The 56,876-nt window shown below is 45.0% G+C and carries 57 protein-coding genes, 10 tRNA genes and 2 rRNA genes (1 of these 69 running past the window's edge); 14 read left to right on the top strand and 55 right to left on the bottom strand.

Going from position 1 to position 56,876, the window contains the following annotated elements; genetic code table 11:
* Positions 1 to 285: the beginning of a flavin reductase family protein gene (locus GLV98_RS18180; protein WP_337193776.1), read on the bottom strand. 312 nt of this gene lie to the left of the window's left edge; the window shows 285 of its 597 coding nt (coding positions 1-285); its start codon is at positions 283 to 285; its stop codon lies beyond the left edge, outside the window.
* Between the two features lie 135 nt (positions 286 to 420).
* On the opposite strand from GLV98_RS18180, the gene GLV98_RS18175 reads away from it, so the two are divergent.
* Positions 421 to 1,836, top strand: a complete 1,416-nt coding sequence (locus GLV98_RS18175) for an alanine/glycine:cation symporter family protein (protein ID WP_160917454.1) — start codon at positions 421 to 423, stop codon at positions 1,834 to 1,836.
* A 30-nt stretch (positions 1,837 to 1,866) separates the two neighbouring features.
* Here GLV98_RS18175 and GLV98_RS18170 read toward each other — a convergent pair whose 3' ends face one another.
* The 3 genes from GLV98_RS18170 to GLV98_RS18160 form a co-directional block, all read right to left on the bottom strand.
* Positions 1,867 to 2,124 (bottom strand): hypothetical protein, encoded by a 258-nt coding sequence (locus tag GLV98_RS18170; RefSeq protein WP_160917453.1) that lies wholly within the window; start codon positions 2,122 to 2,124, stop codon positions 1,867 to 1,869.
* A gap of 107 nt (positions 2,125 to 2,231) precedes the next feature.
* Positions 2,232 to 2,813 carry a cell wall hydrolase gene (locus GLV98_RS18165; protein WP_160917452.1) on the bottom strand — a complete coding sequence of 194 codons (582 nt, stop codon included), beginning with the start codon at positions 2,811 to 2,813 and terminating at the stop codon, positions 2,232 to 2,234.
* 137 nt (positions 2,814 to 2,950) lie between these two features.
* Positions 2,951 to 3,388: an OsmC family protein gene (locus GLV98_RS18160; RefSeq protein WP_160917451.1), complete on the bottom strand. Its 438-nt coding sequence runs from the start codon at positions 3,386 to 3,388 to the stop codon at positions 2,951 to 2,953.
* A 208-nt stretch (positions 3,389 to 3,596) separates the two neighbouring features.
* Here GLV98_RS18160 and GLV98_RS18155 point away from each other — a divergent pair, with 208 nt between their 5' ends.
* The gene (locus GLV98_RS18155; RefSeq protein WP_160917450.1) at positions 3,597 to 4,178 is read left to right on the top strand and encodes a CDP-alcohol phosphatidyltransferase family protein; all 582 of its coding nucleotides are present in this window, start codon (positions 3,597 to 3,599) and stop codon (positions 4,176 to 4,178) included.
* Between the two features lie 13 nt (positions 4,179 to 4,191).
* Here the strand turns inward: GLV98_RS18155 and GLV98_RS18150 are convergent, their stop codons facing one another.
* The 8 genes from GLV98_RS18150 to GLV98_RS18115 all read right to left on the bottom strand — a co-directional run bounded on the left by GLV98_RS18150 (position 4,192) and on the right by GLV98_RS18115 (position 10,862).
* On the bottom strand, positions 4,192 to 4,878 hold the full coding sequence (locus GLV98_RS18150) for a Crp/Fnr family transcriptional regulator (protein WP_160917449.1): 687 nt from the start codon (positions 4,876 to 4,878) through the stop codon (positions 4,192 to 4,194).
* Positions 4,879 to 4,934: 56 nt separating this feature from the next.
* Positions 4,935 to 5,891, bottom strand: a complete 957-nt coding sequence (gene uvsE, locus GLV98_RS18145) for a UV DNA damage repair endonuclease UvsE (RefSeq protein ID WP_160917448.1) — start codon at positions 5,889 to 5,891, stop codon at positions 4,935 to 4,937.
* A 369-nt stretch (positions 5,892 to 6,260) separates the two neighbouring features.
* On the bottom strand, positions 6,261 to 7,202 hold the full coding sequence (locus GLV98_RS18140; protein ID WP_160917447.1) for a nuclease-related domain-containing protein: 942 nt from the start codon (positions 7,200 to 7,202) through the stop codon (positions 6,261 to 6,263).
* 88 nt (positions 7,203 to 7,290) lie between these two features.
* The gene (locus GLV98_RS18135) at positions 7,291 to 8,115 is read right to left on the bottom strand and encodes an aldo/keto reductase (RefSeq protein ID WP_160917446.1); all 825 of its coding nucleotides are present in this window, start codon (positions 8,113 to 8,115) and stop codon (positions 7,291 to 7,293) included.
* A gap of 114 nt (positions 8,116 to 8,229) precedes the next feature.
* Entirely contained in the window at positions 8,230 to 9,069 is an 840-nt protein-coding gene (locus GLV98_RS18130) for an SAM hydrolase/SAM-dependent halogenase family protein (RefSeq protein WP_160917445.1), read from the bottom strand.
* A gap of 75 nt (positions 9,070 to 9,144) precedes the next feature.
* On the bottom strand, positions 9,145 to 9,633 hold the full coding sequence (locus GLV98_RS18125; RefSeq protein ID WP_160917444.1) for a DUF1189 family protein: 489 nt from the start codon (positions 9,631 to 9,633) through the stop codon (positions 9,145 to 9,147).
* Positions 9,634 to 9,647: 14 nt separating this feature from the next.
* Positions 9,648 to 9,896: a DUF1450 domain-containing protein gene (locus tag GLV98_RS18120; RefSeq protein ID WP_089652897.1), complete on the bottom strand. Its 249-nt coding sequence runs from the start codon at positions 9,894 to 9,896 to the stop codon at positions 9,648 to 9,650.
* A 33-nt stretch (positions 9,897 to 9,929) separates the two neighbouring features.
* Positions 9,930 to 10,862: a bifunctional riboflavin kinase/FAD synthetase gene (locus GLV98_RS18115; protein ID WP_160917443.1), complete on the bottom strand. Its 933-nt coding sequence runs from the start codon at positions 10,860 to 10,862 to the stop codon at positions 9,930 to 9,932.
* Positions 10,863 to 11,003: 141 nt separating this feature from the next.
* Here GLV98_RS18115 and GLV98_RS18110 point away from each other — a divergent pair, with 141 nt between their 5' ends.
* Entirely contained in the window at positions 11,004 to 11,543 is a 540-nt protein-coding gene (locus GLV98_RS18110) for an HD domain-containing protein (protein ID WP_160917442.1), read from the top strand.
* 42 nt (positions 11,544 to 11,585) lie between these two features.
* Here the strand turns inward: GLV98_RS18110 and GLV98_RS18105 are convergent, their stop codons facing one another.
* From GLV98_RS18105 to GLV98_RS18095, 3 genes are all read right to left on the bottom strand, one after another.
* Positions 11,586 to 13,079 carry a UDP-N-acetylmuramoyl-L-alanyl-D-glutamate--2,6-diaminopimelate ligase gene (locus GLV98_RS18105; protein WP_160917474.1) on the bottom strand — a complete coding sequence of 498 codons (1,494 nt, stop codon included), beginning with the start codon at positions 13,077 to 13,079 and terminating at the stop codon, positions 11,586 to 11,588.
* A 263-nt stretch (positions 13,080 to 13,342) separates the two neighbouring features.
* Entirely contained in the window at positions 13,343 to 15,409 is a 2,067-nt protein-coding gene (locus tag GLV98_RS18100) for a heavy metal translocating P-type ATPase (RefSeq protein WP_160917441.1), read from the bottom strand.
* Positions 15,410 to 15,423: 14 nt separating this feature from the next.
* Complete coding sequence (locus tag GLV98_RS18095; protein WP_160917440.1) at positions 15,424 to 15,762, bottom strand: ArsR/SmtB family transcription factor; 339 nt, start codon at positions 15,760 to 15,762, stop codon at positions 15,424 to 15,426.
* Positions 15,763 to 15,966: 204 nt separating this feature from the next.
* On the opposite strand from GLV98_RS18095, the gene GLV98_RS18090 reads away from it, so the two are divergent.
* Positions 15,967 to 16,626 carry a type 1 glutamine amidotransferase domain-containing protein gene (locus GLV98_RS18090; protein WP_160917439.1) on the top strand — a complete coding sequence of 220 codons (660 nt, stop codon included), beginning with the start codon at positions 15,967 to 15,969 and terminating at the stop codon, positions 16,624 to 16,626.
* 37 nt (positions 16,627 to 16,663) lie between these two features.
* On the opposite strand, the gene GLV98_RS18085 is transcribed toward GLV98_RS18090, so the two are convergent.
* Entirely contained in the window at positions 16,664 to 16,894 is a 231-nt protein-coding gene (locus tag GLV98_RS18085; protein WP_160917438.1) for a hypothetical protein, read from the bottom strand.
* A gap of 160 nt (positions 16,895 to 17,054) precedes the next feature.
* Here GLV98_RS18085 and GLV98_RS18080 point away from each other — a divergent pair, with 160 nt between their 5' ends.
* Positions 17,055 to 17,471 (top strand): VOC family protein, encoded by a 417-nt coding sequence (locus GLV98_RS18080; protein WP_160917437.1) that lies wholly within the window; start codon positions 17,055 to 17,057, stop codon positions 17,469 to 17,471.
* A gap of 52 nt (positions 17,472 to 17,523) precedes the next feature.
* On the opposite strand, the gene GLV98_RS18075 is transcribed toward GLV98_RS18080, so the two are convergent.
* The 5 genes from GLV98_RS18075 to GLV98_RS18055 form a co-directional block, all read right to left on the bottom strand.
* Positions 17,524 to 18,648 (bottom strand): NAD(P)/FAD-dependent oxidoreductase, encoded by a 1,125-nt coding sequence (locus GLV98_RS18075; RefSeq protein WP_160917436.1) that lies wholly within the window; start codon positions 18,646 to 18,648, stop codon positions 17,524 to 17,526.
* Positions 18,649 to 19,339: 691 nt separating this feature from the next.
* Positions 19,340 to 19,558, bottom strand: coding sequence for a hypothetical protein (locus GLV98_RS18070; protein WP_160917435.1), 219 nt, complete (start codon positions 19,556 to 19,558; stop codon positions 19,340 to 19,342).
* A 62-nt stretch (positions 19,559 to 19,620) separates the two neighbouring features.
* Positions 19,621 to 20,004 (bottom strand): carbonic anhydrase, encoded by a 384-nt coding sequence (locus tag GLV98_RS18065; RefSeq protein WP_160917434.1) that lies wholly within the window; start codon positions 20,002 to 20,004, stop codon positions 19,621 to 19,623.
* Between the two features lie 84 nt (positions 20,005 to 20,088).
* Complete coding sequence (locus GLV98_RS18060; protein WP_160917433.1) at positions 20,089 to 21,798, bottom strand: DNA-binding protein; 1,710 nt, start codon at positions 21,796 to 21,798, stop codon at positions 20,089 to 20,091.
* Positions 21,799 to 21,889: 91 nt separating this feature from the next.
* On the bottom strand, positions 21,890 to 22,849 hold the full coding sequence (locus tag GLV98_RS18055; RefSeq protein WP_423785020.1) for an MBL fold metallo-hydrolase: 960 nt from the start codon (positions 22,847 to 22,849) through the stop codon (positions 21,890 to 21,892).
* A gap of 513 nt (positions 22,850 to 23,362) precedes the next feature.
* Between GLV98_RS18055 and GLV98_RS18050 the strand changes: the two genes are divergently transcribed.
* The gene (locus GLV98_RS18050; RefSeq protein ID WP_202410126.1) at positions 23,363 to 23,725 is read left to right on the top strand and encodes a hypothetical protein; all 363 of its coding nucleotides are present in this window, start codon (positions 23,363 to 23,365) and stop codon (positions 23,723 to 23,725) included.
* Positions 23,726 to 23,830: 105 nt separating this feature from the next.
* Here the strand turns inward: GLV98_RS18050 and cydC are convergent, their stop codons facing one another.
* Positions 23,831 to 25,540, bottom strand: coding sequence for a thiol reductant ABC exporter subunit CydC (gene cydC, locus GLV98_RS18045; protein WP_160917432.1), 1,710 nt, complete (start codon positions 25,538 to 25,540; stop codon positions 23,831 to 23,833).
* Positions 25,537 to 27,264: a thiol reductant ABC exporter subunit CydD gene (gene cydD, locus GLV98_RS18040; protein ID WP_160917431.1), complete on the bottom strand. Its 1,728-nt coding sequence runs from the start codon at positions 27,262 to 27,264 to the stop codon at positions 25,537 to 25,539. Before cydD ends, cydC begins: the two co-directional genes overlap by 4 nt.
* Positions 27,265 to 28,617: 1,353 nt before the next feature.
* Here cydD and cudC point away from each other — a divergent pair.
* Together cudC and GLV98_RS18030 are read left to right on the top strand one after the other, a co-directional pair.
* Complete coding sequence (gene cudC, locus GLV98_RS18035; RefSeq protein WP_160917430.1) at positions 28,618 to 29,172, top strand: choline uptake/conversion transcriptional regulator CudC; 555 nt, start codon at positions 28,618 to 28,620, stop codon at positions 29,170 to 29,172.
* A 156-nt stretch (positions 29,173 to 29,328) separates the two neighbouring features.
* Positions 29,329 to 30,918, top strand: coding sequence for a sodium:solute symporter family protein (locus GLV98_RS18030; protein ID WP_160917471.1), 1,590 nt, complete (start codon positions 29,329 to 29,331; stop codon positions 30,916 to 30,918).
* 63 nt (positions 30,919 to 30,981) lie between these two features.
* Here the strand turns inward: GLV98_RS18030 and GLV98_RS18025 are convergent, their stop codons facing one another.
* The 3 genes from GLV98_RS18025 to GLV98_RS18015 are packed head-to-tail and all read right to left on the bottom strand — an operon-like array spanning position 30,982 to position 32,655.
* Entirely contained in the window at positions 30,982 to 31,500 is a 519-nt protein-coding gene (locus GLV98_RS18025; RefSeq protein ID WP_160917429.1) for a topology modulation protein, read from the bottom strand.
* Between the two features lie 4 nt (positions 31,501 to 31,504).
* Positions 31,505 to 32,215, bottom strand: a complete 711-nt coding sequence (locus GLV98_RS18020; protein ID WP_160917428.1) for a nucleotidyltransferase domain-containing protein — start codon at positions 32,213 to 32,215, stop codon at positions 31,505 to 31,507.
* A complete protein-coding gene (locus tag GLV98_RS18015; RefSeq protein ID WP_160917427.1) occupies positions 32,212 to 32,655 on the bottom strand; it encodes an NUDIX hydrolase in 444 nt (147 codons plus the stop codon). The genes GLV98_RS18020 and GLV98_RS18015 overlap by 4 nt, the downstream gene beginning before the upstream one ends.
* Before the next feature lie 371 nt (positions 32,656 to 33,026).
* Between GLV98_RS18015 and GLV98_RS18010 the strand changes: the two genes are divergently transcribed.
* Positions 33,027 to 34,262 carry an MFS transporter gene (locus tag GLV98_RS18010; RefSeq protein WP_160917426.1) on the top strand — a complete coding sequence of 412 codons (1,236 nt, stop codon included), beginning with the start codon at positions 33,027 to 33,029 and terminating at the stop codon, positions 34,260 to 34,262.
* On the opposite strand, the gene GLV98_RS18005 is transcribed toward GLV98_RS18010, so the two are convergent.
* From GLV98_RS18005 to GLV98_RS17970, 8 genes are all read right to left on the bottom strand, one after another.
* Positions 34,194 to 35,000: a helix-turn-helix domain-containing protein gene (locus tag GLV98_RS18005; RefSeq protein ID WP_160917425.1), complete on the bottom strand. Its 807-nt coding sequence runs from the start codon at positions 34,998 to 35,000 to the stop codon at positions 34,194 to 34,196. The two genes, GLV98_RS18010 and GLV98_RS18005, sit on opposite strands and share 69 nt — an antisense overlap.
* Entirely contained in the window at positions 34,997 to 36,238 is a 1,242-nt protein-coding gene (locus tag GLV98_RS18000; protein ID WP_160917424.1) for an MFS transporter, read from the bottom strand. The genes GLV98_RS18005 and GLV98_RS18000 overlap by 4 nt, the downstream gene beginning before the upstream one ends.
* Positions 36,235 to 37,284: an ArsR/SmtB family transcription factor gene (locus GLV98_RS17995; RefSeq protein WP_160917423.1), complete on the bottom strand. Its 1,050-nt coding sequence runs from the start codon at positions 37,282 to 37,284 to the stop codon at positions 36,235 to 36,237. The genes GLV98_RS18000 and GLV98_RS17995 overlap by 4 nt, the downstream gene beginning before the upstream one ends.
* 150 nt (positions 37,285 to 37,434) lie before the next feature.
* On the bottom strand, positions 37,435 to 38,202 hold the full coding sequence (locus GLV98_RS17990; RefSeq protein ID WP_160917422.1) for a GNAT family N-acetyltransferase: 768 nt from the start codon (positions 38,200 to 38,202) through the stop codon (positions 37,435 to 37,437).
* A gap of 248 nt (positions 38,203 to 38,450) precedes the next feature.
* Positions 38,451 to 39,404 carry a thioredoxin-disulfide reductase gene (gene trxB, locus GLV98_RS17985; protein WP_160917421.1) on the bottom strand — a complete coding sequence of 318 codons (954 nt, stop codon included), beginning with the start codon at positions 39,402 to 39,404 and terminating at the stop codon, positions 38,451 to 38,453.
* A gap of 102 nt (positions 39,405 to 39,506) precedes the next feature.
* On the bottom strand, positions 39,507 to 39,929 hold the full coding sequence (gene arsC / locus GLV98_RS17980; protein ID WP_160917420.1) for an arsenate reductase (thioredoxin): 423 nt from the start codon (positions 39,927 to 39,929) through the stop codon (positions 39,507 to 39,509).
* A 27-nt stretch (positions 39,930 to 39,956) separates the two neighbouring features.
* Positions 39,957 to 41,252: an arsenic transporter gene (locus GLV98_RS17975; protein WP_160917419.1), complete on the bottom strand. Its 1,296-nt coding sequence runs from the start codon at positions 41,250 to 41,252 to the stop codon at positions 39,957 to 39,959.
* 12 nt (positions 41,253 to 41,264) lie between these two features.
* On the bottom strand, positions 41,265 to 41,612 hold the full coding sequence (locus GLV98_RS17970) for an ArsR/SmtB family transcription factor (protein ID WP_160917418.1): 348 nt from the start codon (positions 41,610 to 41,612) through the stop codon (positions 41,265 to 41,267).
* 503 nt (positions 41,613 to 42,115) lie between these two features.
* On the opposite strand from GLV98_RS17970, the gene GLV98_RS17965 reads away from it, so the two are divergent.
* On the top strand, positions 42,116 to 42,433 hold the full coding sequence (locus GLV98_RS17965; protein ID WP_160917417.1) for an ArsR/SmtB family transcription factor: 318 nt from the start codon (positions 42,116 to 42,118) through the stop codon (positions 42,431 to 42,433).
* A gap of 279 nt (positions 42,434 to 42,712) precedes the next feature.
* Positions 42,713 to 43,585: a permease gene (locus tag GLV98_RS17960; protein WP_160917416.1), complete on the top strand. Its 873-nt coding sequence runs from the start codon at positions 42,713 to 42,715 to the stop codon at positions 43,583 to 43,585.
* 153 nt (positions 43,586 to 43,738) lie between these two features.
* Here the strand turns inward: GLV98_RS17960 and GLV98_RS17955 are convergent, their stop codons facing one another.
* A complete protein-coding gene (locus GLV98_RS17955) occupies positions 43,739 to 44,065 on the bottom strand; it encodes a four-helix bundle copper-binding protein (protein WP_160917415.1) in 327 nt (108 codons plus the stop codon).
* 124 nt (positions 44,066 to 44,189) lie between these two features.
* On the opposite strand from GLV98_RS17955, the gene GLV98_RS17950 reads away from it, so the two are divergent.
* Entirely contained in the window at positions 44,190 to 44,492 is a 303-nt protein-coding gene (locus tag GLV98_RS17950) for a phospholipase (RefSeq protein WP_337193775.1), read from the top strand.
* A 461-nt stretch (positions 44,493 to 44,953) separates the two neighbouring features.
* Complete coding sequence (locus GLV98_RS17945) at positions 44,954 to 46,102, top strand: FtsW/RodA/SpoVE family cell cycle protein (protein WP_160917413.1); 1,149 nt, start codon at positions 44,954 to 44,956, stop codon at positions 46,100 to 46,102.
* Between the two features lie 76 nt (positions 46,103 to 46,178).
* Here GLV98_RS17945 and GLV98_RS17940 read toward each other — a convergent pair whose 3' ends face one another.
* From GLV98_RS17940 to sigW, 7 genes are all read right to left on the bottom strand, one after another.
* Entirely contained in the window at positions 46,179 to 46,715 is a 537-nt protein-coding gene (locus GLV98_RS17940) for a hypothetical protein (RefSeq protein ID WP_160917412.1), read from the bottom strand.
* A 121-nt stretch (positions 46,716 to 46,836) separates the two neighbouring features.
* On the bottom strand, positions 46,837 to 48,639 hold the full coding sequence (gene glmS, locus GLV98_RS17935) for a glutamine--fructose-6-phosphate transaminase (isomerizing) (protein WP_160917411.1): 1,803 nt from the start codon (positions 48,637 to 48,639) through the stop codon (positions 46,837 to 46,839).
* 494 nt (positions 48,640 to 49,133) lie between these two features.
* Complete coding sequence (gene glmM, locus GLV98_RS17930; protein ID WP_160917410.1) at positions 49,134 to 50,483, bottom strand: phosphoglucosamine mutase; 1,350 nt, start codon at positions 50,481 to 50,483, stop codon at positions 49,134 to 49,136.
* A gap of 58 nt (positions 50,484 to 50,541) precedes the next feature.
* Positions 50,542 to 51,537: a CdaR family protein gene (locus GLV98_RS17925; protein ID WP_160917409.1), complete on the bottom strand. Its 996-nt coding sequence runs from the start codon at positions 51,535 to 51,537 to the stop codon at positions 50,542 to 50,544.
* A complete protein-coding gene (cdaA, locus tag GLV98_RS17920) occupies positions 51,530 to 52,342 on the bottom strand; it encodes a diadenylate cyclase CdaA (RefSeq protein WP_089652931.1) in 813 nt (270 codons plus the stop codon). The genes GLV98_RS17925 and cdaA overlap by 8 nt, the downstream gene beginning before the upstream one ends.
* A 200-nt stretch (positions 52,343 to 52,542) precedes the next feature.
* Complete coding sequence (locus GLV98_RS17915) at positions 52,543 to 53,199, bottom strand: zf-HC2 domain-containing protein (protein WP_160917408.1); 657 nt, start codon at positions 53,197 to 53,199, stop codon at positions 52,543 to 52,545.
* Between the two features lie 15 nt (positions 53,200 to 53,214).
* The gene (gene sigW, locus GLV98_RS17910; RefSeq protein WP_160917407.1) at positions 53,215 to 53,778 is read right to left on the bottom strand and encodes an RNA polymerase sigma factor SigW; all 564 of its coding nucleotides are present in this window, start codon (positions 53,776 to 53,778) and stop codon (positions 53,215 to 53,217) included.
* A 161-nt stretch (positions 53,779 to 53,939) separates the two neighbouring features.
* Between sigW and GLV98_RS17905 the strand changes: the two genes are divergently transcribed.
* Positions 53,940 to 54,134 carry an aspartyl-phosphate phosphatase Spo0E family protein gene (locus tag GLV98_RS17905; protein ID WP_160917406.1) on the top strand — a complete coding sequence of 65 codons (195 nt, stop codon included), beginning with the start codon at positions 53,940 to 53,942 and terminating at the stop codon, positions 54,132 to 54,134.
* Between the two features lie 11 nt (positions 54,135 to 54,145).
* On the opposite strand, the gene rocF is transcribed toward GLV98_RS17905, so the two are convergent.
* From rocF to GLV98_RS17840, 13 genes are all read right to left on the bottom strand, one after another.
* Entirely contained in the window at positions 54,146 to 55,048 is a 903-nt protein-coding gene (rocF, locus tag GLV98_RS17900; RefSeq protein WP_160917405.1) for an arginase, read from the bottom strand.
* Positions 55,049 to 55,381: 333 nt separating this feature from the next.
* A tRNA-Ala gene (locus tag GLV98_RS17895) sits at positions 55,382 to 55,454 on the bottom strand.
* Positions 55,455 to 55,457: 3 nt separating this feature from the next.
* Positions 55,458 to 55,532 (bottom strand) — tRNA-Gly (locus GLV98_RS17890).
* Between the two features lie 16 nt (positions 55,533 to 55,548).
* A tRNA-Lys gene (locus GLV98_RS17885) sits at positions 55,549 to 55,621 on the bottom strand.
* Between the two features lie 184 nt (positions 55,622 to 55,805).
* A tRNA-Gln gene (locus GLV98_RS17880) sits at positions 55,806 to 55,880 on the bottom strand.
* A 109-nt stretch (positions 55,881 to 55,989) separates the two neighbouring features.
* Positions 55,990 to 56,075: transfer RNA gene (locus GLV98_RS17875), tRNA-Tyr, on the bottom strand.
* Positions 56,076 to 56,091: 16 nt separating this feature from the next.
* Positions 56,092 to 56,167, bottom strand: a tRNA-Thr gene (locus tag GLV98_RS17870).
* 12 nt (positions 56,168 to 56,179) lie between these two features.
* A tRNA-Val gene (locus GLV98_RS17865) sits at positions 56,180 to 56,255 on the bottom strand.
* A gap of 6 nt (positions 56,256 to 56,261) precedes the next feature.
* Positions 56,262 to 56,336 (bottom strand) — tRNA-Glu (locus GLV98_RS17860).
* 21 nt (positions 56,337 to 56,357) lie between these two features.
* Positions 56,358 to 56,429, bottom strand: a tRNA-Thr gene (locus GLV98_RS17855).
* Positions 56,430 to 56,432: 3 nt separating this feature from the next.
* Positions 56,433 to 56,507, bottom strand: a tRNA-Asn gene (locus tag GLV98_RS17850).
* A gap of 43 nt (positions 56,508 to 56,550) precedes the next feature.
* Positions 56,551 to 56,664 (bottom strand): 5S ribosomal RNA (rrf, locus tag GLV98_RS17845).
* A 90-nt stretch (positions 56,665 to 56,754) separates the two neighbouring features.
* Positions 56,755 to 56,876, bottom strand: a 23S ribosomal RNA gene (locus tag GLV98_RS17840); the annotation flags it as partial.

The raw sequence follows: 56,876 nt of genomic DNA, 5'->3' as shown, positions 1-56,876 counted from the left end.
GCTTTCATGCATCTGATTAGCCAAAGATTCAGAAACAAGATTGATAATAAACTGTTTTGTTTCCTTAATATTCTTCAGAGTGTCTTTATCGCTGTCCGCACTTCCTACAGAAAAACAAAGCGTAATTGGACTCATGGATGCTACCGTAAAAAAACTGAAAGGCGCCAAATTACGGATCCCATCCTTACTTATTGTTGATACCCAGGCAATCGGACGTGGAACCACTGCCCCTTTGATTAATTTGCTCATGGAATGGTTTTGAAAATCTTCTTCTCTAATAATCACATGATCCCTCCTTTACTTCTCTAGTGTACGGCTTTTTTTCCTAAGGCTCACCTCTCCTGCACATTTTATGCGTTTAACATTTAATGTAAAGGGAATATATGGGTATCTTACAGTTTGTCGAAAGGGGACCTTTCATTGGGAGATTTATGGAATAGTATTAAAGAAGGAATCACAACGATTTCCGACTTTTTATGGACGTATCCATTAGCGATCATATTAATTCTAGGTGGAATCTTCCTCACCATCCGAATTAAGTTTTTCCAATTCCGCTTCTTTGGACACGTTCTCCACCAAACCATCGGACAAATTTTCAAGAAAACAAAAAAGAAAGGAACCATCACCCCATTCCAGGCTTTCACTTCAGCACTAGCCTCTACAGCGGGGGCAACGAATATCGTCGGGGTACCTGTCGCAATTTCTTTAGGTGGGCCAGGGGCTTTGTTCTGGATGTGGATTGTCGCTTTAATCGGAATGGCCACAAAGTACAGTGAAATATTATTAGGCATGAAATACAGGGAAACCAACGAGAAAAATATTTGGGTCGGCGGGCCGCAATATTACATAAAAAAAGCCTTGGGATGGAAGTGGGTCTCCACCGCCTTCGCCTTTTTCCTAATGATTGAGTTGATTCCGAGTACGATGGTACAGTCCAATTCCATCGCTACTCAGACGGAAGGTGCTTTCGGGTGGCCGGTTGAAATTACAGGGCTCGTCATGTGTGCAGCGATCGCCATCGTCGTTTTCGGTGGCATCAAGCGAATTGCCAAGGTTACAGATAAGATGGTCCCAGGAATGGTTCTCATTTATCTCGCTGTCTGTTTTTACGTTATTTTTGCCAACATTGATCAAATTCCCAACGTATTCGGACTAATTTTCACCCACGCGTTTACACCGATTTCTGCAACTGGTGGTTTTGCCGGTGCGGCCGTCGCCCAAGCATTACGCTGGGGGATCGCGCGCGGTCTGTACTCAAACGAAGCAGGTCTTGGAACAGCATCAATTGCCCACGCAGCAGCTAAAACAGACCACCCTTCCCGCCAAGCGCTATGGGGAATCTTCAGTGTTTTCGTTGATACGATTGTCATTTGTACCGTGTCCGGCTTAACCGTCCTCGTAACAGGGGCATGGGAGGAAGTCGGAGGCAGTGATGCATCCAATATGATTAACGTGGCCATCGGTGCCGAGTTCGGGGATGCGTTCGGAAGCAGTTTCATCACTGTCTTTTTACTCTTTTTCGTCATTACGACCATCGGTGTCCTCGTCTTTTATGGGGAAAAACAAGCGGAGTACCTGTTTGGTTTACGCGCGGCCAAAATCATGAGAATCGTCTACATCATAGCCGTTTTCGTAGGTGCGATTGGAGGACTTCAATTCGTCTGGCAGTTCCTCGACTTGATTTTAGCCTTCGTCCTGCTCACCAACATCATCCCGTTACTGTTCCTGCATAAGGAAATCGCTGCCTTAACGGACGACTACGTAAACCGTGTGTACAAAAAACGGACGAAGAAAAGGAAGGTCCAATTATTTCATGAGGAAGAAGATGCGAGTTAAACGTATAGATATAAAAAAGGAGATTCCTGTCTAGGAATCTCCTTTTCCTTTTTCCCATTTCCCTTCTTTGACCAACTGTTCCTTAAGTACATGGAATAGATTGTCATGAACGCGTGCGTATGGAGCACCATTCGCCTTCGTCCGCTCCGGGTGTTTTGAGGAATGCTCAATGGTCGTTACATGATGGGGCTTTTTTCCTTCTTTCACATTCAAAACATAGACTTGGATTGTATGTTCATCCCGTTGATGAATGTTCATTTCCATGCCATAGATCATTTGATTACTCATAATCCCTCTCCTTCGCTTATGTAACAACGCTCCTTCATTAGTACGATCCATTGTAAAAAAAGTTACAAAAAAACAAGCACCTAATCAAAGGTGCTTGTTCAGATGGTTTATCTCAAAAAAACGTGGTCGCCGATGACTGTCGTTACTTCTTTACTGCTCAAATAATCACTTTGCGCTTTATCAGGGTTGTAGAAAAATAGAGACTCGCGGTCATATCCTTGATAAGCAATAGCCTCGTTAACTGCACGTTTTGACTCTGCGCTTGCCGGCTGATTGATCGTACCATTCAGAACAGGAGAGAACTGAATGCCGTCATAGACTACGCCATTCAATGAATCTGGGAAAAGGTCACTTTCGACACGATTCAAAACGACCGTGGCAACCGCAACTTTACCAGCATAGCTTTCACCCTTCGCCTCTGCCTCTACTAGACGGGCGAGTAGATCTTTTTCAGATTCACTAAGAGCAACTGGAAGCTGCAACTGCTCCCCAGGGTGAATGTCTGCATTCGATTTGTTGTTCATGGCTTGCAATTGTTTAGCAGAAACACCATGTTTCATAGCAATTTTATAAATAGAATCGCCCTTTTGGACGGTGTGAGTATTGGCATGTGCAAAACTTTCGACAGGGAAGGAGAAAGCGAGCAAACTAACGGTAGCTATTCCTGTCATCATCAATTTTTTGAACATTTAAAATCTACCTCCTTATCAGGTTCGTTAATAAGGTAACATAGGAGGTTTGGGAGATTCATTATTAATTCTTTCCATCGTTTCCATGGGAATTTTCTGTATAAAAAGAGGCCCCTGGAGGAGCCTCTTCGTATTTGTTACGCTTTTTGCCACTCTACATTCAGTGTAATCCCTGCTGCTTTCAGTGTCGTGAAAACAGGACAGCGTTGGTCAACGATTTCTTGAAGTTCTTTGATGCGCTCCTGGGATTCCGATGTTTCTACTTCAGCTTTAATGTTCACCGTGTCAAAGTACGGTTTTACATCTGCCGTCCCCATCAACCCGCGCATATCCAGCGTCCCATTAATATCAAAGGAAATGCTTTGGAGATCAAACTTCATTTCCTTCGCCACCATGTTCGCCACGACCGTTTCACAGCCTGCGAGCGATCCTAACATCGTTGCAAGTGGATCAGCACCTTCATCTGTGCCACCCATTTGCTTCGGTTCGTCAATCGTCAATGTATGTTTTCCTGCCTCGATTTCCGATTTCATCCCTTGAGACTTACTCGTGATGGATACTTTATGTTCGGACATGAACGATTCCTCCTTGTTGTTAGTTACAGGGATACTATACACCCTGTTCGTTTACTACAAACCTCATGTGCTCAACATTGTAATCTACCTTACACTAGAAGCAGGGTGATTCTATTTCAAGGGAACATGTGCTATCGTCTAAAGGAATGACAATTGGGGTAAAGTGGTAACAAGACGTTGATATTATTTGCTAAAGCAGGTGTTTTTTATGCTCGATACGCACGCAAGAAAATTCGTCCAACCGTCCATTGAACGGACCGCTTCTTACTTTCTACAAAAAGGGCGCTCTGCCAATGAGATTACAGTGCTCGCTTTGTTCATCGGGCTGGGTACAAGTGTACTCTACGTTTTAGGATTTCCGATTTTAGCAGTCGTGTTTTTGTGGCTTTCCGGTTTTTTAGATGCCGTTGATGGGACGATGGCCAGGAATACAAAAACCTCCCCCTTTGGAACCGTGATGGATATTACATTCGATCGAATCGTTGAAATCGGGATGATTATCGCTATTGCTTATGTTCATCCAGAGGTCCTATGGCCGCTCCTTCTTCTCAGCGTTTCAATCATCGTCTCCATGACGATTTTTTTAGTCGTAGGGGCTGTATCGGAAAAGGCAGGAATCAAATCCTTTTACTATCAGGCTGGACTTGCCGAACGAACAGAAGGCTTCGTTTTGTTCAGTGTGATGATCTTATTCCCTTCATTCCTTTTTTGGTCCACGCTGTTGTTTTTTGCTGTAGAATTGTTTACAGGAATTCAACGGTTCATGGAAGCAAAACGGATATTAAAATAAAACCCACCTTGGCTTATGTAACGACTAAGCCGAGATGGGTTTTTGCTTTTTCTGCATCGATGGATAATACTTGGTTCTTTTTCAAATAGCCTTCCTTTTTTAAGCGGCTGATTTCCGCACTCGTCGTTTCCCTCGTCGCCCCGATCATCGTTGCAATGTCCTGATGGGTCAACTTCATCTCAACGGTCTGCCACTCCTGATGACGACGGCCGCTTTTCTCACTGAGCATAAGCAGTAAATAAAGAATTCGTTCCCATACCTCACCTAAAGCAATCTTCTCACTTCTCCTGTAAAAGTCGTTCAACTTTGACGAAAGCAATTGAACGAGACGAAGAGTGATTTGCGGGTACTTTTTCATAAATCGCTCAAACTCTTCCCGGCTCATTAGACAGACATATGTATCGGTCATTGCCTCGGCGTACATTTCATAATCCGTCAGGGTCAGCGTGGATGCCTCTCCAAACAGATTCCCGTCTTTCAAAATATCCAGGGTAAACTGTTTCCCTTCTTTGTTTGTCCGATATAACCGGATTTGTCCTTTTTTCAATATATATAAATGCTCCGCTGGATGGTCAGGGGAAAGGATGATTTCACCCTTCCCTACTTTTTTCATTTCACTGATCGCATCAACATCCATCAGTTCTTCTTTTGTTAATTCTTCAAACAAATTGACTTCGGATAAGAGGGTCTGTTTATCCATCCTTACACCCCTTTCACTACCAACAATATACTTGATTGGAGCACGCGCATGCAAAGTTAAACGTCCAAAGTCGCTTCCCCTACTCGTTTCACCCCTCGGATTTTTGAGAAGTCTTCGACAAGATTCGAAAGGGCGCGATCCTTTTCTTTCGCTTCAATCATAAAGTCTACATGTGTGCCGAGAGCCTTCAATTCTTTCAGGAGAGGCCGAATGAAATCAGCATCCACAAAATCAGCATGACTCCTGTACGCCTTTTCCGACTTGGGCGACGAAATATGAATCTTCGGTGGGAGACCAAGCCTGTCCCACGTTTTATAAAAGCGCGGCAGGATTTCAGACAGTGGCTCATCTTCGGTATGATTTGCCATGTAGTGATGGTAATCGAACATCATTGGGATATCCTCTTTTTCACAGACATCAAGGGTTTCCGTGGTCGTATAGGTTTTATCATCATTCTCAAGCGTCATCTGTTTCTTGATTGGACCTGGGAGCTTCTTAATATTTTTATGAAAACGAGCAACGGCCGCTTCTTTATCCCCATACGCTCCTCCCACATGCAAGTTGATATGAGATTCGTTGTGAAGCCCCATCGCTTTTAACATCGCATAGTGGTACTCCATATCTTGTACGGCATTGTCTGTCACGTGAGGACGGTCACTCGTAAAAAGAGTGAATTGGTTCGGGTGAAAACTTGTACGCATATGATGCGCCCGTACCAGTTCGCCAATTTCCTCGAAGAGATGGCGGAATGGCTTAATATAATCCCACTCCACCTCATCATGGGTTGCAAGCGGGATGATCGATGATGAAAAGCGGTACAGATGGATTTCCCTCGCAATGTTGTAGTGGATGATCCGCCGTGTGCGCTGCAAGTTCATTTCCGCAATATTGTGGAGCTGCTTTATGGCTGCTTCATGGCCTAATTTTTTATATCGTGCAAATGTCGTCGTCTTCGCAGGTGTCGCTTCCCATAGATTGAGCGCATGCGATACGTAACCGAACCGGATGATCATACAAAAGCTCCTTTACCGAAAAAATTGATACCTTTATGTTCCCCATATTTGGTGGGAATAACATAAGGGTCGGTTTGTGGAGTTTTGTGTGCGAGGTATTCGTACCTTACGCGCGTTCACAGCTTCTTGCGCGCGTTCCGGGCTTTCTTGCGCGCGTTCCGAGCTTCTCGCGCGCGTTCCGGGCTTCTTGCGCGCGTTCCGAGCTTCTTGCGCGCGTTCCGGGCTTCTTGCGCGCGTTCCGAGCTTCTTGCGCGCGTTCCGGGCTTCTTGCGCGCGTTCCGGGCTCCTTGCGCGCGTTCCGGGCTCCTTGCGCGCGTTCCGGGCTTCTTGCGCGCGTTCCAAGCTTCTCGCGCGTGTTGAGCTATCCCCCTAGAGCAGATACTTGATATATTTCCCTCCACCGACTGTACTTCTTGCATATTCAGAAAGAATCCGATAAACCACATGCCTAGAACTTATCTTAAGGAATTCCTGAGCTTCTTTATTACTAATTACCTTTGATACTAACGCCGCATATTCTCGCAAAGCTTGTTCATGTGCACGGTAAGAGCTATAAGAGCACATGGAGCATTTCCATTTTTCCTTGGCCCTCTTCATAAAATACTTGCCACACTCCGGACACCTTACCCCTTTCTGCAGATCAGAGTAATTCAGGTTGAACCGTTTCGTATAATCAGGGACAAGTTCTTGGTGAGCATCAGCAAGCGCACGCTCGACACGAATCAAATCAATCCGCGTCAGAACTTTTTCCTGATAAAACTCTTTCTTCCTTTCAATCGCACCAATCAACGATGTGGCACGTACCACTTTTTCATGAATCTGAGAGTCAGACGAGTCAAATTCAAGAACACACCTTCGATTCGTAAAAACAACTAGAAAATTTACCGGCACCCTAAGCCCCATATGCCGCAGCAACCATTCTTCGAGCAAATCTTTTTGCCTCTCTGCTTGCTCCACGGGGTCCTGAAACCCTTCCAGGTCGCGACGCATTTCTTTTTTCTCGCGGTGAATGATTATTTGACCTTTCATATTCTTTGCTTCAATGATCAGGATGAATGTAGGGAACAAGATCAGGGTGTCGATTTGGAAAAAGTGGTGGTCATCATAGAGGCGGAGGTTGTGAAGGATGGAATGAGGTTCATCCAAGTAATCGAGGTGAAAATCAAGGGATTGTTCGCCGTTCCAGCCGGCTAGTTTCGTGGAGAGCATTTCTTCCAATTGAGGGGTTACAGGGTGGTTAGGTTTGAGACGTTGCAGCAGCATTTCTAAATGGTTAATGTCAGGTGGGATGACGCGGGGTTTTATGTTCATGAGTCCACTCCTTTCTTCTTTATTAAAATCCATCCTCACTCCTTTGTCCATAAAAAAAGACTGCCACCGAAGGGCAGTCTTTCTCTATTTATCGCACGTTCATTTCAGATGGTTTCGGGCCTTTGCGCTCGCCGCGGTCCAGCTTGTTGATGGCAGCCATATCGTCGGCTGTCAGATCAAAATCAAACACGTCGAAGTTCTCTTCGATGCGGGATGGCGTGACAGACTTCGGAATAACGACCGTGTCGTTTTGCAAGTGCCAGCGGATAATGACTTGCGCTGGTGTTTTGCCATGCTTTTTAGCGATGGACTGGATCGTATCATTTTTCAATACTTCTCCACCTTGCATCAATGGGCTCCATGCTTCAAGCAGAATACCATTGTCGCGGCAGAAGTCTTTCAGTTCGTTTTGTGCCAGGAATGGGTGGCACTCGACCTGGTTGACCGCCGGCTTTACGTCACATTCATCAAGCAGACGCTGCAAGTGGTCGATATCGAAGTTACATACACCGATGGCTTTGACTTTGCCGTCTTTTTGCAGCCGTTCGAGCGCTTTGTATGTTTCTACGTAATCATCATATTCTGGTGTCGGCCAGTGGATCAAATAAAGGTCCACATAGTCTAACCCAAGTTTATCGAGGCTTGTTTCAAAAGCCTTCAATGTATTTTCGTATCCTTGGTCTGTGTTCCAGACCTTTGTCGTAATGAACAATTCGTCACGAGCTACACCACTCTGGCGGATCGCTTCACCGACTTGTTTTTCGTTCCCATAAATCGCTGCTGTATCAATCGAACGGTAGCCTGTTTCAATCGCTTTTGTAACGGCTGGAACCGCGTCTTTTTCTTCGACTTGCCAAACACCAAAGCCTAATTGAGGCATTTCAATGGTGCTATGTAGCGTAACTGTCTTCATTGATCATTCTCCTTTTCTTGTAAAGGTTTTACATGGGTAAGTGTAGCACAGCGCGTCCTCCCAAGCTTTTATTTTGCTCATAGACAAGAAATAACTCCTCGCAGAAGCGGGAAGTTATTTTTCAAAATGGATCGTCCAATTCGATCCTGTTCGGATGTTGTAGGCCCTGGCGAATGAGCCTTGATTGATCGCCACCGCTAAGTTATCAAGACTGTTCACATAGACGAGCGGTTCACCTTTATGGGTATCTGCGAACGAGCGTCCGAAGGTCATGGAATTATGATAAACTTCATCTCCGTTATGCAAAATGGACACGTTCAGAGTGTCTCCATAATGGACCCCCATTTGATTGAAAAAGTCACGCGGAATGTTTGTCCAAAGGTTGCCGAACCGGATATCAAGGATATCTATGATGCCCGAGACCGTCGATTCTTCAATAGTGGGGTCTTTGACGGAAATACGCTCAATGGAGTCTGGATCAAGGGAAGGTCCGACTTCATCAAAAGTGATGACTCCGGCCGCCAAACGTGCTCCGGTAAAGGCGTAAACATCCCGGCCATGAAAGGTGTAGGATTCTCCGGATCTTGGCAGGCGGTTCACTTTTTCATCAATTTCCCTTACTTCAACGATTCCCTCAGTCCTGGCGACATGAGTCAGTGTTCCATTATCCGGTGTGATGATAAAATGACCGGAACCTGTTTTCACACCAATACTTTTTCGTGTGGACCCTACCCCAGGGTCCACGACGGATACGAAGACCGTCCCTTCAGACCAGTAGGCCATCGTCTGCCACAACCTGTAAGAACCTTCCCAAATATTGAAAGGTGGGATGTCATGCGTCAAATCGAAGATCGACAATTGATGATCAACAGAATGCGCCACCCCATGCATGGCACTTACAGCTCCATCACTAATTCCAAAATCTGATTGCAAAACTAACGCTCTTGTCATCATACCCCACCTTTTTTCATTAAATAATGAATATTCTAACATATAAAAAAGACAAATAGAAAAAGTACCCGCGAGAACTCAAGGTTTCGCTGGTACTTTTGGATAAACCGTAATCATTCGATACATGTAGTAAACGAAGATCGCCATAAAAATAAGGGCGCTGATGGCGTTGGGTACGGTCAAATATTTTAATAACACGCTCAAAATCAAAGGCAGTGTACAAGCATAGGCGGTCAACTTCCACAGCTGCTGGTACGCAAGCTTTCGTGAAAGAGCTTTGCGCATAAGCAGGCTTCCGCCGGCAAGAATGGAGACTCCGACAAGGATGAGAAAAACGATCAGCAGAGGGTAGAAAACGAGAAATTGTGCCATGTACATCCCCCGCGATACCTCTGTCAGGTTCGTCTCTAAATACAAGATCGAGATCACCATGTCCGGTAAAAAGAGCAATAGCAGCAATACGAACAAATAACCGATCGTATGGGTGATGCCTTTCCGGTTCAAGTGGAACATCGCTTCTTTTTTCGGCAAACGCAAGCTGTTGATCAGTGAATCAAAAAAAACCATGGTCTTCTCCTGCCTTATTCAGCGTAAATCGCTAATTCTTCTTCGATTTTTGCGCGGATTTTCTGCAATGCTTCTTCGGGTGTTTTACCAAATACCCGCTGGTTATTGACAAGGGCGTACGGACGGAGGGCACACATGCCGCAGAAGGAAAGGCATTCACTAATGAGTACCGCCACTTCCGGGTATTCGGATTCAATAATGCTTTCGATATCCATTTCATTGATCAAGTTACCATCACAAACTTCAACAACGACAATTCCCATGGTGCTTCCTCCTTTCTAAGATGTCAGTATGGTTTATAAGCCTAAAATCGCACGTGCATTCTTTTCATCCTGGTGCATTTGTTCAATCAATGCATCCATCCCGTCGAAATTCTCTTCATCGCGCATGTGGCGCAGGAATTGGACGGTTACTTTTTGGTCGTACAGGTCACCGGAAAAATCCAGGAGGTAAGCTTCAACCTTATAAGAATCCCCGTTGACCGTCGGACGATAGCCGGCACTAATTAACGTGTAATAGTATTCAGGCGCTTCCTGGACTTTTTTCACAAGGCCGAGGTAGACCCCTGGTTTCACTTTGACATATTCATCAATCCCTCCAACATTCAATGTTGGAAAGCCTAATTGTCTGCCAAGCTGCTCGCCTTTTTCCACGACCCCTGTGATTTCAAAAGGTCGTCCAAGCATCGCTTGAGCGGCTTCCATCCGTCCTTGCGTCACATGTGTGCGGATATCCGTACTGCTCACTTTTCTGTCGTGAAGCTGGACACCGGGGACAATTGAAACACCTGCCCCGATTTGCTGACAGAGTTCTGCCAGCCCTTCAGCATCGGACCCTCTCCCTTTGCCGAAACGAAAGTCCTCACCGACGATCACATGACGGACGTTCAACCGGTTCAAGTGCTGAAGCACGAATTCTTCAGGAGATGTCTTTGCATATTCTTTTGTAAAATGGACGTGATAATAACGATCGACACCGAATTGCTCCAAACGGGTTTGGCGATCTTCAGTCGTCGATAGTGAATATTTGAATGATTCATCGCCTCTCAGCACCCATTTCGGGTGATCAGAAAAACCGTACACAGCAATTTTATCTTCGTCTATCGCCAGCCTTTCTGCCTCCTGGAGGAGAGACTGATGCCCTAAATGCACACCATCCATCTTCCCGATGATTAATACGACGGGCTCTGAGTTGTGAGGCGGTTGTCCTTGTACTTCAATCATTTCCATTTGCAAAGCATCCCCTTCAACCTGTTGATTAAACCTATTAATTATATAATATCCATTCTTATTTAATCAACCTTTATCACTTTTTGCAATCATTCTGCCCCTTTATTTGTTATGATGAACAAAAAAAGGAGCGTGTAGTCGATGATTGAAAAAGCGAAAGCATTCGCAGCCAAAGCCCACCATGGGCAAAAGCGGAAAAACTCTTCGGAAGACTATGTGGTCCATCCCATCCGGGTTGCGGATCTCTTAAAGAATGCAGGGTTCCGTGAAGAGCTGATTTGTGCCGGTTACCTTCATGATGTGGTCGAAGACACCAGCTACACCCTCCGGGATATTGAACGTGAATTCGGTATGGATGTCAGAGATCTTGTAGCCGCTCATACAGAAGATAAAAGCAAGCCATGGCAAGAAAGAAAACAGCATACCATCGACACCGTCAGGGAAGCCTCGTTTGAAGTGAAGGCGTTAATTATAGCCGATAAACTGGATAACTTACGCTCACTGCAGAAAGATATTGAAATTTACGGTGACGATGTTTGGAAAAACTTCAACGCAGGTGCTGATGCCCAGAAATGGTACAATCAATCCATCGTTGCCGTGATGACAAACGGACTGAATCCTGATGAGGTGCCGGAATACTTTTACGAGTACAAACGATGCGTTGAACAAACGTTTGATTAACAGAGAAACATCCAGTCTCAAGAGCTGAGACTGGATGCTTTTTTATTGAGCGACCGATGGGAAAAAGCTCTCTATGATTTTTTCGTCCGAGTGAGGAATTTCTTCACCTTTGACGATTTGCGAATTGTTGATGCAGCCACTCGTCAAAAGAATAATATCTCCTTCTTCTCCCAACTGCATGGATTTACGAACGCCTTCTTCCCTCGTCAATGTTGGATGAATGTTCGAAGCGTTTGGATTAGTAAAGCCAGTCATCACCTGATCGACCACGGCTTGTGGGTCATGATAGCCAGGGTGATCGACCGTGACGATCACTTCATCTGCTTTTCCTTCAATCGTTTTTGCCATCTTGGGCATTTTGTTGAAATCCCGGATGCCAATGCCTGCAATCATGACGATCAAGCGTTTGTGATCAAGCTTCTTGACCTCCTCCAGCAACCTGTTCAAGGCTACGGGTGTATGCGCGTAATCCAAAATCACTTTTTGATTCAGAGGCGTTTCAATGACCTGGAATCTTCCTTCAGGCCCTTCCATATTTGGAAGCACGTCCAACACTTCCTCCCAAGAATAGTCTAGATGGAAGGCTGTAGCGATTGCGGCCAGTACATTCGCGACATTGTAGGTGCCATAGACGGGAACGAAGACTTTTTTCGTGTCTCCCTCATAGGAAAGATCGAAAAGAGACCCTTTTTCCATAACCTCAATGTTTTCTGCGGACAAATCGGCCTGGGGGTGTCCTTCAATACTGTATGTCAGAAGACCATCCTTCCCCATTGCTAACAGCTCAGAAGCCATTCCCTCATCATCAATGTTGACAACACGGTGGTTCGCCTGGTTGAACAAACGCATTTTACATTCCCTGTAATGATCGATCGTCCGGTGGTATTCCAAGTGTTCTTCAGAAAAGTTCGTATGAACAGCCACATCATATTGAATGCCCTCTACCCTGCACTGATCAAGAGCAATCGAAGAAACCTCCATGACTGCGCCTTCATCATCCAAGTTTCTAAGGTCTCGGAAAATCCGGTGCAGATCCAGGGACTCAGGCGTTGTTGGCGTACTTTTCTTATATTGTAATTTCCGTTTCGATGACCAGATCCCTGTCGTGCCGATCGAACCAGTCGGAAGGCCAAGCAAAGTCAATAGTGATCGGATATAGGCCGTGACAGTCGTCTTGCCGTTTGTTCCGGTTACGCCAATGGTTTTCAGTTCTTCATCTGCAAATCCGAAGAAATCCTTAGAAAAAACAGACATAACGGAACGGACATTGTCTACAAGCAAGAAGGTGGTACGGTCGTAGATCCTTGAAAGATCCTCCAGCACCTTTTCATCACTGCCGATGATTGTGGCAGCTCCCAGACCGATGGCTTCTTCGATATATTCATGACCATCAAAGTTTTCCCCCTTTAAACAAAAAAAAGCGGCTGCTGGTTCGACTCTTTTGGAATGAAAAGCAAGAGTTCTCACCTCTTGTTGAAGGGGGCCGTAAATATGTTTGATATGAAGTTTTTTTATATGTTCGAATTGTATCTTCATAGCCATTATCCTCACTCTTTATATATGGTTTATCGTCGTCTTTTCGTAGCAAAAGTATGTATGTCAGACAGATGGTTTTGACGGAAATAAAGCCACTATTTACCGTACGACCATGAGAGACATTTCCCTTTATGCACCTCATCACAAACGCAAAAGTCACACACAAAACAAAAACGGTCCACTCAGCCTATATTTCTTCCAAATAAAACCACACCAGGTCATCCAGTATTTGGATGACCTGGTGTGGGGGTTATATCCATTTATTACTCATCTTTCATGAGGAGGATGGTCAGGCTAATGAGCGTGACGAGGATCGTTGCGCCCATATCGGCAAGAATGGCGAACCAAAGGGTGAGCCATCCTGGAATCGTGAGAAGAAGGGCAATGACTTTCAACCCGAGCGCGATACCAATATTCCATTTGACGACGGCATTCACCCGTTTCGCGATCCGGAAGGCGTTCGGCAGTTTGCCGAGGTGGTCCTGCATGAGAACGATATCAGCGGTTTCAATCGCACTATCCGTTCCTTTCCCCATGGCTATCCCTAAATCAGCCATCGCAAGAGCAGGGGCATCATTGATCCCGTCTCCAATCATGGCGAGTTTGGAATTTCTTTTTAATTCGTCGACTTTTTCAACTTTTTGATCTGGCAACAGCTGTGCATGGACATCAGTGACGCCAATTTCCGCAGCCACTTTGCCAGCCGTCTTTTCGTGGTCACCGGTCAACATGATCGTATGCTTGATCCCTAAGGAATGGAGACGCTTCATCAGCGTACGACTTTCTTCCCGCACTTCATCCGCTACGCCGAACATCCCAAGCACTTCTTTTTCATCAGAAACGATGACAAGGGTGAATCCATCTTCCTTAAGCTTGTCGATGTCTGCTTTTATACCCTCTGAAAGAGTTACATGCGTCAACGTCTGTTCGCTTCCCACATAATAGGTTTGATCTTCAATGACCGCACGGACGCCTTTTCCAGGAATCGTATCAACGGAAGAAGGTTCCAAAGAATCCGCCTGTTGGACACGTTCATCTTCTAAGATCGCTCTCGCAATCGGGTGGGAGGAATTTCTTTCAACGGCATGGGCCACCGAGAAGAAACGTTCCTCTTCATAAACGTTCACCGCATGCACTTTTGGCTCACCTTTTGTCAGCGTACCCGTTTTATCAAAAGCAATGCTTTCAATTTTTCCAAGCTGTTCAAGAAAAGCTCCACCTTTGACGAGAATGCCGTTCCGTGCGTTTTTCGTAATTCCGGAGAGAATCGCAATAGGGGAGGACAAAATCAAGGCACAGGGACAACCGACAATAAGAACCGCCAGTCCCTGGTAAAAAGAACCTCCCCAGGTTGCAGAGAAAAGCAGTGGTGGAAATACCATGACAAGTCCGGCAATGACCATGATCAACGGTGTATAGTATTTAGCAAAGCGGTTGATGAAGAGCTCTGTCGGTGTCTTTCTCTCCTGCGCTTCTTCCACTAACTGAAGAATTTTAGCGAGCGAAGAGTCATGGTAAGCTTTCGAAATTTCGACTTTCAACAGACCTTCATTATTGATGCTTCCCCCAAAAAGCTTTTCACCAGGCTTTTTGTCCACGGGCAGGGATTCTCCCGTGATCGCTGCTTCATTTACGGAGCTGTAACCGGCCATGATCACACCGTCTGATGGGATTTTCTCGCCTGCTTTAACAAGGACAAGATCTCCCTCTTGTAAGTCTTCAATTCCGACGACTTCTTCCGTACCATCTGCCAGGAGGCGTGTCGCTTGTTTAGGAGCAACTTTCAGCAATTGCTCCATCGAACTGCGTGCCTTTTCCATGCCGAGACCTTCCAAATATTCATTCAGTCCGAATAAAATGGCTACAAGAGTCGCTTCTTTCCATTCACCGATAGCCACGGCTCCGATGAGAGCAATCGTCATCAACGTATCAATGTTAAACTTCAACCGGGTTAAGTTTTTCAAACCTTTCCAGAATGTCTGATAACCACTGATCGCAATGGCAGCCAAATACATGCCGATCATGACGAACGGGGCAACCATTCCTTCCAATAAAAAGGTCGCACCAAAGATGAGCGAGGAAATAATGACGAGCTGCTTCATGTTTGGCCCATGACTATGATCATGGGATCCCTCATCATCGACAAGAGAAGCTCCGTCGGATTTCAATATCCGGCGTACCTTTTCCATATCGACGCCATCTTGGACTCTCAATTTACTCGATGAAAACTGAAGCTCAGAGTCTTCCCCATGATTGAGCTTGCGAATCTCCTCTTCCATTTCTGCTGCGCAGTTCGCACAGGATAAGCCTTGCAGTTTGTATTCCTTCATTCTCTTTCTCCCCTTTAATGGTGAAGAGCGTGATTGATGGTTTGTTGCAAAAGATCGATGACGTGCTCATCGTCGTGAGAATAAAATAATGTGGTACCCGCTCTTCGATACTTCACCAAACGTAGATTCTTTAAAAACCGCAGCTGGTGGGAAACGGTCGATTGGCGAAGTTCTAATGTATCGGCAATTTGATTGACGGACATTTCTTGTTCACATAGTAAATGTAGGATTCTGATTCGTGTCGGATCGGACAACGCCTTAAATGTCTGGGAAACGACGAACAATGTCTCTTCATCCAGTTCATTGGCGTGTTTTTTCTCCTGATCTTCTCGTTTATTTTTATCTTCACTCATGAAATCGACACCTTCCTTATATGCGCATATATTCATATATACACTTATCGTATGCGCAGCATTCCATTTTGTCAATGTATGCTCGCCCATGTTTTATAGTTTTTAAAACGGGAAATTCAATCTATGTGCGCCAAAGCAGAATGTTTGTCACTGTTGATTTTCACATATTAAAATAACATTCACTACCAAAGGAGGAGTACAATCATGTCTAAAAAAGTACTAATGGTCGTTACGAACCACGAAAAGATTACGGATGAGCAGCCGACAGGAATTTGGCTGTCCGAATTCGGTGAAGCCTATAACGAGTTTCAAAAACATGGCTATGAAGTGACCGTAGCAAGCCCAGAAGGCGGCCGGGCACCTGTTGATCCAGGTAGTGTCAGCGAAGATGAACCACAAGAGATTCTAGATACGAAACCACATTTAGAAAATACAACACCGATCGCAGATGTCGAAGCGGAAGATTACGATGCCATTTTCCTACCAGGCGGTCACGGAACGATGTTTGACTTCCCGGATAATGAAAAGCTACAAAAGCTGCTTCGTAATTTTTATGAAGCGGATAAAATTGTCGCAGCCGTCTGCCATGGCCCTGCAGGCCTTGTCGGCGCTACCCTGTCCAACGGTGAACCATTGGTCAAAGGAAAACGCGTCAATGCATTCACTGACGCCGAAGAAGTGGAAACGACGCTCGATCAACACATGCCATTCCTGCTTGAAAGCAAGCTGAATGAACTGGGAGCAACATTCGTGAGCGGTCCTAACTGGTCGGAGCATTTTGAAGTGGACGGCAACCTGATTACCGGTCAGAACCCGCAATCCACAGAAGTCGTTGCCAAAGAAGTCGTCAAACAACTAGATTAATATGTAAAGGGGTCCTGTGCCACAGGCCCCCTTTTTCTTATTCATCGTCGTCTTTCCAACGGCCGAACAAATACGCGTACAGCTTTTGGGCTACACACACAAATGAAGCAAGCCAGAAAATCAACAATCCGATGACGATCAACCCTTTTATCCACGTCAATCCAGTAACTATGGTGAAGATGGATGTTCCGAATAAAAGGAGAGTTACAACTCCGTGCAGTACAGCGGATGACAGGATTTTGAAACTATTGCTGATCCAGGCAGGCATAGAAAATCACCTCCTGCTCTACTTTATGTGATAGAGCCAAATCAGCTTGTACGTTTTGATAGATACTGTGAAAATGGGCCTTTAATGAGGACCCCCAGACCATTTGCTGGGCGTTCGTATGTTAAAATGGTTCTCAGAATGGCAGCAGAGGAGAATGAACGTGGAAAAAAGACTGGATCATATTGGAGTCGCTGTCCGCAACATCGAAGACAGCATCACTTTTTACACCAAAGTCCTTGGCGGAACTTTGATTGACCGTTATCGAAGTGAAGCAGAAGGAGTAGAAAGTGAAATCGCGATTATTGATATCAAAGGCGATCGTACAGAATTGTTAATGCCTACAAATAATACAACCTCCCCCATCGCTCGCTTTATTAAGCAAAAAGGAAAAGGGGTCCATCACATTGCCTATGATGTCGGGGATTTGGATCAAGCATTGAATGAACTAGAGGAGCAAGGCATCCGGACCCTGGAATGGTCATTACGGACTAACAAACACGGCCGACGTCTCATTTATTTGAATCCGGCCGATACCGAAGGAACAATCATCGAGTACTGTGACTACCCTGAGAAATAATGAAAAATCCATGCAGCCTCATGAGGCTGCATGGATTTTTATGTGGAGACATTTATTCAGACCCAAGCGCTTCGGATACATCATAATCCGCTGGATCAAGCTCGGTTTCTTTTCCTAGGACCAGACGAGCAAGTTCAGCGCCAACGTAAGGGCCGGATGTGAGTCCGGAAGCCCCTAGGCCATTGGCGACATATAAGTTCGACCATTCAGGGATGCCACCGAAAACAGGCAGGGATCCGGGCGTAAATGGGCGGAATCCGACACGCGTTTCAGCAAACGTGCTGTCATGGAGTCCCGGGGCCACTTCGAGTGCCTTATCAAACACATAATGCAGACCACCTACAGTAGACCTTCCATCGAAACCTGCATCGGTCTCATGTGTGGCACCAATGACCACACGGCCGCCCCCGAAGGAAAGCATATACTGATTGTTCGGTGGCATGATGACAGGCCAATCTTCCGTTTCCATATTCGGCAGGTCCAAATGAACGATTTGTGCTTTTTGAGGGTGAACGAGAAAATCAATCCCCAGTGGCTTGAGGATCGGTTTCGCCCACGCACCAGCTGTCACAATCACTTCATCCGCTTCATGACGTATGCCTTCCACTTCGACAGCGGTCACTTTCTGTCCTTCATGAATAAGACTAGCATCTCCATGAATCCTTTCCACCCCATGTTTTTCAGCTACACGAAGGAGCGCATCTCTCAACTCACGGCCATTGACGCGTGCGGCACCGCTGACATGAATCGCATCGTACCCATCCGCTAGCGGTGGAAACATTTTTTTCGCTTCTTCCGATGAAATCCTTGTGATTTCACCGATTTCAGGAGCGCCATCTTCTCGACGCTTCACTGCGCGTTCAATCGTTTTTTCTAATTTCGCTTCATCTCTTTGAAGACTGATCGCTCCTACGCGACGATAACCCGTCTTGGTCTCTCCTTCCGCTTCAAGCTGGCGGATCAGTTCGGGATAGTAACGAGCGCCGCCTTTGACGAGCCGGTACCAGCGCTTGTTACGGCGTTGAGCGAGCCACGGGCATACGATTCCAGCTGCCGCCTCTGTCGCCTGTCCGTCGTCTTTTCGGTCAATGATTTTCACGTCGACGCCTTCTTTTGCCAAGTGGTAAGCGACGGATGCGCCAAGCACTCCCCCGCCTACTACGATATATTTCTTCATAGGTAAACACCTTTTCATTCGTATTTTCATTACCATGACCATTGTATAAAAAAAGAAACCTCCACTCAAATCCCTATTCAACAATATGGCAGGATTCTTGAGTACTCGATTTCGAGACTTTTGTTATGAGGGTTGGGGCTGCGGGGAATGAGTCGCTTTCCGCGGGAGCGCGGTGAGCCTCCTCGGACTGCGTCCTGTGGGGTCTCTCCTAGCACTTTCTTCCCGCAGGAGTCTCCCCATTCCCCTCCGCCCCTTTACCAAGTGAGTGGCTCGAAACCACTTGTTGGAAACTCTACTTGTATGCTCAAATGAATGGAATAATATAAAACTCTATTCGGTGGTCATTACGAGCATGAAAGTTTCGTGTTGAGCGCTTTATGTATACTCCTGAGTGAAGGTGGAAGGCGGTCCCTCTGGGGATAGGGGTTCGTTTCTCTCCGGTATCGAATGGGGTGGTTGGGAAGCTGCGAGACTCCCGTGGGAATGGATTGGCTGGCGAGACCCCGCTGAGCGAAGCTCGAGGAGGCTTGCCGTCATCCCCACAGGAAAGCGAGTAGCTTCCCAGCCACCCCTGACGCACAACTCAGGCAACGAACCCCGTCGAAACTGAGTCATCCACAATCGGGAGCTTTAGTAGGAGATAAGGCAAAGGCAACCCCCGGAGTTTGGACTCCGGGGGTTGCCTTTAAAGTTATTTATTTAAGTTACACAAATACTTGTAGCAGGCTTCGATGTTGCTGACGCAATCATGAATGCCGTCACTTTCAATTTCAATTAAAGCAAAAGGATTCAACGTAATGGTATAGGAGGCGATGCGTAATCTCGGGTTCTCCTCCGTTAAAGTTTGCAGTGCTTCATAAACCGGATCCCGCTCTTTTTCAACGAAATCAAACCAGCTCGCTTGCTCCATACCGCCACTCCTTTGCGAATGTTCTCCTTAAGAACTATTCGCCATAAGGAAGAAAAATCCTCTTATTCTGTGATCACTTCTACTTCCCACTGATCGTTTACATATAAGCCGATGGCATCCACATTGAAGCCCCATGACTTCACAAGGTCTACAGATTCCTTGATTTGGCCGGCTTTCACATCACGATCAACAGGGTTTCCGGCACAATTGTAGTGGCCGACAACAGCCACAACGCCAGACCCGTGCTTGTCTACAGAAATGCCAATTTTCGTTTTTACAGCCTCCAGCTGATCTTCAGAGCCTTCCAACAAGAACTTCGTCGGACCGGCTTCTGTAATCATGTCGATGTATTCCGTCCTGTAACGTTCCTGCATCCAGTGGATGACCGGTAGTTGCACACGTCCATCCATACAATTAATTGCTGTTGCGAATGTTTTTTCTGCCATAAAAAATCCCTCCAACTATTAAAATTCTATATTTATTTTATCATAACAAAAAAGCAGCAGGTGCGGGTGCCCTGCTGCTTTTTGTCAATTGATGCCTTGAATTTGCATTTCTTCTACGGTGGCTGTGCCATTCTCGCGGATACGTGCTTGAATATCCACTTGATCTCCTTCTTTTAGGAAAATGGCAAGTGGGGCTTTGCTGGTGTTAACCGTATAGATGGTCGTTTCGCCTTCTAATAAAAATTGGACAGACTGCCTGGAGTCAGTAGAGGTGACAAGAACACGGTTAATCGTTCCTGACTTCTCTGTCAAGTCGACACCCTGACTCCCCTCCACGCTGCTAGGATCCTGAGCTATTTGCAGACGGTAGGCGTTCAACGTCTGCTTAGCCGTATCTCCAAAAACAGCAAAATCTGAATCTGCTGCCTTGATGTACGCATACTGCTTGAACAAGCCATTTGGATCAAGTACGTTTACAATCCATGTCGGGTGGCCGTCCACGTTATAGAGAACCGGCATCGTTCCTGTCCAGTTTTTCTCAGGATACTGTTTGTTTACAATCTGCACAGCTCCTTTACTATCCATGATCCCCTGATTTTGCTGACCATTGTAGTAGGTGAGGGCCCCTGTCCGGGCATTGATCAACGTATAACCAAGAGCAGAATCAATATTTTCTTTCGGTGATGCCATATCAGTGAAGTAGAACATTTCACCCGCTTCATTGAAAATCGGTGTAACACTGCTTTCAGTCCCCGACTCATTCGGGATCTTGACATCTTTTTTCCCAAAGATTGAATTTAACCATCCATTCACATATTTACCAAAGTACTCGTTTTCGATCGCTGCAAGCTCAGAGCTGACCGACCCTTCGACGAATTCAGGAGCATCAGAAGAATCATAGGTCTCGATCTCACCTGAAACCGGATCGACAATGGCCACTTTGATATCATTCATGTCCGGGCGGTTGGAAAACAGCAGCGGCTTATAGATCGTTTGGACATACCACGGCTTTCCTTCGTCATCGACTTCAATCTGTGCGTCTCCACTTTGAATATAATTTGGATGCTTCCCATAGACGACACGTTGCACATTGTGATTGAAGAAGCTTGAGTTCGTGTACCTCATCTTGCTCTGAACGAATTCCGGCTGTGCATTGATATTCGTAGCCGTAATCGTAAAGTATCCTTCCGTCTCTTTCCCTCGCAAATAACGCCAGAAGCTCGAAAACTCTACCGGTGCCACATATGCGATTTCACCATCAATTTGCTGGGCTTGCAGCTTTCCTAAATCATAGAACTGCGTATTCGGAACGACACTCATCGCTTTTTGCACCTTGTTCCGTGCAGATTCAGGCGCTACAGAAATGGGTGTGTTTTCCTCATTCAAAGGACGTGCTTCCTCTTCCTCTGATTTAGAAATGCTCTCATAACTGTCTTCCAAAGCTAGAATGCTGTAAATGAAAACACCAATCACCGCGACCGCCACGCCTAAAATAACGATTCCTGAAAGCGAGCGGTGCATCGTTTGATATTGCACCGGCACTTTGGCTCCACCATACACTAACGGAACAAACAAAACAGCGACAATCACATTGAGAATCAACATATTCGGTACCGTAATCGTCGGCATGAACGCATAAACGACGAAAAACATGACGATGATACCGAAAATCAGGACTTCCACTGTCGTTTTCATGATTTTCTTTCTTCTCATTCGATTCTTTACATAGACGATGATGGACAACGCCAAAAATAATAGAAAAGATAAGACCGTTGTCATTACTATTCCAATCATTATGTATCCCCCTTCTTTCTCCATAATCCATACGTTCAAGTACGGCGTTATGTTTCAATTATATGTGCAATCATGAGAAAAAGCAGAACAATTATGTTCTGCTTTTCTTCTTCAAGTAGTCGGCAAGGCCCATGGAACAAACATCGATATCCAATTTGAGAATATCATAGACCTTATGATCCTTCGGAATTCCTCTTTCATCTAAATAAGACGATACACGATCATGAAGCCGCTGTTGTACGCCCTCCAACCCTTGGCCTTGCTCTAAAGCATCCTTCGCTTCACTCACAAAAACAGGGACCCAGCCACTGACTTGGTCAAACGTTTGATCAGGATCCTCCGTCTTTCCGAAATGACCGAAATAGAGACAAGAAGGATTCATATCGCGAAAACGACGGATGCACTCAAGCATGGCATCCGGATCGAACTGGTTCGGTGAAGTCGTTGGCAAATAAAACGTCAGTCCATGATCTTCGGTTTGATGATAGCGAATCCCTGCCGTATCCCCTGTGAAAATCCCGTTACTCTGTGAATCATGAATGCCAAGATGGTGCTTGGCATGTCCGGGAGTATCATAGAATGTGAGTTTACGTTTCATTGAAAGCGTCAGCGTGTCTCCGTCTGTCTTTGTTTCCAGCTTCTCTTCTGGTATAGGAAGAATTGGGTCGAACAATTTATCAAACGCTTCTCCATATACCGCCTGCGCTCCTTGAATCAAACGTGAGGGATCTGCGAGATGCCGCTTCCCTTTTTCATGGACGATAACCTTCGCATTCGGGCACTCCTGCAAAAGCAGCCCTGCCCCACCTGCATGATCCAAATGGATATGCGTCAAAACCACGTACGCTACTTTTTCTTTCGGAATCTCCAACTCTTCCAAACCCGCCAGCACTCGCGGCACAGAAGGACTCGGACCCGTTTCCACAAGCGTAATGTCATCCCCTAACAAAACATATGTACCTGTACGTCCTTCAAACCCCATATCATAGCCATCAATCAAAAATACATCATTACCTAAATCCATCGGCGCTTTATTCTTCAATTCCTTCACCTCACCTTATGAATTATCTCTAGTGTACTAGAATTTAACAAATAATGATAACGCTTTCTTAAATGGCATGTCCCTATCTTGCCTACCTCCTTCTCCCCCAGGAGTTTCATAGCTTCCACCCCAAACTAGAGAAGCAGTCATAAAGTGCTTTATATCAGGATTTCAAGCTTATAACTACCAATGGAGAGAAATTTATATTATTCAATTCGCTTAAGCATACAAGGAGAGTTTCTGAGAAGTGGATTCGAGACAATTGCATGGCAAAGGGGCGGAGGGGAATCAGGAGACTCCTGCGGGAAGAGAGTGCTTGGTGAGACCCCACAGGACGCAGTCCGAGGAGGCTCACCGCGCTCCCGCGGAAAGCGAGCTATTCCCCGCAGCCCCCACCCATTCAATAAAAGTCTCGAAACTAAGTCTTCAAGAAACCTGCCATATTCTTTAATAACTCATATGAAATGGATTGTCACACTTTTAGGCTGGGTGAATATCATGGATTCTGAGGAGTTGGTTAAAATGACAGAAGAACGAAAAATGCACCAACAAGGTCATACACAGCCTTCCTATGAGCAGTGCAATAAAATGAAGTACTACCATGTCATGGTCCAGACCAAGGATGGACGCAGCTTTGATGGAGTCATCACTGACGTGAATCACGATAAGATGACGATCTTAGTCAGTGAAGATGTGATGGTCGACGAGGACGGGAACGCAATGGATGACCAACGCCAATATGGATATGGCCGCCGCCGTGCACGCCGCTTCCGTCGCCAAGTATTGCCACTAGCCGGTCTTGCTACATTAGCACTATTCCCATACTTGGCTAGTCCTTACCCCTATTACTATCCGTACGGCTACGGCTACCCTTACTACTACTAAGAAATATCCCAATCTACGTATCCTGATGTTCACTTATCTCAATTACATGGAAAAAATTACCGTACCAGGTCATCCATATTATGGAATATCCGGTACGGCATTTTTTTATGTGCTGAAGATGTTTTTTTCGATTTGTTTCATTTCGTAGAAGTATCCTTGTTTTTGCATGAGCTCGTCATAGGAACCTGCTTCTGCTACTTTCCCTTCAGCCATGACGATGATTTGGTCCATCTTTTCGAGACCGCTCAAGCGGTGACTGATGAGAACGACGGTATCTTGAGATGCGCGTTCATACAGGTGATCAAAAATCATTCGTTCGGTCAGGGCATCGACAGAGGATGTGGGTTCATCGAGCAGCCAAAGGCGCTTTCCTTTCAGAAAAGCTCTTGCTATGGACAGGCGTTGACGCTCCCCACCCGAAAGGTTCTCTCCTTTTTCGAAAACCGGTTGGTCCAGGTCAAATTCCAATCCCACCTCATTCAGCACGAGCTCCACCTCTTCATCTGAGAGGTCTTCACCAGCAAGCTGGAGGTTTTCACGTATGGTCCCGTAAAAATAATGGTTCTCTTGAAGGACGACGTTGCTGTTCGCCCAAATGCTCTCTTCTGATAGATTTTTCATGTCCATACCATTGACCATCAGCTCACCCGAAGAAGGAAGTTGGAATTTCATGAACAGTTGCAGGAGTGTTGATTTTCCGGATCCACTGGCTCCGACAATAGCGGTTTTACTGCCTGCCGGTATGGACACGGTAACACCTGTAAGTGCCTCTCTTTCTTCGTCTGGAAAACGGTAACTGACATTAGATACTTGGATATCAGGAGCCAGCTCCCCATCAAGGTTGTAGGTTGCAGACCCACGATCTTCTTCCTCTACAATGGAAAAAAGCCGTTCCGATGCTCGTTTGCTGTCATCAAGGTGGCTGGGTAGAACAGCCATCGGTGCTGCGTTTTCAAAGACTGTCAAAGAAATCATTACGAGCATGGCCAGAAACAGCCCATTCAAATCTCCCTCAGCCACAAGAATAGCGCCAAGACCTGTGACGATCCACGAGACGAGGAGGGTCGCAAACGTGTTCCATGAATGACTGGAAAGCACCTGGCGGCTGTCCCGCTCATCCTCTCGAATATAATCATCTGACGACTGCTGCAGCTTTTCTTTCCTATCATCAAGCTGCTGATAGATTTTAAGGTCACGGAAGCCGTACAGCCATTCCGCAGCTTCGGTCGATAACTCCCCACGTGCGTGTCTTAAGCGGCTGGCTAGTTTCCGTTGCTTCACCGTGTACCAGGCTGGAATCAACAGCCCCGTAACGACGAGGCCCAAAAGAAGAACGATGGCTACGGAAATAGAGAAGATGGATGTGAAAACAATCGTCCCTAAGAAAATGATGACAAGGACGACCGGTGGATAATACACACGCAAAAAGAAGTTTTGCAGACTCTCCACATCGCCTACAATCCGTGAAAGCAGATCTCCACTCCGGTATTTCTGAAAAATTCTCGGTGCATGAGGTTCTAATTTTTTATAAAAAGCAAGCCGCAGGTTACTTAAAATCGTAAAGGTTGCCCGGTGTGAGAAATACCTTTCCGCATAACGCCCGAGGGCTCTCGCAAATCCGAACAGCTTTAAAAAGGCAATGAGCACCGTCAAAGCATACAACGGAGGGATGAGCGCTGCTCTAGATATCAAGTATCCACTGGCACCAAACAGTCCGACCGCTGACATTCCGGCAAGAAAACCGAAAACGATGGAAAGCACTATGTCCCTTTTCTCCAATACGACTAAACGAATGACTTCCTTCAATTCTTTCATGCGGAGTCCCCTCCTTGCTGGACGGTCACCATATCTCTGTACTCCTTCACTGTTTTCAGCAGCTCTTCATGCGTACCTTTTCCAATAAGATGACCACGATCGAGCAGCAGGATCTGATCGGCGTTCTTGATGGTATGCAACCGGTGGGCAACGGTGATGATCGTCGCTGTTTTCGCAAGCTCTTCCATGGAGGCTTGTAACACCCGCTCCGTTTTCAGATCCAGACCTGTCGTCGGTTCATCAAACAAAATGACAGAAGGCTTTTTTAGAAACGTGCGCGCCAGAGCAAGGCGTTGTTTCTCGCCTCCAGAAAGTCCGCGTCCCGCTTCTCCAACAGGGGTGTCGTAGCCTTTTTCCAAGGATGTAATCAACTCCGCGATCCCCGCTTTCTCAGCGGCCTCGTGGATTTCTTCCTTAGAATGATTCCCTCGCCCGCCAATCGCAATGTTCTCAGCAATCGTTCCGGAAAATAAATACGGATGCTGAGAAATGTAGCTGACCTGGGAAAACCACTCCTTCTCCTCATAGTCAAAGAGGGGGCGGCCATTAATTTCGATCGCTCCAGAGGACGGTTTAGCAAGTCCGGATAAAAGGTGCAGGAGCGTCGATTTCCCCGAACCACTTTTACCGACGATGGCGACCTGGCTATAGGAATGGATGGTGGCCGTCAACCCTTCCATCGCAAAACCTTCCTCATATTGAAAACTCAATTGATCGAGCTTGATCTCAGGGGGCTGGTCACCTGCAAGCTTTCCACTTCCCCACTGAATGCCTTCCTCTTCTTTTTCAAGCTCTTCCGCCAACAAATTGGCAGCACCTGATGCGCCTCTCCCTGTATGAAAAGCACTCCCGAAGTCTTTCAGCGTCAAATAAAACTCAGGAGCAAGAATAAGAATGAAAAACGCGGTGAAAAAGGAAACACTCTCATACACGACGAGCCGAATCGCTATCTCCAATGCAATTAACCCGATGCTGAGCATGGAAATGAATTCAAGCATCAAAGAAGAGACAAAGGCGACTTTCAACACTTCCATCGTCGCATCACGGAAGCCTAGGCTGCTCGATTCAATTTCTTCCTTTTGCTGCTTGGAACGTCCGAAAAGCTTTAAGGTCGTCAAACCTTGAAGCGTATCAAGAAACTTTCCGGAGAACGTATTCAACTTCTCCATCTGTTCTTCCGATTTCTTTTTTGTCATCACACCGATGATCGCCATAAATAACGGAATAAATGGAGCGGTGATAATCATGATCAGCCCAGAATAGAGATGCTGGGTGAAAACGACAACAAGGATCATCAAAGGGATGATCATCGTCTGGATCATTTGTGGAATATAACTGCTGAAATACCCGTCAATCTCGTCCACGGAATCCATCAGCACACTGACCTTCCGCCCCGATTGGCCTTGTAAGGAGGCTTGAACGGGATTACGCGCGTATTTCTCAATGATGGACTGACGGTAATAACGCTTCGCTTTGGAAGCCAGCATGATGCCTGTACGGCCATTCAACCATGTAAACAGCGTTCGTCCAGCGAGCACCAAAAGCAACCCTACGAGAAGGGGCAGGATATCCTGAAAACGTTCCTCACCAAGGAAAATCCGGTCGACAATCGCCACGAAAAAATAGGATTGACCAATGATTGCGGCACCAATCAACACGGAGGTGAGGACCAACAGCATGAAAACTTTTCGATCTGAGAAAGCTAGTCTGCTGAGGTGCTTCATTTATATAAAACTCCTTATAAGCCATTTTGTGAAAAAATTCACATTACCATTATTATAATTCATGAAGCAGATGATTGCTAAAATTAAAACCGATGATTCTATGACAATTCTATATCATCGTCTCCTTAATAAACAGCTATCATACGTTACCCTTTGGACACTGGTTCAAGGCATCTTTTCTATATCATTTCCCTCTATGTAAAGATAAAGACATTCTGGTAGGTATGAAAAAGCATTCGTGATCCCTTGTCTTTTTACTGAATCACAATTTTACCTATTTGTACCTTTGACTCTACCGAAAAATGGACACGTTAAATGCAAGTCTCCAGGAGCTTAATGAAATAAAAAAACCCACAGGATTCATTTCCTGAAGGCTTACGTGAGAGGTTTATAATGTTGAAGTAACGCTTGTACGGCTGGTTTGTTTGCTGATGTTAACGGCTCATCTACAACTCTATCTCACGAAACGTGCACTGTGGTAGCCAGCCATAAGGTAACAAGTCCTGTACGACTAAAGAGGGGATTCAGATTTCATGGTCTTCTAATCATGATAGAAGCTCTCGCTGCTTTAACGGGTGAATGTCCTGTATCTTTTAACCAATGTCCCATATCTTTGATTCAATTTCCTCGTTCTTCTTTTCCCCAAAACACTCAAGATTTTGTGTACAGAAGTCGACAGACCGAAGCGGATCCTCCTGCTACAAATTTTGTTTTTTCACGTTCGCTTGACCAGTGAGAACCAGCCAGACCATATATAGTAGTGTGAGCAAGCAAAACGGCCTCCTCTTTATTCTTTAAAATTCCAATCGTCAAGACAGGCTAGGACGTCTCGTTTAAAACGATATGGACCATCTTCAGGTCGTCCATTGTGGAGATTCAGTAATCTCTCCCCGAGGACTTCCTTCTTTTTTTATCTTCCACGCTGTCCTCATAATTTTCATCAGTGATCCTACTGAACATATGCGTCCTTACAGAAGCGATTGAATTCAATCCTTTATGGAAAGCTGTCACGGTCCCAGTTCCGAATGATTTCCCCCGCGAGCATATTCTTCTCAAATTAAGAGTAGATGGATTCCATACGTCCTCCAATCCCCTAATTGCTCTCTTTTCCGACATCGTTAATTTTGTTAATAAAAAATTTAACTTTTTGAATACTTTTTACGTTAACAAGCCTTTGGAAGCTTGTCAAAGCGAAAATTTTTTTAAATCGGCTATAACCTATGAGATGATAGGGCTTAAGGCGATTTTTTTCTAAAATGGATTTTGACAAGCGATTTTTATTCGTTAAGATAAAGTCTGTAAAGAAAAAATTTAATAAAGTTAATTGCTTTTACGCCTGTGAGGAGGTTTTTAATGACAAATCATCATGAAGAAAGCTCCCGACAGACCATTGAGCACGCGAAAGGACTTGTGATCGATTCCATTGCGGAAACGATGGATTTGTATGGAGTGACCCGAAGTGCAGGGACCTTATATGGGACGATGTACTTTGAGGATGATATGACGTTGGATGAAATGCGTGAAAAACTCGGAATGAGTAAGCCGAGCATGAGTACAGGAGTGAAGAAGCTCCAAAATTACAATATTGTCAAGCAGACATTTCGAAAAGGTACACGCCGGCAGACTTTTGTCGCTGAGAAAGACTTCTTTAATTTCTTCTCCAACTTTTTTACGAAGAAGTGGTTAAGAGAAGCTAAAACCAACTTGGACGCGATCAAAGATGCCCAGAAGGAATTGAAAAAGGTAATGGAGGATTCCGAAGCGGACGAAGTTGTAAAACAAGAAGCTGACCAAGTCTATCAGCAACTAGAAGCATCCAAACCTTATTACCATTGGTTACAGAAGCTCGTTGACTCTATTGAGAGCGGAGAAATTTTTGATTTCCTTCCTGTTGACCAAGAAAAATAGGATACTGCCTCTCTAAATAACATTTCAACTGATTGTTATTCTAGGGAGACGTATGGACTTTATAATTTACAGAATATTCAGATAATAATAAAAGGAGTGATGTCATTGCAATCGAATCAACAACCATCTTTTTTCGCCAAAAACAAAGCCGCAATCATGCTCGGGACGCTTCTAGGTGTTTTCGTCCTCTACATGGCCTTCACAAATGAAAACATTCAATGGGGCGGATTTATCGCCATGATTGTTTTCTATGCCCTCGTCTATTACATCGGTGCAGTCTTCGCTACAAATAAATCCGGAACTCTAGCAGATATGATGGTCGCAAACCGCAGTTTACCCCTTGGAATCGCCATGTTTACAATGGCTGCTACATGGGTCGGCGGTGGATATGTCAACGGTACAGCAGAATTCACATACAGCGACGGTCTAGTATGGGCTCAAGCCCCGTGGGGATACGCATTAAGTCTGATTATTGGTGGTATTTTCTATGCCCGTAAAATGCGCCGCTATGAATTCCTCACCATCATTGATCCACTAGAACAACGTTTCGGTAAAAAAATGGCCGGGGTCCTTTACATCCCTGCTTTACTTGGAGAAATGTTCTGGAGTGCCGCGATTCTAACGGCTCTTGGCACAACCTTCGGTACCATCCTGAACATCGACTTTACAACATCGATCATCCTTTCAGGAATTATCGCCATCGCCTATACCGTAGCTGGAGGCATGTGGGCCGTCGCTTATACGGACGTTTTCCAAATGGCCATTCTATTAATTGGACTCATTCTCGTTGTGCCATTCACTTTAGGTCACGTTGGTGGTCTTGAAAACGCATGGAGCAACTATTCAGTAGAATTCGGTTCTTACGCTAATCTATTTCCACCCTTGAATGGATGGCAGGATCCCGCCTGGGGAAATTGGTTCTGGAACTGGATCGACTATGCCCTCCTTCTCATCTTTGGTGGTATTGCTTGGCAAGTGTATTTCCAACGTGTCCTTTCCGCTAAAAACGAAAAAACAGCGATGTGGTTATCCATTACCGCAGGAATCATCTGCATCATTGCAGCCATCCCTGCCGTTCTAATTGGAATCGTCGGCGTAAATATGGACTGGGCAAGCATGGGACTTCCAACTCCTGAGAACCCAGCAGTCATTCTGCCGCACATCCTCAGGTATTTGACACCTGAACTCGTATCCGCCATCGGACTTGGAGCTCTAGCGGCGGCGGTCATGTCCTCTATGGACTCTTCCATTCTTTCTGCCTCTTCCATGGCATCCTGGAATGTGTATCGTCCATTGCTTAAACCGAACGCAAGCTCTGAGCAATTGAAAAAAGTGATCAAGCGCACGATCATCATCGTCGGTGTCGGAGCGATGATCATCGCATTGAACGTCAAAAGTGTTTATACGCTGTGGTATTTAGCCTCCGACCTTGTGTACACGATTCTTTTCCCACAGCTTACGATGGCTCTCTTTTATAAAAATGCGAACCTCTACGGATCCATCGCCGGATTCTCTGTAGCGTTATTCCTTCGTCTAGGAGGCGGAGAACCAGCAATGGGACTACCGGCGTTCCTGCCGTATCCAATGATCAACCCTGACGGAATCGTCTTGTTCCCGTTCCGTACACTCGCATGTATTGCGGCCTTCGTTATGATCTTCGTTGTATCCGAGTTAACGAAGAAAAAATGCCAGCCTCAGCCACTTCTCATACCAGAGGAAAGAGAAGAAGAGGAAAAGGCTTCCTAATAGATGCAAAAAGCGCTCCAAAAAATTGGAGCGCTTTTTCTATGTCAGGATTTCAAATCTTTTCTATGACAAATGATCAAGAAACTCTTGTATATCTTCTTTTGACCTTAATTGAATGACCCGCTTCTCACGACCGATCTCTTGAAACGATAGAAGCCTCTCCTGCATATTCTTTTTCCGCTTTCGATAGGTCGTAATGATAAATTTCAAAAAGTCTGCTTCCATTCTTTCACTACACCCTTCCCCCAGGTCTGGGCGTGTGCTCCCACGATGGGTCCACCAGCGCTTCAAGACCCGAAAGAAACAAGTCGTTAAAGGTAATTCTAAGTAAATGATCGTATCTGCCTTCTCAGCTCGTATCTCATACGTATTTCTATAATTCCCTTCCATAATCCACTGGTCTTTGTCTACAACGGCTCTCTGCCTCGCTGAGAAATCTTCAAGGGTCGCTTCCTGCCATCCCGGCTCCCAATAAAAACGATCGAGGTGATACACATCTATATCAAGCTTCTCTCCTAGTTTCTTTGCAAACGTCGATTTGCCTACACCTGCAGAAACACCCAGCACCATGATTCTGTTCACTGGTCTACCTCCTTTTCGATTTTCCAATTGAAAACCCTTCGAACAACCGACCTCCATATGGATTCAGCACCTCTTCCACTAACACAACGACGCCTTCCTTCTCGTCATTTTTATAAAAATGATCAAAACGCCGAATCAATCGCTCTGCAAAAACTTCATCATAGTTTCGTAGTGACCGTGCCATCCATTTCGACGATCCGCTCCATCGTCCATTCGCTCGCAGATAAAACTCACTTGTCTGCTCTGCTAGTTTTGCTGCTATGAAAAGAGCTTCCCCACGGTCTGTGCAGCCAACGAAATCGTCCAAGGCATCCGTAAGGAAATATCGCTTAAGCAAGAGGGTTTCCTCTGACCAAGGGGTTGGCCCCTTCTTCAATAGATCCGCCGCTTCGCTTTTAACAGCTTCCAAACGATCATCCCACTTCAGGACCTGCCCCTCTGTCACCATTCGCGGCATCGAAGGCTGCCCTCTCTCACAATCACTATTGAAAAAACCACGATAAGAAGACCAATTATGTACGAAAACCTCGACAGGCCAATGGCCCGTATAAAAAGACTCACGAAAAGAAGACGTTACTTTCGAATCGAAAACCACGATGTCCAAATCCGATGTGTTTGTCGCCTCTCCTCTGACAATGCTTCCTGCAAGAAGAGCGGCATCACAATCAGGGAAGCGCTCTGCAATCATATCTTTTGCAGCCTCAAATGCCTTCATCCGCTCACCCTTTCCAGAATGATTCGTGCCCTCTTATCACTATTGTGCGGGAGAGAGTCACGGCTGAAATACCTCAAATCCAACGTTTCTTTGGAATTCACTCTGAGTTCTCCATGAATCTCGGAAGCTATAAAACAAGCAATGACATTATAAACCTCATCCCCATTTGGGTACCGGTAAAAAAAGTCTTCCCCTGAAAACGTGGCGACTTGCCTCACGTGTCCAGCTACAAGTCCCGTTTCTTCTTCCAGCTCCCTGACCGCTGTCTGCTCCAGGGTCTCTCCAGGCTCCATAGCCCCTCCAGGCAGCCCCCATTCTTTTGTATCCTTTCGATACTGAAATAGCAGCTCACCCTGCTCATTCTCGACGAGAACCGTGGATCCTGCAACGACAAGCGGCTGTGTACCAATCTTTTTTCTTATTTTTTGTACATAGTCCATGTCACGCCCCCTAACTCTGAATATTCAGTATATCAAATAAACCACCAAATCTTGCTAACAAACTCACCAATATTGATGAAGAACCTGAACAGCTAATGAGCTAAGATTCAAGTATATGGCAGGATTGTGTAAGACTCAGCTTCGAGATATTCGGTGTTCGTTTGCCGTATTGAAAGTCAGGGGTGGTGGGGAACGGTGAGACTCCTATGGGACGTGTGGGACAGGTGAGACCCCGGAAGGCGTAGCGTGAGGAGGCTCACCGCCCGCCCCATGGAAAGCGAACTGTTTTACCGGAGCCCCTAAACTCCAACAAACATCTCGAAACTGAGTCTTCAAGAATAGGGTGCTTTACTGAAAAAGGAGGAAAGTTCATGTATCGATCCTTATGGAAACAAAAGAATATACGCTATTACTTGATGGGGGGAGGTGTTTCGAGGCTTGGAGATGTGCTGTCTGCGATGGCTTTTCTTTTCCTCGCTTATGACATGACAGGGTCAAACGTCCATACGACTGGAGTGGCACTGGCCGAAACCGTGCCGTACTTGCTCTTCGGTTTGATAGGCGGAGTAGTTGCTGACTCTTTCCCACGTAAAAAATTACTTATCCGGCTGGATTTGCTTCGTGTGCCTCTCCTGTTGTCAATCAGCCTCTTACATGGCTTCACCCTGCTTACCTACCCCGTATTGATCATCGTCAGTTTTTTAGTACAGACGATCGGATGCTTTTTTAATCCTGCACACCGCGCTGTTCTTCCAATGGTAACGACAGAAGACGAACGGTCAGCAGCTAACAGTCTCTACGACACGATCACACGCGGGGTAACGATTCTAACTCCACTCATATCTATTACTCTATTGAACACGGTCGGTGTCATCCACTTTTTCACTTTGGATGCCTTCACATATTTGATTAGCGTTTACTGTCTGTCTCGACTCACCTTGGAGGAGCCTTTGAAGAAGAAACAGACGATTCGGTTCATTTTTCTATCCATTAAAGAATTCTTTCTATGGATGGTGGAACAATCCACAATTCGGAACCTGTTTTTCTTTACATTTTATACGGTTTTTCTCAATACCTGGGTTTGGCAGGTAGGATTGCTGTTAGCTCTTGAAGATGTAAGCACGAAAAGTGAAGAGTGGTACAGCGGGATTCAAGGTGTTTTCGGAGCTACGGTCATCCTTACGAATATGGTGCTTCCTTTTTTTATTAAACGATTTTCGCTCTACCATTATGTCGTCGGGGCTGCAATCTGGGGGTCTGGAATCGCTTATTACGGCTTCTTTTATGGCGTGGGACACTTTTTCATCGGTTGTATTATCGTGGGCATCGGCATGCCGGTGGCAAGTCTTGCTCGTGTGTTCATCATACAGTCTTATGTTGCGGAAGAAAAAATGGGAAGAGCGTTCAGCACGAATGCTGTCCTTTTATATGCTTCCAATACGCTCTCCTTGATGCTTTACGGGTTTTTATCCGCCTACATCCCCATCCAGTGGCTGATGTTTTCGAGCGGAGCGATGATCGTCTTGGCCTGTCTGCTTCTAGCGACGGTTCATTTTATAAAACTCTCGAAACTGCGTCGGCGTTTTCTGATAGATTCTTTTAAATAGATGATTGTATGTCGTCATACTGGAAAATCCATGTTCCAAGGCAATGGATAATACGGAATCCTCCTTATTCATCAAAGATGACTGGCTTCGGAAGAGTCGATAAACCTGCAGCCATGAATAAGGGGAGAAGCCGGTCTCTTTTTTAAAAGCATGAGAAAACTGATACTTGTTCATATGGGCGACGGCAGCCATGGCATCTAGAGACCAAGCTTCTGAATAGCTTTCTCTCATCGCGTTCATTGCCCTGTGAACAGGTTCCCGCCCGTGAACAACCGGCCATTCTACCTGATGAGAGCCTGGACCATATTCCATCAATAAAACCGCGAGCTGTGTAAGACTATGATCCAAAAAGAGATCCGCTCCCTCTCCCTTTTGGTAGAAAAAGAAATCCCGCACGAAATGAGCCCACTGGTTCAAGTGTGGGTGTTTATAACTTAGCGTAGCGAATTCGACCTGTGATCGTGTAGCAGAGCGCTCCGTCACCGCTTCCTGTAACAATTCCGGGCGAATTTCCACAAGGAACTTTTCCTTTGCCGCACTAAGCTGTTTATGTTTATGGCAAGGATTGAAAAGAAGAAACCCCTCTTGCTCTATTGAAACATCCCCTTGGGGCGTCTGATAGAGACCTTTTCCAAAGGGAGAAAAGATCAGCTTGTAGCAATCATCCGTCCGCCAATCCCTTTCTCCAAGATAATCCGTCCGTTTCAAGATTAACCCTTGATCATGACTCCAAATCAATGGGGCACCTCCTCTCGATCTATCTTTTTCAAAGAAGGATGCAAGTATATGAAAGAAGCGATGGTGGAGACACTCCCGCCAATAGCGATGGTCATGGTTGTGCTTATGTATTCTCCGGTGATACCAGCCACCAAAGCAGCTACCGGCATCAACGCCCACGTCATGAACCGGCTTGTCGCCTGCACCCTTCCTAGTAAGTGTTCCGGCGAAAGCTTTTGTCTTAACGTTACAATACATGGACTGCTGATGGAAGCACAAATCGTTCCGACAGCGTTCAAAAGGGCTAGAGCAAGGAAAGATTGATAGAAGCTGAACAGGATAATGGAAAGGCCTCCGAGTGCGCCACACCCAAACAATAGGGTGCGATAAGCAACCCTGGTCCTGAGAATAGGAGAAAGCACCGCTCCTCCAATAGCCCCTAACCCGCCAATGGAAAGAAGCCAACCGATCGAGATTCCTGAAAAACCAATCTCAGCTTTCAAATGAACGATCAACATGGTCAAAAAAAGAGTTGTACCAAATACAGAAAAAAACATGGCGATATTTGTATAGAGAAGAGGTTTCTGTCGAATCACAAAGCGGAACCCCTCCCTCATGTCCTGGGTGAACGAACGCTTTTCCCTTTGCATCCGCTCCGCTTCCAACCGCAAACTCCAAACGACCAGAAAACCGATGAAGAAGGAAAGACTATTTAAGATCATCCCGACTCCGGGATTGTAAAGGGCCACAATCCAACCGCCGAGACCCGGAGCAAGGAAAACCGCCGTATGAAACATTCCTGTATTCAGTGAATTCATAAGGTCGAGATCCTGCTTTCTTACGAGTTTCGGAATCGATGCAAACTGAGACGTCTGATAAAGCTGTCCAAGCACACCAATCATGAAGGCCGCCGCGTAGATAGCATGGATGGTAATCATTCCATAAAGAAACAACACCCCTATGCTCCCGAGTAATAAAAAACGGAAGAAGTCACAAAAGAGTAGAATCCGCTTCCGATTCAGCCGATCAGCAAGCACCCCCGCGAGCGGCTGTAACAAAACTGGTACCCGTTCAATCGCAGCAACAATCCCCATACTGAGAGGAGAACCGGTAAGAGCCAGCACCATCAAAGGGAGCGCAATCAAATAGATCTGATCTCCGAAAAAGGAAACTAGATTTCCTCCGATAAAACGTAAGGCCTGATGATTGGACTTGAATGACGTTTTCTCCTTGGACTGCCATACTTCCGTACCGTTCATTTTTCTTCTCCCAAAAATAACTCCAGTTCCTTCGGCAGCATTTCCCACACCCGTGGGCTAACGTGATAACGCGGACCATAAGCGACGATAAGTCGTGCGGATTTCAACAACTTCAAATGGTGGTAGACGGTTGTTTTACCCATCCCAATCTCCTCGGTCATCTCCTTCAGGGTGCGCCCTCCATCCATCAAAATCTTCAGCATACGTAAACGACTCTCATCTCCAAGCGCCTTGAACTTCTGAACGAGCATTTGATCCGGAACATACGGGTCATTCGGATGGATGCTTTCATTGGCTACAGGGTAATAGAAGATTTTTGTCCCTTCAATATCGGCTTCCACATTCCACGGACGGTAGATGAAATGAGGAATCATGATAACTTTATAAACACTGGGTTCCGGTACGTAACGAATCCCATGCGTTGCCCATTCCACAAAATCCTCCGCTTCAAATTTCTCCAGCCGCTTATTCTTGAATAGAGCATCACGTTCTAGAATGCCTTTAAGTTTCACCTTATCCGGCTCGATCACCGATTCATACCACCCTGTCATCACCTCTTGGATATGGTTCTTTAAGTAACTCACTTCCACCTGACTTATGTAGGCAATGTAACGTGGATAAAAAGCATTATCTTTAGATGCATCCTGAAGCCGCGCCACAGCCTCCTGATTTCCTTGAGAAGCAAGCTTTCGATCTTCTTGATACTCTTTCCCTAGATAAGGAATAGCGATGTAACGTAATTCCGCTTCATCTAATTCATTTATAAAATCATTGAATTCCTCAACCGAATCCATGTCCCTTTCATGAAGCAGAAGCAAGATTGTTTTCCAAGTGTTCTTTTTCTGGACCGTTTCTAAATGAGTCAACATTTGCTTAGACAACGTTGATTTAAGAGTCTTCCATTGTTTATCGGTATAGTCCAGCGTGTCCAGCAACTGTTCGTTCGTGATAGCAGCGATTCCAAGTGCCGCTTCCCACAAAAGGGAATGCTTCACTTCCACCTGATACGTTTCTCTTTTTCTTGAACTCATAGAAAATACTTCCATTTCATCACCTCTTGCAATCATTCTATATTTATAGAATGATAAATTCAATATATATTGTATAAGTTATCAGATTATTATCACAAAAAACTTCCACAATAAAAAACCACCTCGAAAGGTGGTTTTCCATTATCTGTATGACCTGGTACACCATTATTTAGGAGAAAGCATCCCATAGGTGTATGCAAGGAGCTGAAAGTCGAGTCTTTCTAATATGGGGCGGCTCATCGGTCTCGCATCAACCGTAAGGAAAGAGTAACCGTGCGCGTGTGCTTTCTTTGCCCTGGCCGCTACAAGATCTTTGTAGTACCCTCGTCCACGGTAGTCTGGTTGTGTGGCACCACCCCATAAGGAAGCAAAGGAGGAGCCTTTCTCCAAGTACATCCATGCACCACTGACAAGCTGACTTCCATCATAAACCCCATATAAAAACAGTTCATCCGGTTGGTTTTGCTTATCTTGCCACAGCCTTTTACCAAGTGACCCATGCTTATCTTGCCAAATCTCATCCATCAAGTGGACGATATCTTTCACACCGTTCTCGTCCGTCATCTCTTTAAGCTCAACAGGGATTTGCCTATTTAATAAACTCTTATCCTTATTCAGGTCCAAGACAAGCAATGCTTCCTCTTCGTCTTCTTCAAATCCCTCTGCAATTAACAGTTCCTTTAGATTAGAAGGAGTATCATAGCTGAATAGCTTCCATTCAAAAGACTGACCTATTTGTTTGAAATACTCCTTCTCTGCCTGAATGACGGACCTTGCGTTATGGTCTGTCAATGCAGAGGCAAGAATAAACCCCCGGTCATCATATTCAGAGATGTGACGCACCACATGAGCCGTTTCCTCTCTTCTAAAACCCGTCGTTTGTGCATTCACTCGAAGCTCCATGTGATACTTGTTCAACAAATCGTGATTCATCTTCCATCCCCCTTATTTTCGGTCATTCACGATTACATTGTATCACCTGCCCATACTTCAGGGATTAACCTTGGCGAAAGTGACCTAATCTGAGAGTACAGTGCCCGTTTCATTGAAAGTGCCCTAATTCCAGTGAAAGTGACTTAACGCAAGGGGAAAGTGCCCTAACGCCCTTCCAAAGTGACCTAACGTATTCCTGGTACAAAAAAGCACCGACCTGTAAGAACAGATCGATGCTTATTCGAGTCTTAAGATAAGTTTTCGCTCCAGTCAATCGTCGCTTCTCCTTCGAGGAAACGCTCCGTATCCATTGCTGCCATACAGCCCGTGCCTGCAGCTGTAATGGCTTGGCGATATTTCTGATCCTGTACATCCCCACAGGCGAAAATGCCTGGAATATTCGTATTGGTTGTACCGGGATCAACGAGAATATAACCTTTTTCATCCATGTTCAGTTTCCCTTTCACGAAATCCGTGTTCGGGTTGTGACCGATGGCAACAAAAATTCCATCTGTCTCGATGATTTCTTCTTCTCCGGACTCATTGTCCTGAACTTTAATGCCACTGATTTTCATGCCATCGGACACCATTTCGACCGGTGTTTTGTTCAGCGCCCAGGACACTTTATCATTCTCTTGTGCTCGTGTCTGCATGATTTTCGATGCGCGGAGCTCATGCCGACGGTGGATGACTTGCACTTCGCTCGCAAATTTCGTAAGGAAGGTCGCTTCTTCCATCGCGGAATCTCCTCCACCGATGATGACGACTTTCTTCCCTCGGAAAAAGAACCCATCACAAGTCGCACATGTGCTGACACCTTTTCCTAGGTTTTCTTTTTCACCTGGAATGCCGAGCATTTTTGCAGAGGCACCGGTAGAAATGATTAACGTTTCCGTCTCCACTTCACCTAAGCCATCGACTTGAAGCTTGAATGGACGTTCTTCCACCTCTACATCAGTCACCCATCCACGCTTGAAAGTCGCGCCAAAGCGTTCGGCCTGCTTTTTCATGTTATCCATGAGCTCAGGCCCCATGATACCATCGGGGAAGCCGGGAAAATTCTCAACTTCCGTCGTAAGCGTCAATTGCCCGCCTGGTTCCGGTCCCTCAATGACGAGCGGTTCCATATCCGCCCTTGCTAAATAAACAGCTGCCGTCAACCCGGCAGGGCCTGTGCCTAAAATAATGGATTTATAAGCCATTCAAACTCCTCCTTCAGCAAAAGGTCTCCTCCTTAGAGGTATAACCCTATTTCCCGCGAGTCATGCCTATTTCCACTATATTTTGCTTCGTTACCGATGTTTTTACTTACCTGTTTCAGCGAAATCCTGGATGCGTGCTTCGATTTCGTCACGCACACGCTGGAAGAAGGCCCACTTTTCTTCTTCCGTACCTTCCGCTTTCGCAGGATCATCGAATCCCCAGTGGAAACGAGTAACGTGTGGAGGCGTCATCGGGCACTTATCGTTCGCATCTCCACAAAGAGTAATCGCATATTCAGCATTGTTCAGAATATCAGGGTCGATGATGTCCGATGTTTGATCGTTAATATCTACATCGACTTCGCTCATCGCCTTAACTGCATTCGGGTTCAAACCGTGCGCTTCAATCCCTGCTGATTTCACCTCATACTTATCGCTCAAATATTTCTTTCCGAACCCTTCCGCCATTTGGCTGCGGCAAGAGTTCCCTGTGCATAGAAAATAGATGACTGGTTTGTTAGACATGTAGCATTTCTCCTTTTTGTGAAAAAATTATAGAATTAATAACCATAAATAAAGTCCGACGAGTGTGATGAATAAGGTCGGTACGGTTAAGATGATTCCCACTTTGAAATAGTATCCCCATGAAATCTTGAAGCCTTTCATGGATAAAACGTGAAGCCAAAGCAAGGTCGCTAAAGACCCGATTGGTGTGATCTTCGGCCCGAGGTCTGATCCGATAACATTGGCGTAAATGAGTGCTTCCCTCATCGTTCCTGACGTATTCGTGTCAGCAATGGCAAGAGCATCAATCATTACAGTCGGCATGTTATTCATGATGGAAGAGAGAATGGCCGCAATGAATCCCATGGAAACGGTCGCCGTAAACAAGCCTTGATCTGCTGTGTACTGGATGACATTTGCAAGGATATCGGTCAAGCCGACATTACGAAGACCGTAAACGACGACATACATTCCGACTGAGAAGAAAACAATGGCCCAAGGCGCTCCTTTAATCACTTCTCCTGTCTGGACAGCCGCACTCCTTCTCGCCATCCATAGGAAAAAGATCGCGACGATTCCGGCAATGATGGATACAGGAATCCCCAAAGGCTCGCTTGCGAAATATCCGATCAACAGAACAGCAAGAACGCCCCACGACATGCGGAACATCTTATCATCCTGGATCGCTTCTTTCGGCTTTTTCAACTGAGATAAGTCATAATTGTCCGGAATACTTTTACGGAAAAATAAGAACAAAACAAGAATACTTGCAGCGAGTGAAAACAAGTTCGGAACAATCATCCGTGACGCATACTCTATAAATCCAATATCGAAGAAGTCTGCAGACACAATGTTCACAAGGTTACTGACGATCAGCGGCAAAGATGTTGTATCAGCAATGAAACCACTCGCCATAATGAACGGCAGAATCATCGCTTCCTTAAAGTTTAAATTTCTGACCATCGCAAGAACAATCGGCGTTAAAATCAATGCCGCTCCGTCATTTGCGAATAGTGCAGCAACCACAGCTCCTAGCAAGGTCACATAAACGAACATACGCTTCCCGTCACCCTTGGCTACACGAGCCATGTGAAGAGCCGCCCATTCAAAAAATCCAATCTCATCTAGAATCAATGAAATAATGATGATGGCGATAAAGGCTAACGTCGCGTTCCAGACAATGTCTGTAACAGCGAGTACGTCCTGAAAATCGACGACACCAAAAATCAAAGCGAGGATGGCCCCAGCACAAGCGGACCAGCCAATCCCAAGGTTTTTGGGCTGCCAAATGACAAAGACGAGTGTAAGTACAAAAATTATCGTAGCAATAAGTGCTAAACTCAAAAAACAATCCCCCTAGCTATCGCATTGGATCCGCAAACCTGCTTTTTCCAATGCTGTCAATTTCTCTTTTTGATCCGGTATTTGTTCCAGAACCTGTTGGATGATAGGGTATGTTGCGTGCTCCCTGTTCAAGGAGTAGAAAATCCACTGCCCTCTTCGTTGCTCTTTAACAAGCCCAGCATCACGAAGCTTTCTCAGATGCTGACTGATCGAAGGTTGACTCATTTGCAACACTTCCACAAATTCACATACACAACATTCACTATCTTTAACCAAACCAAGAATGGTCAGCCTCGTTTTATCTCCTAAGAGCTTCAACGTCTGTGCGGCTTGTTCCAACTCAATGATTGTCTTTTCCATCAGAATCACCTCACCCTTCATCATAATATAAGTATATGCTTATATGTGCAAGAGGAAAACTCAAACCCACTTAGAACATTCAGATGGGGACTTACACCAAATCCTCCCTGAGACGACCTTTATGTCCATTTGAAACACTTCCGAAATCTTATTCATAAGATGGGAAGAAGGATAAATCTTTTCGCTTTCCAATCGTTCAATGAAACGAACATCCTCTCCCAATAGAAAAGCCGCTTGTTCCTTACACATTGACTTAGATTCTCTTAATCGCAGAAAATCTGCACCGTAACCCTTACATGGATGAAGATCAATCATTTCCGTCACTCCTTTGTGTTTGAATATAAGAATATACTTATACAATAATTCCCTAATATAAATTCCATATTAAGAGAATGTGCTTTTATCATTAAATCAAAATTATTTGATTTATTACTTGCTTTTCAGAAAATTAACCCTTACGATTATGATTAATCAACTAATTTTGATTTAAGGAGGACTGTAAAATGAAAGAGATACCCGTTCAGGATTTATACCTGTCAAAAACTTTCCAAACCTACCAGAAAAAATTTAAAGCCTTAGCTGATGATCGTCGGTTACAGATCATGCACCAAATCACCCAGCAAAGAGAAGTGTGTGTCTGTGATCTTTCTGACACCATGGCTCTGCCTCAATCAAAGCTTTCCTACCATCTGAAGATTTTACTGGATGCATCCCTTATCAAGAAAGAGACCAGAGGGACCTGGAGCTATTATTCCTTAAATGAAGAAGAAGTGAATCACTTGTTGTCTGAAGAGTTGTGCTGTCTATTCCGACATGATTGATACAAGGGGCATAAGCCTTTGAGCTCACCCTTGTGTTGGATAATTAATCAAAAAAATTTGATTAAAGGAGGTGTTATTATGTTGTTTACGATAGAAGAATGGAAGCTTAAAAATAATGAAATTATATCGACTGTAAAATCTTTTAACAAGCAATCCCCTTCTCGTATTAAAAGATGGGGGCGGAGCTTTCCAACTCGAAAAAGAAAACCAGAAATCTGCTGTACCTGTTGCTAACTATCTACAATAAATCAACTTTTTTTGATGAAAGGTGCAGGAACTATGTTACAAGAGACGTTACTTAGTTTTATTACCATCGCTACAGAATTAACCATTCTCTTTTTAGGCATCTCTTTTCTTATCTATCTTTTCCAAGGGTTTATACCATATGAGCATATGGAATCGCTCATGGATAAAAGTCCTCCGCTCATAAGTGCAGGAATTGCTGTACTTTTTGCATTCGTTACTCCTTTTTGTTCATGTTCAACCATTCCAATTGTCGTTCACCTCTTAAGAAATCACATCCGCTTCCCTATCGTCATGATTTTCCTTTTTGCATCCCCTGTCTTAGACATCACGATCCTTACTCTTATGACGGCCATCCTAGGATGGAAAGTTGCTTTGTTTTACACACTCATCACGACCACTATATCCATAATCATCGGGTTCCTTTTGCATGGGTTAGGATTTGAAAAACAACTCAAACCTGTAATTTTAGAGAATTATGAGCCTCCCACTTCGACAAATAAAGTGAACATGAGTCAGGCGATTTCAGAAACATGGGTGCTAATGAAAAGTGTCTTTCCATTTCTAATCATTGGAGCAGCCATAGGTGCCTTCATACATGGTGCTGTCCCTGAAGAATGGATCACTCGTTATATGGGAGGCGAGCATTGGTGGCTCGTACCCGTTGCAGCATTATTAGGCATTCCATTATACATTCGTTTATCTACCATGATTCCAATCTCGCAAATGATGATCGCTAAAGGGATGGCTCTCGGACCCGTGATGGCTCTGATGATTAGTTCAGCAGGGGCCAGTCTCCCAGAGGTAACGCTGCTTCACAGTATTTTTCACAAGAAATTGGTCTTCACTTTTGTAGGTTCAGTCATTGCTATGTCTACCCTATCAGGATTTCTTTTCTACATGATTTAAAGGAGGTGAACCTATGAATTTGATTAAAAAACTCTTTGGACAGAAAAAAGAAAAACCTTGCTGTACAGTCGTAATCCAAGAACAAAAAGAAGATAAATGTTGTGCGAAATAAAAAAAGGCGGCCTCTTAATCGCGAGGCCGCTCTTTTTTTATTTATGCAACCTGTTTACAAGCTTCCGCACATTCATAGCAAGCTTTGGCACAATCCTGGCAGTGCTGATGATCATGTTTCTTACATTCATCTCCACAAGCCTGGCAGATTTTCGCGCAAACCCCTGCTAATTCAGATACAAATGGAGAATTTCTAGAAATCGCTTGTTCTAAGTATCCGCAAATATCGGCACATTCACGATCGGTACGAATACATTCGGCCATCATTTTTACGTCTTCCTCTTTTAAACAAGCATCATAACAATGGTTACACGCTTCCATACAAGCATGAAGCTTCTGAATTAGATCTTGATATTTTTCGTGTGACATCAAATCTCCTCCTTGAGTGGTGTTAATTATTATTTATCTCATGAAAGGTTTTTTTAAACATAGGAAGGGTATGTGACCAAGCAAAAAACAGCGCCTCGTCATAAACTATTCTTAGCCAATCTTTATGATGGAGGAGAATCGCATGTATAGAAGAAGAGGACCGGTACGAAGACCCGGATTCTGTGTCTTCCCCGGCTATAAGTACTGTGGACCTGGGTGCAGCGGCCCAGGCCAACCCGTCAACGCCGTAGACGCCGCCTGCAAAGCTCATGATGAATGCTACCGTTATCACAGAGATTACTGCGCTTGTGACCTTGCTTTCATTAATCAGCTTGAAAGATTACAGAGCCCTTATACCCAAGAAGGTCGTCACGCAAGAACATTATATAAATACATGAGAATCCAGCGACTCTTCACCTGTTTCTAAAATATGCTACAACCCAATCACCGTTCTTTTGGTGATTTTTTTATTTGAATGTAAACGATCTTGGATGTGAGTTATTAAACTATATAGCAGGATTGTGCGAGACTCAGTTTCGAGGCTTTTGTTGAGTGGGTGGGGCTGCAGGAGAAAGGAGAAAGGAGATATCCCACAGGACGCAGTCCGAGGAAGCTCGCCACTCCCCCACAGGAGAGCGAGTAGCTTCCCAATCAACCCTGACGGCCAATAACGGCAACGAACCCCAGAAAGCATATCGAAATTGAGTCTTCCATAAAAGGGAGCTTATTCGATACATAAGTGTTACATTTTCATGTCCATGACTGAAAAGATTGCTTTATAATTGAAGAATAAGGAAGAGTTCACTTTTCAAACGTGTTACATGTGCTTATAATAGTCAACAGCACGCTTTTTTTGCTTCGCCAACATGAGAGGATGTATAACCAAAAATGAAATTCGAAGAAAGATTCGATTGGCAGCTCTTTTTTATTATGTGTTGTTTCATAGCCGTCAGCGCAGTCGCTCTTTTCAGTGCCCAGCAAAGCACGCAATATAATGATAACTTTGTACTTAAACAGTTGGTCTGGTATGGACTCGGGGGTATCGTCATCGGCTTTATGCTCCTTGTCGATCCAGAAGATTTCAAGAAGATCAGCTGGTATTTATATGGATTCGGCATCATTCTATTAATCGCTTTGATCGTCGCTCCACCATCCATCGCCCCCGTCATCAAAGGTCAGAAGAGTTGGTTCGCCATGCCGGGATTGTCTTTACAACCTGCAGAGCTTGTAAAGATATTCACCATTCTTGCCCTTGGAAGGATAGCCGTCGATCATAATCAAAAGCACCGCTCCTCGTTGAAAATGGATTTATTCCTGTTGTTGAAATTAGGTGCAGTTACCGGACTACCGGTTCTTTTGATCATGCAGCAGCCCGATTTAGGGACAAGCCTTGTGTTTATCGCCATACTAGCAGGATTCGTCCTGATCTCAGGCATCTCCTGGAAGATTATTTTACCGATTTTCACCTTCATCTCAGCGCTTGGAACGGGGCTCATCTGGCTTGCACTAAAAGCACCTGAACTCCTTGACCGCTATTTAGGTGTGAAGGAGTACCAGCTCGGTCGTATCTACTCCTGGTTCCAGCCGACCAAATATGAAGACTCTTCCGGATATCATCTCGTCAAAGCAATGAGGGCAATCGGTTCCGGACAGCTGTATGGAAAAGGGTTTGGTGAAAGGGAAGTTTACTTACCAGAAGCCCAAACCGACTTCATTTTCAGTATCATCGCAGAAGAATATGGCTTTCTCGGATCTTGTATTGTCATCATCCTGTTCTTCCTGTTGATCTACCGCTTCACGACCATCGCTTTTAAAGCGAATAGCAATTACAGCGCGTATGTAATGGTTGGGATTATCAGCATGATCGCATTCCACGTTTTCCAAAATATCGGAATGTCAGTCCAGCTACTACCGATCACGGGAATTCCGCTGCCATTCATCAGTTATGGAGGAAGTGCTTTGCTCGGAAACTTGATGGCGCTCGGAATTGCTTTTTCAATATCCTATCACCATAAGACCTATATGTTTGGAGAATAGCGAAACACCATATAAAAGGGGACGTTCTTGGAACGTCCCCTTTTGTTTAACCTTAAAGGATACCCTACTCCCTTGATCAATCACTGTCGATGGAATTGGCGATTTCAACTAACTGATCAGGGAAAAATTGATTTGAAACGCGTTGATCCATACTCAACCTATACTGCCATTGCTCCGTTTCAAAAATAAAAACGTGAAAACCGGGGACTTTCACGAAAACCCCTTTTTCTCCAGTCTTCAACCTCACCTGTTCTATGATCCGCTTTTCATGAATAAATAGCTTTTGTTCTGCCGGCCGGATGTCCACATTATAGTGATTCTCAGGTACATGTTCATTCAAGTACTCCACATTTAATTCCACATTCTCGTTCCCACCTAACCGATGAACCCTGGCTAATACGTGTGTAAATGCCAATGACGGAAGTTTCTTAGGGAGATACACGTTCATTTTCGTATGTTGTTCAAATTCTTTGACGGCCTCATCCAGAGACTTATATCCATATTCAGCATAGAAATCTTCAAGGGGTTGGGGCTGATCGACTTGGGCGTGCAAGGGCGTATGGACCATCCACAAGCAGGTGATGAACACTAAAACCATGGCATATTTTTCCATAAAACAAACACCCCTAACGGCATCGAATAGACTTATTTTCCCCAGGTTGTCTTTCCCCCATACAGATTCAAGAAAGTTAAAAAAGCTGACATCCTCAAGGGGATGCCAGCTTTTCAAGTCATTATTCTACTGTAACACTCTTCGCAAGGTTACGTGGTTTATCAACATCACAGTCACGGTGAAGCGCTGCATAGTAGGAAATCAGCTGCAATGGAATGACAGAAACAAGTGGTGTCATAAGGTCATGCACTTGTGGAATGACGAAAGCATCGCCATCTTTATTCAAGCCTTCCATGCTGATAATCATACTGTTTGCGCCACGCGCCTCTACTTCCTGGACATTTCCACGGATGGAGTAGTTGACGTTTTTCTGTGTTGCAAGGGCAATGACAGGTGTACCATCTTCAATGAGAGCGATCGTACCGTGCTTCAATTCACCACCAGCGAAGCCTTCCGCCTGGATGTAAGAGATCTCTTTCAACTTGAGAGACCCTTCCAATCCGACATAATAATCGATGCCGCGGCCGATAAAGAAGCAGTTACGAGTCGTAGATAGATACTCGCGTGCCAAGTCTTCCAACTTCTCTTTTTGATCAGTCAGGGCTTCCATCGTCGTCGCCACGATTCCAAGCTCCTGCATTGGGTCGAAATCAAGTTCTATGCCCTTCGCACGCGCTGTATCAACAGCTAGAATGGCAAGAACAGCCATTTGTGCTGTATAAGCTTTTGTAGAAGCTACAGCGATTTCTGGTCCTGCGTGCAGGTGCATCGTATAGTCTGCTTCACGGGAAAGGGTGGACCCTGGCACGTTTGTAATCGTCAGTGCCGGATGACCAAGTTCTTTTGTCTGGACAAGGACAGAACGGCTGTCTGCCGTTTCACCACTTTGAGAAATGTAAACAAACAACGGTTTCTCAGAAAGAAGTGGCATGTTGTAAGAGAATTCACTAGCTACATGAACTTCTACTGGAATGTTTGCGAGTTTTTCAATGAACTGTTTACCTAGAAGTCCGGCATGGTAACTCGTACCTGCAGCGATGATGTAAATACGGTCGCAGTCTTTCATCGCTTGGCGGATTTCAGGATCCAGCTTGATCTCGTCATTCTCATTTTGGTATTCTTGAATGATTTTACGGATGACGAACGGCTGTTCATCAATCTCTTTCAGCATAAAGTGAGGATACGTTCCCTTTTCGATATCCGTTGTATCCAATTCTGCTGTGAATGGTTCACGCTCAACTTTTGTACCATCGGGCTTTTGAATTTCAACACCATCACGGCGAACGATGACGGTTTCTTTATCCTCAAGCTCAAGGAATTGATCGGTTACGTGAAGAGCCGCCATGGAATCACTGGCTACAACGTTGAAGTCATCACCGATTCCAACTAACAGAGGGCTCTTATTCTTAGCGACAAAAATCGTATCAGGATTTTCGCGATCGATCATTGCAATCGCATAAGAACCAGTCAGAAGTTCGACAGCTTTACGGAAAGCTGCAGCTACATCGTTCATCTCATTATTCAGCACTTCCATCAGTTGGACGATGATTTCCGTATCTGTTTCACTCTTGAACTCCACGCCGCTCAAGTACTCGTCGCGAACGTCCACATAGTTCTCAATGACACCATTGTGAACGATTGTGAAGCGTCCGGAAGTACTTTGATGCGGGTGCGCGTTTTCTTCACTAGGAGCGCCGTGTGTAGCCCAGCGTGTGTGTCCGATGCCGTGTGTCGCTTTGACACTTTGATCGACAGCTTCTCTAAGAGAAGCGATACGACCTTTTACTTTCGTCACTTCTACACCATTCTCATTTAATGTCGCAATACCAGCTGAATCATAACCGCGGTATTCAAGCTTTTCCAAACCATTCAATAAAATCTCTTTCGTATCATCCTGTCCGATATATCCTACAATTCCACACATAATTGTTGTCCTCCTGTTATTGGAGAAGGGCAACGAATGCTCCGTAGATTTCAAAGGGGCTTTCCGCTGCCCCTCTCCCGTTATTCTTTCTTTGATCACTTCGTCCTGAATGTTTTGTTCGGAAAGTCACCTTCCCGTTTTACATTCGGACATGCGGTTGAAGTGTGGCAACCGGGAGGCATCCGCCGAAAACTCGATGAACCTCCACCTCGTCAACTGTGTTCATTTTCAGGCGTAACACACAGTCCTGGCGCTTTATAAACAAGGAATGACCTCGATCCTCCTTAACTATTTCAAAATAAAATCCTTTTGTCTCATTTCCGATTAGAAGGCTTCTCAAACATGGAAAACGACAATTTTTTCAAGGACATGTTCAATTGTACACAGACCTCTCAGATCGGTCAATAAAAATTGTAACCGTTACAGAAATGTAAGGGCTCTGTAATAGGATATGCGCAGATCACCTCCATGTGCGACCTGCGCAAGCCCTGAAACTATTCCTTTAAGCCAAGCTCTTCTTCAACGACTTGGACAACTTTATCACAATACTCTTCGCATTGTTCTTCCGTGGGTGCTTCCACCATAATCCTAACTAGAGGTTCTGTACCAGAAGGACGTACGAGAACACGTCCGCTATCTCCCATTTCCTCTTCTACGGCTTGGATAGCTTCCTGGATTCTAGGATGAGTTTGAACTTTATTTTTATCAATGACACGGACATTCTTCAATACTTGAGGGAACTTTTCCATTTCACTGGCAAGCTCTGAGAGTGGTTTGCCCGTTTCTTTCATAACATTGACCAATTGAAGAGCCGACAGCATGCCATCGCCCGTCGTGTTGTGATCAAGGAAGATGATATGTCCGGATTGTTCCCCACCAAGGTTATAACCACCGCGACGCATTTCTTCCATGACATAACGATCCCCAACGGCCGTTTTATCACTCTTCATGCCATTCGCTTCTACTGCTTTGTAGAAACCAAGGTTACTCATAACTGTAGAGACCACTGTAGAGTTATTCAATGTACCATTTTCATTCATGTGCTTGGCACAAATGTACATGATTTTGTCTCCGTCCACGATGTTCCCTTTTTCATCAACCGCAATTAGGCGGTCGCCGTCTCCATCAAAGGCAAGTCCTACATCCGCTTTCTTCTCTTTCACAAGGTCCTGCAATGGCTCAGGGTGTGTAGAACCGACACCGTCATTAATGTTCAGACCATCCGGGGATGATCCAATCGAAGAGATGTCCGCTTCAAGATCTGCGAATAAGTGGGAGGCTAGTGATGAAGTCGCTCCATGGGCACAGTCGAGTGCGATGTGGAGTCCTTCAAAATCATAATCCACGGTTTGCTTCAAGTGCTGCAAGTACTTCTGTCCGCCCTCGAAGTAGTCATTAATCTGACCAAGATCCGATCCTGACGGCCTCGGAAGATCATCTTGCTCTGCATCAATCAATGCTTCAATCTCCTGCTCTTGATCATCGGTCAATTTAAAACCATCTGGACCGAAGAATTTGATGCCATTATCTTCAACAGGGTTGTGGGATGCGGATATCATAATTCCCGCTTCCGCCTGCAGCGCTTTCGTTAAAAAGGCTACCCCTGGTGTAGAGATGACACCTAGACGCATAACCTCTGCTCCAATCGACAATAACCCGGCAGCCAATGCGCCTTCAAGCATCTCACCAGAGATCCTCGTGTCACGTCCAATTAAAACTTTCGGTCGCTCGACACCTTTTGTTACGACATAACCGCCGTAACGGCCAAGTTTGAATGCAAGTTCTGGTGTTAATTCCTTATTCGCGACGCCTCGTACGCCGTCCGTGCCAAAATATTTACCCATAATCATTCGACCTCTCTTTCTATACTTTCCATTGATCTATGTTTTCACGATATATACGTTATGGTTGATCTGTGTCGCTTCCGTCATTTCCTGCTTCACCTTCAACGACTTCAATATCCACTTCAATCGTTTCCGGTTGGACGGAAGTGACTCCTTCAGGAAGCGGAATATCGACTTCGACGGTTTGATTTTCTGTCACTTCTGATACATCGACTGGTACTTCAGGAAGTGACTCAATGCCATCAAGTACTTCCTTAGGTCCTGAAATGGTGACTTCCTCTGTTTCCGTACTGACCGATTCAATCAGTACCCCTTCTGTATTCCCCCCACGAGCGGCAACATTCAATGGGACGGTTTTCGTGCGGGTGGCGATCGGAACGGATACATTCACAGTCGTTGGATCTACGAGAACATTCAACTCATTCCCCTGATTATCATAAACCTTAACAGGAGCTTCCTGCGCTTCAATCGACTCCGTGGCCCCTCCGACATCAATGATCGCTTTCACAGAGGCTACTCGCTCAATGACCGACGAGGCCCCCGTTATGGCAACTTCTGAAGGATCCACTTCTGGTTCACCAAGCTCAAGCGCACTATCCAGGTTTCCTTGGTTGATATAATCAATGTTCACTTCATATTCTTCCGTCACTTTTTCCTCAATCGTCACTTCAATGATTTTAGGGTCGAGCGTGACTGCAAGCTGATTGGATATCCCTGAGTGCTGTAAGGACACCTCATGTGTACCCGGTCCGAGACCATTCAAATCTACAAAAACCGTAAAGTTCTTTTGTCTGGAAACAGGAGCCACAGCAGAGGTCGGCCCCTCAACAGAGACGGATACTTCTTGCGGGATTCCACTGACCACGTATTCTTCACTATCAAACCTGATTTCGAGTGGGATGTTTTCCATTACTTCCATATCAGAGGATGACTGGTTGAAGAACAAAGAATCAGAGTCCATATTGTTATCGACATTCACCGTCACCCAAAGAAGACCAGCAAGCATAAGGGATATAATTCTTATAAACCAAATACTTTTAAACCAATTATCCATTCTTCTTCCCCCTCCAGTTCCAGCTTTTCACCGCAGGGGCGGAATAATCCAATTCTGTACGCAAGATCTCTTCCAGTTTCACTTGATCAAGGTCTCGATGCAATTCCCCGTTCTTCGTACAGGAAATCGCTCCTGTCTCTTCAGATACGACGATTGTTAATGCATCTGTCACCTCACTGATTCCCATGGCTGCTCTGTGCCTTGTACCGAGCTCCTTCGAAATGAAAGGACTCTCTGAAAGCGGGAGGTAACAAGCAGCAGCAACAATTTCATCATTTTTAAGTATAACCGCTCCATCATGGAGAGGCGTGTTCGGTATGAAAATATTCGTAAGCAATTCACTCGACAAGTGTCCGCCGACACGGATGCCTGTCTCTACGTAATCCCCCATACCTGTATCACGTTCAATCGTAATCAATGCACCGATTCGCCGTTTGGCCATATAGTTACAGGACTTGATGATCGCCTGTAAAGTTTTCTCGGTGTCTTCTTCTTCTGAGGTATTCCTGCTGAAGAAGCTTCCTCGTCCAAGTTGTTCTAAAGCTCTTCTGAGTTCAGGCTGGAACAATATGATAATCGCGAGGAAACCCCACGTAATCGCTTGTGACATCAGCCACCTTAATGTGGTCAGTCCAAATAAATTACTCAATAACCATATACCCAGAATAACGAAAATACCTTTTAATAACTGAACGGCCTTCGTTCCCTGGATCAGCATGATTAATTTATATACAACAAACCAGACAAGGGCGATATCCACAGTAATCAAAAAATAATCTAAAACATCCAATCCCCCATCAAGCATGCCTACACTTCCTTTTAGATATAATAAACCTTAAAAATTCACATTTACCATTATATCACATAACCTTTCCTGTATATATGGAGAACATACCATCCTAACGACAGACCTACCAGTTCTCCACCAATTTGGTTTGTTTCAGGGAAGCTTATGCTCATTCTATTCAAAAAAATAAAGCAAGGAAGCGCAGGCTTCCTTGCTTTCTAATCCGATTCAAATGAAAAGATCGCTTTGAATGTCTTCTTCGTATGATACCAGACCCATTCGTAAACCTGGTTCACTTCAGTCAATTCCCCTGAATAGGCACGGAGGTTATTACGGTCCAGCCCATCATCCGTTTCCACATTTTCAGAAGGATCATTGATGATATCCCCATTGATAAGGGTGATATCCCCATCGACTTTCCCGTCGATCCTCAAATCCCCGTTTCTTACGACAAGATCCCCTTCAACGGTAACGCCTTCCGGTACAATGACCGTGTGATCACGTATTTCCAGATTCTCTTGCTTGGATACCGTCACTTGCTGGTCCTGATTCCATTCGGTAAATATACCACCGAACATCAATAAGAAAAAGACGGCAGCAGCTGTAAGCAGCGGATGTCTTTGCAACTTACGAAGGTAGTTCTTCCTTTTCTTCTCTTTTGGCAAATTCGCCATCACATTGGCAGTAAATCGTGGCGGCGCAGATACAGGTGTCGTGTTTTTGATCAATGTCGTCGTTTTCTTTAGTTCATGAAAGTGATCTTGGCAGGATTGGCAGCTTTGTAAATGATCTCTCAGTCGTCTCTCTTCTTCTTTATTTAATTCGCCATCTAAATACTTATGCATAAGTTCAACGGCTTCTCTCTTGCAATTCATTCCCTCTCAACTCCTTCACACATGTCGAAGCCTCTTACGTAAAGCCTCTCTACCTCGGTGAATCCTCGTCTTAACAGTCCCTACTGGAATCTCCAATACCTCTGCAATTTCTTGAAGAGCAAGCTCATCTAAATAACGAAGCACGATGACGCTCCTATACTTAGGTGGAAGTGCTAATATTTCCTTGTGGATGTATGACTGTAGTTCAAGGCTTTCTACTTCTTCTTCCGGTAGAGCTTGGTCGGCAGCTAATTGCGAATACATGTCTAATCCTTCCGTCCCCTTCACTTCTGCATCCAGATGATAGTCCGGCTTTTTTTTACGGATTCGGTCAATCGACAGATTCGTTGCTATCCGATACAACCAAGTGGAGAATTTCCTTTTCTCATCGAACGTATGGAGATTCGTGTAGGCTCTGATAAAGGCTTCCTGGGCCAGGTCTTCAGCTTCATACGAGTTCCCAACCATTCGCAGACAAATATGAAAAACTTTATTCTGGTAAAAAGAAACAATGTCTTCGAAAGCGGATTGATTGCCCTTTTTCACTTCTTTTATTTTTTGCTTAATCATGGTTTCCATCTTTTCATACCTCCGCTATACGTGCGGTCGATAACCTTTACGGATGACCTCGCCACAAAGTTTCATAAATTTAATATTTTTTTAGCTAATATAAGTTTAACTTTTTTTAGTATCGGTTATAAAGCTGTAAATGTAAAAAATTTCTTAGGAGGAAATTTAATATGAAGCGAGTGACCGCTTTGAAGAAAGAAATCGAAGCTTGTCGTGTGGAAATGATTCGTTTAGCCAGTCTCCATAAGTTGAGCTCGCCGGAAGTCGTACGAATGAGTGTGAAATTAGATAACCTGTTGAATGAATATGATGAAGTAACCCATAAAAAACAGCAACCCACTTTACAAAAAGCGGGTTACTGCTAAGAACCGTTCATTTATTTCAAGCTCTCACCAAATAGAGAACCCATCAAACCTACCGCTACGCTAGCGGTTTTATTTTTTTCATCAAGAATTGGATTTACTTCTACGAATTCCGCCGATGTGATCATCCCTGACTGATGAAGCATTTCCATCGCTAAATGGCTCTCACGGTAGCTTAGGCCACCCATAACAGGTGTTCCTACGCCAGGAGCTTCATTAGGATCCAATCCATCAAGGTCTAAGCTTAAATGAACCCCATCCGTACGGTCTTTCAAATAATCCACCGTTTCTTCCATCACTTGCGTCATCCCCATACGATCCACTTCGTGCATCGTATAGACTTTGATACCCTTCTCTTCAATCAGCACTCTTTCTCCTTCATCAAGAGAACGAGCTCCAATAATCACAATATTTTCTGGTTTAATCTTCGGCTCATAATCATGGATACTCGTCAGTTTTTCGTGGCCGACCCCTAAGCTTACAGCAAGTGGCATTCCATGAATGTTACCAGAAGGCGAGCTGTCGGCTGTATTCAAATCGCCGTGAGCATCATACCAGATGACACCAAGGTTCTCATAATGTTTCGCAACTCCTGCCAGAGTCCCCATAGCAATACTATGATCTCCTCCGAGCACAAGTGGGAAACGTTTATTTTCTACTACTTCATCAACCGCTTTTGCAAGACGGCGACTACCCTCAGCAATTTCATTCAAGTTACGTAAATTATCCTGTTTTTCATCTGTATTCTGTTTTGGACGAGGAATCTCAATGTCCCCTAGATCTTCAATGTTATATTTCAATTGCTCTAGACGTTCAACCATACCCGCATAACGAATAGCACTTGGTCCCATATCCACGCCTCGGCGCATCTGCCCAAGGTCCATAGGTACACCGATAACTGAAAGCTGTTTATTCATCAAAGTTCCTCCTTTTTTCTCTACTATAATTGTATCCGTTTTTCCTGTTATGACTCAACTGGACATGATTGTGTATATATATACGATAAATAGTATGAAAACGTATGTAATCATGCATGTTTACAAGGTTTGAAACCTTTTCCCATATAATGGGACTTAAGCTGTGCATAGGGGCAACGTCACAAATTTTTTTGACTATTAACCAGATGAGAGTGTCGAACCTTTTGAAATGTACAGCGAGAAATATAGAAATGATAAAACCAGGATTCTAAATGCAAGAGGAAGAAACTTAAAAAAAACCTGACATCAATCGTTGATGTCAGGTTTATAGAGTGGAGCCTAGCGGGATCGAACCGCTGACCTCCTGCGTGCAAAGCAGGCGCTCTCCCAGCTGAGCTAAGGCCCCATATGGAGCGGGAGACGGGATTCGAACCCGCGACCCCCACCTTGGCAAGGTGGTGTTCTACCACTGAACTACTCCCGCATATAAAATTAAAAGATGAGCCATGAAGGATTCGAACCTTCGACCCTCTGATTAAAAGTCAGATGCTCTACCAGCTGAGCTAATGGCTCATATGAAAAATGATGCTCGTTATCTTATAAGCAAAGTGCTCGTCACGTTGATAGATTTTCTCGGTGAAGCATACGCTCCTCGCAAAGCCTACAATGAAGAAATTCCAATGATGCTTACGGCTTCTCTACCAGCTGAGCTAATGGCTCATAATATAATAACATCTAGTATAACATCTTTAAAAAATGGCTGGGCCAGCTGGATTCGAACCAGCGCATGACGGTACCAAAAACCGTTGCCTTACCGCTTGGCTATGGCCCAACAGTTACAAAAATAGTATATACCATCTAAAGATCATTATACAAGGAATGTTTATTTTCATAAAAAATAGCTGATCATGGATGTCAGCCGTTATAGTCAATGAAATAAATGGTGGAGGGAGTAGGACTCGAACCTACGAACCCGATGGGAGCGGATTTACAGTCCGCCGCGTTTGGCCAACTTCGCTATCCCTCCACTTTGACTAAATAAGTGGTGCCGGCCAGAGGACTTGAACCCCCAACCTACTGATTACAAATCAGTTGCTCTGCCAGTTGAGCTAGGCCGGCTTATGAAATTAATGGTGGAGGATGCAGGGTTCGAACCTGCGACCCCTTGCTTGTAAGGCAAGTGCTCTCCCAGCTGAGCTAATCCTCCGATAAGTGGTGACCCGTACGGGATTCGAACCCGTGTTACCGCCGTGAAAGGGCGGTGTCTTAACCACTTGACCAACGGGCCATGTGTTTGATAGTTTCTCAGAGCTTCCAGCCGGATTTGAACCGGCGACCCCTTCCTTACCATGGAAGTGCTCTACCACTGAGCTATGGAAGCAAGTGGCTCCAACGGTAGGATTCGAACCTACGACCGATCGGTTAACAGCCGATTGCTCTACCACTGAGCTACGTTGGAATAATGTTCATTCATCAAAAGCATCAATAAGGAAAGAGAATCAATGTGGCGGCGTCCTACTCTCACGGGGGTAAACCCGACTACCATCGGCGCTGAAGAGCTTAACTGCTGTGTTCGGCATGGGAACAGGTGTGACCTCTTCGCCTTCACCACCACATCAATATAAAGTTTGAGGTGAACCCTCAAAACTGGATAAGGAAACATCTTTTATGAAAAGCAACTGTCATTCACGAATGATTATCATCAGATAGATAAGTCATCGATCCATTAGTATCCGTCAGCTCCACGTGTCACCACGCTTCCACCTCGGACCTATCAACCTCATCGTCTCTGAGGGATCTTATTTGCTTAAAGCAAAGGGAAATCTCA

It is taken from the genome of Halobacillus litoralis (assembly GCF_009856415.1).
Classification (GTDB): domain Bacteria; phylum Bacillota; class Bacilli; order Bacillales; family Halobacillaceae; genus Halobacillus; species Halobacillus litoralis_C.
Note: the sequence above shows the minus strand (reverse complement) of the source record. Positions and strands in the feature narration are given on the sequence as shown.

Coding starts and splice junctions, on each gene's coding strand:
- GLV98_RS17965 (WP_160917417.1), top strand. CDS start 42,116: ATGAAAGAGATACCCGTTCAGGATTTATACCTGTCAAAAACTTTCCAA.
- sigW (WP_160917407.1), bottom strand. CDS start 53,778: ATGGAAACCATGATTAAGCAAAAAATAAAAGAAGTGAAAAAGGGCAAT.
- GLV98_RS18010 (WP_160917426.1), top strand. CDS start 33,027: ATGTATCGATCCTTATGGAAACAAAAGAATATACGCTATTACTTGATG.
- cdaA (WP_089652931.1), bottom strand. CDS start 52,342: ATGCTTGATGGGGGATTGGATGTTTTAGATTATTTTTTGATTACTGTG.
- GLV98_RS17995 (WP_160917423.1), bottom strand. CDS start 37,284: ATGGAAGTATTTTCTATGAGTTCAAGAAAAAGAGAAACGTATCAGGTG.
- GLV98_RS18000 (WP_160917424.1), bottom strand. CDS start 36,238: ATGAACGGTACGGAAGTATGGCAGTCCAAGGAGAAAACGTCATTCAAG.
- GLV98_RS18015 (WP_160917427.1), bottom strand. CDS start 32,655: ATGGACTATGTACAAAAAATAAGAAAAAAGATTGGTACACAGCCGCTT.
- uvsE (WP_160917448.1), bottom strand. CDS start 5,891: ATGATCATCCGGTTCGGTTACGTATCGCATGCGCTCAATCTATGGGAA.
- cudC (WP_160917430.1), top strand. CDS start 28,618: ATGACAAATCATCATGAAGAAAGCTCCCGACAGACCATTGAGCACGCG.
- GLV98_RS18085 (WP_160917438.1), bottom strand. CDS start 16,894: ATGCCTGCCTGGATCAGCAATAGTTTCAAAATCCTGTCATCCGCTGTA.
- GLV98_RS18050 (WP_202410126.1), top strand. CDS start 23,363: ATGACAGAAGAACGAAAAATGCACCAACAAGGTCATACACAGCCTTCC.
- GLV98_RS18070 (WP_160917435.1), bottom strand. CDS start 19,558: ATGGAGCAAGCGAGCTGGTTTGATTTCGTTGAAAAAGAGCGGGATCCG.
- GLV98_RS18165 (WP_160917452.1), bottom strand. CDS start 2,813: ATGTTCAAAAAATTGATGATGACAGGAATAGCTACCGTTAGTTTGCTC.
- GLV98_RS17905 (WP_160917406.1), top strand. CDS start 53,940: ATGAAGCGAGTGACCGCTTTGAAGAAAGAAATCGAAGCTTGTCGTGTG.
- GLV98_RS18155 (WP_160917450.1), top strand. CDS start 3,597: ATGCTCGATACGCACGCAAGAAAATTCGTCCAACCGTCCATTGAACGG.
- arsC (WP_160917420.1), bottom strand. CDS start 39,929: ATGTCTAACAAACCAGTCATCTATTTTCTATGCACAGGGAACTCTTGC.
- GLV98_RS18120 (WP_089652897.1), bottom strand. CDS start 9,896: ATGGGAATTGTCGTTGTTGAAGTTTGTGATGGTAACTTGATCAATGAA.
- GLV98_RS18075 (WP_160917436.1), bottom strand. CDS start 18,648: ATGAAGAAATATATCGTAGTAGGCGGGGGAGTGCTTGGCGCATCCGTC.
- rocF (WP_160917405.1), bottom strand. CDS start 55,048: ATGAATAAACAGCTTTCAGTTATCGGTGTACCTATGGACCTTGGGCAG.
- GLV98_RS18095 (WP_160917440.1), bottom strand. CDS start 15,762: ATGAGTGAAGATAAAAATAAACGAGAAGATCAGGAGAAAAAACACGCC.
- GLV98_RS18030 (WP_160917471.1), top strand. CDS start 29,329: ATGCTCGGGACGCTTCTAGGTGTTTTCGTCCTCTACATGGCCTTCACA.
- GLV98_RS17945 (WP_160917413.1), top strand. CDS start 44,954: ATGAAATTCGAAGAAAGATTCGATTGGCAGCTCTTTTTTATTATGTGT.
- glmM (WP_160917410.1), bottom strand. CDS start 50,483: ATGGGTAAATATTTTGGCACGGACGGCGTACGAGGCGTCGCGAATAAG.
- cydD (WP_160917431.1), bottom strand. CDS start 27,264: ATGAAGCACCTCAGCAGACTAGCTTTCTCAGATCGAAAAGTTTTCATG.
- GLV98_RS18115 (WP_160917443.1), bottom strand. CDS start 10,862: ATGGAAATGATTGAAGTACAAGGACAACCGCCTCACAACTCAGAGCCC.
- cydC (WP_160917432.1), bottom strand. CDS start 25,540: ATGAAAGAATTGAAGGAAGTCATTCGTTTAGTCGTATTGGAGAAAAGG.
- GLV98_RS18160 (WP_160917451.1), bottom strand. CDS start 3,388: ATGTCCGAACATAAAGTATCCATCACGAGTAAGTCTCAAGGGATGAAA.
- GLV98_RS18130 (WP_160917445.1), bottom strand. CDS start 9,069: ATGATGACAAGAGCGTTAGTTTTGCAATCAGATTTTGGAATTAGTGAT.
- GLV98_RS18100 (WP_160917441.1), bottom strand. CDS start 15,409: ATGAAGGAATACAAACTGCAAGGCTTATCCTGTGCGAACTGCGCAGCA.
- GLV98_RS18170 (WP_160917453.1), bottom strand. CDS start 2,124: ATGAGTAATCAAATGATCTATGGCATGGAAATGAACATTCATCAACGG.
- GLV98_RS18065 (WP_160917434.1), bottom strand. CDS start 20,004: ATGGCAGAAAAAACATTCGCAACAGCAATTAATTGTATGGATGGACGT.
- GLV98_RS18020 (WP_160917428.1), bottom strand. CDS start 32,215: ATGAAGGCATTTGAGGCTGCAAAAGATATGATTGCAGAGCGCTTCCCT.
- GLV98_RS18090 (WP_160917439.1), top strand. CDS start 15,967: ATGTCTAAAAAAGTACTAATGGTCGTTACGAACCACGAAAAGATTACG.
- GLV98_RS18140 (WP_160917447.1), bottom strand. CDS start 7,202: ATGAACATAAAACCCCGCGTCATCCCACCTGACATTAACCATTTAGAA.
- GLV98_RS17950 (WP_337193775.1), top strand. CDS start 44,190: ATGATGGAGGAGAATCGCATGTATAGAAGAAGAGGACCGGTACGAAGA.
- GLV98_RS18105 (WP_160917474.1), bottom strand. CDS start 13,079: ATGAAGATACAATTCGAACATATAAAAAAACTTCATATCAAACATATT.
- GLV98_RS18125 (WP_160917444.1), bottom strand. CDS start 9,633: ATGGTTTTTTTTGATTCACTGATCAACAGCTTGCGTTTGCCGAAAAAA.
- GLV98_RS18060 (WP_160917433.1), bottom strand. CDS start 21,798: ATGATTGGAATAGTAATGACAACGGTCTTATCTTTTCTATTATTTTTG.
- GLV98_RS17960 (WP_160917416.1), top strand. CDS start 42,713: ATGTTACAAGAGACGTTACTTAGTTTTATTACCATCGCTACAGAATTA.
- trxB (WP_160917421.1), bottom strand. CDS start 39,404: ATGGCTTATAAATCCATTATTTTAGGCACAGGCCCTGCCGGGTTGACG.
- GLV98_RS17915 (WP_160917408.1), bottom strand. CDS start 53,199: ATGAATTGCAAGAGAGAAGCCGTTGAACTTATGCATAAGTATTTAGAT.
- GLV98_RS17990 (WP_160917422.1), bottom strand. CDS start 38,202: ATGAATCACGATTTGTTGAACAAGTATCACATGGAGCTTCGAGTGAAT.
- GLV98_RS17970 (WP_160917418.1), bottom strand. CDS start 41,612: ATGGAAAAGACAATCATTGAGTTGGAACAAGCCGCACAGACGTTGAAG.
- glmS (WP_160917411.1), bottom strand. CDS start 48,639: ATGTGTGGAATTGTAGGATATATCGGACAGGATGATACGAAAGAGATT.
- GLV98_RS17940 (WP_160917412.1), bottom strand. CDS start 46,715: ATGGAAAAATATGCCATGGTTTTAGTGTTCATCACCTGCTTGTGGATG.
- GLV98_RS18110 (WP_160917442.1), top strand. CDS start 11,004: ATGATTGAAAAAGCGAAAGCATTCGCAGCCAAAGCCCACCATGGGCAA.
- GLV98_RS18150 (WP_160917449.1), bottom strand. CDS start 4,878: ATGGATAAACAGACCCTCTTATCCGAAGTCAATTTGTTTGAAGAATTA.
- GLV98_RS17925 (WP_160917409.1), bottom strand. CDS start 51,537: ATGGATAATTGGTTTAAAAGTATTTGGTTTATAAGAATTATATCCCTT.
- GLV98_RS18135 (WP_160917446.1), bottom strand. CDS start 8,115: ATGAAGACAGTTACGCTACATAGCACCATTGAAATGCCTCAATTAGGC.
- GLV98_RS17955 (WP_160917415.1), bottom strand. CDS start 44,065: ATGTCACACGAAAAATATCAAGATCTAATTCAGAAGCTTCATGCTTGT.